The sequence below is a fragment of the Cellulomonas sp. genome, assembly GCF_017744555.1.
Taxonomy (GTDB): Bacteria; Actinomycetota; Actinomycetes; order Actinomycetales; family Cellulomonadaceae; genus Cellulomonas.
Genome location: NZ_JAGIBD010000011.1, coordinates 13,873 through 69,303, shown reverse-complemented (window position 1 = coordinate 69,303; position 55,431 = coordinate 13,873). Strand labels below are relative to the sequence as shown.

Here is a 55,431-nt window from a genome sequence, read left to right as displayed (position 1 = left end):
TCGGGCGCGCCCACGTCGCGCGCGCCGACCACGGCCGCCGCGTCGAGTCCGGGCAGTGCGGGCGCGAGGATGGCGCGCAGCTCGCCGACCTTGTGGGCGTTGTGGGTCGCGAGGACGAGCCGCACGCCGGCGGGCACGGTCACGGCGGCGCTCACGCGAGCGTGACGCGCGTCGCCGAGCCGTCCGCGGGCGGCGCGGCGAGCACCGCGGCCTGGATGGCGGCGAGCCGGTCGGTCCCGGCAACGGCGAGGTCGAGCAGCACGTCGAGCTCGGCCCGGTCGAACGGCGCGTGCTCGGCCGTGCCCTGCACCTCGACGAAGGCACCCGACCCGGTGACGACGACGTTCATGTCCGTCTCGGCGCGCACGTCCTCGACGTACGGCAGGTCGAGCATGGGGACGCCGTCGATGATGCCGACGCTCACCGCCGCGACGGAGTCCTTGAGGACGGTGCGCCCCTTCGGCACGAGGCGCTTCTCGGTGGCCCACGCGACCGCGTCCGCGAGCGCCACGTACGCGCCCGTGATCGCCGCGGTGCGCGTGCCGCCGTCGGCCTGCAGCACGTCGCAGTCCAGCACGATCGTGTTCTCGCCGAGCTGCGCGACGTCGATGATCGCGCGCAGCGAGCGACCGACCAGGCGGGAGATCTCGTGCGTCCGGCCACCCACGCGGCCCTTGATCGACTCGCGGTCCGACCGGCTCGACGTGGCCCGCGGCAGCATCGAGTACTCGGCGGTCACCCAGCCCTCGCCCGACCCCTTGCGCCAGCGCGGCACGCCCTCGGTGAACGACGCGACGCACAGCACCTTGGTGCCGCCGAACTCGACGAGCACGCTGCCCTCCCCCGCCTCGAGGAACCGGCGGGTGATCGTCACGGGGCGCAGCTCGTCGGGCCGACGACCGTCGGCGCGCAGCACGGGGGTGGTGGCAGTCATGCGGACGAGCCTAACCGCGGGGGCCGACAGCCCGGCTCGCGGTCCAGGTCGGTCAGAGCACGTGCACGGCGCCCGGCACGGCGAGCTCGACGGGCCCGTCGTACGCACCCCGCGCCTCCGTGACCGCCACGGACGGGTCGTTCCACGCGGGGATGTGCGTGAGCACGAGCCGCCCGGCCGCCCCGCGGGCCGCGGCCTGGCCGGCCCGCCGCCCGGTGAGGTGGATGCCGTGCCACGCGTCGTCGCGGCCCTCGACGTACGCGGCCTCGCACAGCAGCAGGTCGGCGCCGGTGGCGAGCGCGTCGAGCCCGGGGCACTCGTCGGTGTCGCCGCTGTACGCGAGCGTGACGGTGCGCGACGGGTCCCCGTCGGACGGCCCGGTCACCCGGACGCCGTAGGCCGGCAGGGGGTGCTCGACGGGCACGGGGGTCAAGGTCAGCGGCCCGACGACGACGGGCGCGGACGGGTCCCACTGCCGCACGTCGAACTGGCCGCCGACGTCGGTCGCGGGGTCCTTGCCGGCCATGGTCGCGAGCCGCTCGGCGGTGCCCGCGGGGCCGTACACGGCGACCGGCTCGCACGGCCCTTCGGGGCGGTACCGGCGCAGCACGTTGAGCACGATCATGTCGGCGATGTGGTCGGCGTGCAGGTGGGACAGCCCGATGGCGTCGAGCGCGGTCGGGTCGCCGTAACGCTGCAGCGGGCCGAGCGCGCCGTTGCCGAGGTCCAGCAGCACCGTCCACGTCCGACCCGACGCGTCGTCCGCCTGCACGAGGTACCCGGAGGACGCGGAGTCCGGACCGGGGAACGACCCCGCGCAGCCGAGCACGACGAGCCTCATCGCAGCGACCCGGCGGGTTCGACCGCGCCGACCTCGGGACCGAGGAACCGGCGCGCGAGCGCGTGGAACGCGTCGGGGTCGCCCGTCGCGAGGAACCGGTGGGTCGGGGGCCCGGCTGCGGGGTCGCGCTCCAGCTGGTGCGCGACGAGCGTGCGGTAGACGTCCTTCGCGGTCTCCTCGGCGCTCGACACGAGCGTGACCTCCTCCCCCATGACGTACGAGATCGCCCCGGTGAGCAGCGGGTAGTGGGTACAGCCGAGCACGAGCGTGTCGACACCCGCGGCCCGCACGGGCTCGAGGTACTCGCGGGCGAGCGCGAGCACGTCGGGGCCGGACGTGATGCCCTTCTCGACGTACTCGACGAACCGCGGGCAGGCCTGCGTCGTGAGCTCGATGCCCGGGGCGACCGCGAACGCGTCGTCGTACGACCGGCTCTCGACCGTCGACTTCGTCGCGATGACGCCGATGCGGCCGGAGCGCGTCGCGGCGACGGCCCGACGCGCGGCGGGCAGGATCACCTCCACCACGGGGATCCCGCGGCGCAGCGTGTACCGCTCGCGCGCGTCGCGCAGCATCGCCGACGACGCGGTGTTGCACGCGATGACGAGCAGCTTCACGCCTGCGTCGACGAGGTCGTCCATGACCTCGAGCGCATGCGCACGGACGGCCGCGAGCGGCTTGCTGCCGTACGGGGTGTTGAGCGTGTCACCGATGTAGAGCGTCGACTCGTGCGGCAGCTGGTCCAGGACCGCACGCGCCACGGTGAGACCACCGACGCCGGAGTCGAAGATGCCGATGGGGGCGTCGTTCACGCCGCCGAGCCTAACCGCTGCCGGCGACGTCGCCCGTGCCGTCGGTCCCGGCGGAGGTGTCCGGGTGTCGGCGGCGGGCGTCCGCGAGCATGAGGACGACGAGCGACTCCTGCAGCCAGGTGAGCGCGCCGTACACCGACACGAGGTAGCGGCGCGTCTCGTGGTCGCCCCGCGCGGCGGGCGACGACGGCGGCGGCTCGCCGAGCACGGCGTACATCGCGTCGGCCTCGGCGTCGGTGTGGACGTCGAGGCGTTCCGCGAGCACCAAGCGCACGTCGGTGAGGGCGGCGGCGAACGCGGGTGCGTCCTGGGCCGCCACGACGAGCTCGTCGTGCCGCCGGCCGCCGCCCGGCGCCGTGAGCGACTGCCACAGACGCTCCAGGCGGTCGATCTTCTGCGCACGCAGGTCGTCCTCGGTGAGCCGGCGGAACTCCGCGGCGAGCGACGGGTCGTCGCGCGAGGCGTCGGGCAGGAGGCGCATGACGGCCGGGTCGTCGGGCGGCGCGGGCGTGTCGGTCCGCAGGTGCGGCAGGTCGCTCGGCTCGTCGGGCCCGGTCGCGGTCGCCGCCCGGTCGGCGGCGATGGGCTCCTCGCCGGGGCGCGGAGCACCGAGCAGCTCGAGGACGTCCGCGACGACGGACGCCACGACCGCCCGCTCGCCCTCGTCGACGCGCGCCACGAACCGGCCCTGCCGGGCCTTGAACCCGTGCATCACTGCCCGCTGCGCTGCAGCGTCGCCCACAGGCCGAACCCATGCATCGCCTGCACGTCGACCTCCATGGACTCGAGCAGGCCCGTCGACACGACCGCGCGACCCTCCTCGTGGACCTGCCGCATGAGCTTCTCGGCGGTCGCGTGCGGGTGGCCGAAGTACGTCTCGAACACGTACGTCACGTAGCTCATGAGGTTCACGGGGTCGTTCCAGACGATCGTGACCCACGGGTCGCCGAGCGAGGTCTCCTCGACGGTCTCGACCCGTTCGTCGGGTGCGGTCTGCACTGGCACGCCCACCACTGTAGGTGCGTCCGGCCACGTCGTTCCGCTCGGCGCACGTGCGTGCGCACCCCGGGCCGCGCCCCTACGTTGGCGACTATGAACGAGCAGGCCAGGAGCAGCGCGCTCCTCACGGACCGCTACGAGCTCACGATGGTGGAGGCGGCCCTGCGGGACGGCACCGCGGACCGGCGGTGCGTGTTCGAGGTGTTCACGCGGCGGCTCCCGCCGGGCCGTCGGTACGGGGTGCTGGCCGGCACGGGCCGGCTCCTGGAGCTGCTGGAGTCGTTCCGGTTCTCGACGGCCGAGCTCGACTGGCTCGCCGAGGCGCGGGTCGTCGACGACGCGACCCTCGACTTCCTGGCCGGGTACAGGTTCACCGGCTCGATGGTCGGGTACGCCGAGGGCGAGGTGTTCTTCCCGTCGTCGCCCGTGCTCGTCGTCGAGGGGACGTTCGCGGAGGCCGTGCTGCTCGAGACGCTCGTGCTGTCGGTGCTCAACTACGACTCCGCCGTCGCCTCCGCGGCGTCCCGCATGACGAGCGCCGCCGTCGACCGGCCGTGCCTCGAGATGGGGTCGAGACGCGCGCACGAGGAGGCGGCCGTCGCGGCCGCGCGTGCCGCCGTCGTCGCCGGGTTCGCGGGCACGTCGAACCTCGAGGCCGGCCGGCGGTACGGCCTCACGACGATCGGGACGGCCGCCCACGCGTTCACGCTCCTGCACGACGACGAGCGCAGCGCGTTCGCCGCGCAGGTCGACGCGCTAGGCACCGGGACGACGCTGCTGGTCGACACCTACGACGTGCGGCGGGGTGTCGAGAACGCGCTCGCGGTCGCCGGCACGGGGCTGGGGGCCGTCCGGCTCGACTCGGGCGACCTCGGCGTGCTCGCGCAGGAGGTCCGGGCGCAGCTGGACGCGGCGGGCGCGCACCGGACGAAGATCACGGTGACGTCCGACCTGGACGAGTACGCGATCGCCGCGCTGGCCGCGGCTCCGGTCGACTCGTACGGGGTGGGCACGTCGGTCGTCACGGGGTCGGGCGCCCCGACGTGCGGGATGGTCTACAAGCTCGTCGCGCGCGAGGGAGCCGACGGGGCGCTCGAGCCGGTCGCGAAGGCGTCCCGGTCGAAGACGAGCGTCGGGGGCCGCAAGGCGGCGGCGCGGCGGCGGGACGGCGACGGGCGGGCCGTCGAGGAGGTCCTGGTCACGGGACCCGACGAGCGGGTCCGCGGGTGGACGTCCGGCGGGGAGGAGCTGCGCGCCCTGCACGTGCCGCTCGTCGCGGACGGCGTCGTGGACCAGGGCTGGACGGGGCCGTCCGGCGTGGCCCGGGCGCGCGATCGGCACCGCGCCTCGCGGGACGAGCTGCCGCGGGGGGCGCGGCGGCTGTCGGCCGACGAGGCCGCGGTGCCGACCGGGACGCTGCTGCTGGGCGACTAGGGGGCGCCCGCAGCGTCGGGACCAGGCCGCACGCCGGGACAGTCAGGGGGGTGCTGTCCCGGCGGCGGCCCGGTCAGACCCGGCTTCGGCCGCGGCCGACGAGCCCGAGGATCAGGCTGACGACGAGCACGATCACGCCGATCCAGATGAGGAACGAACCGATGTTCGTCGCGACCCCGAGCACGAGGAGCACGACGCCGACGAGGATGAGGATGAGCCAGGCGGGCATGGGTTGACCTCTTTCTGCATGGTCACCGAGACGGCGTCCGGGGGGACCCGGGGCCGATGGGGCACGGCACGAGGTTGGCAGCGCGGCGCGCGCTCGGCACGTCGAGAGGCGAAGTTGCGCGCGGGCCCGCCGGTGCTATGTGGTCGCGCGTCCAGGGCGCTGACCTGCGCGGATATTGATCCTCGACCGTGTCCAAATGGCGAGACGGGGGTTGTGCCCGACCTGCCCGAGTGCATGAGAAGGTCCTCATGGACCGGCCTGGACGGCGCCGTCCTGCCGACCGCCCGCCTCAGCGCTTGCCGACGAACCAGCCCCGCAGCATCTCGACGCGCGCTGTCAGCTGCTCGGGGTCGGCCAGCGCGACCTCCGGACCGCCGCACCGCCGACGCAGCTCGTTGTGCACCGACCCGTGCGGCTGCCCCGACCGCCGCGACCACGCCCCGACGAGCTGCGCGAGCTCCTTGCGCAGCTCGGCCTGCTTGCGGTGGTCCATCGCCGCCAGCTCGGCCGCGGCCGCCTGGGAAGCCGCACGACGCTTGCCGCTCTGCTGCTCGGCCTGCCGCTGCCGCAGCAGCGCGGACACCTGGTCGGCGTCCAGCAGACCCGGTAGGCCGAGGAAGTCGAGCTCCTCCTCCGAGCCGACCTCGGCACCCGTCCCGAACTCGCCGCCGTCGAACAGCACGCGGTCGAACGACGCCTGCGCCTCGAGCGCCTCGAAGGCGCCCTGCTTGCCGTCCGGACCGAGAGCGTCCGGTCCGTTGCGCTCGGAGTTCGCCGCCGCGAGCAGCGCGTCCTCCGGGTTGTACTCGAGGCCGTTCTCCTCGGCCGTCTTCGGCCGGTCGAGTGCGTGGTCCCGCTCGACCTCCATGCTGTTCGCGAGCACGAGCAGCTGCGGCACGGACGGCAGGAACACCGACGCGGTCTCGCCGCGCTTGCGGGCCCGCACGAACCGCCCGACGGCCTGCGCGAAGAACAACGGCGTCGCCGTGCTAGTCGCGTACACGCCGACCGCGAGCCGGGGCACGTCGACGCCCTCCGACACCATGCGCACGGCGACCAGCCAGCGCGAGTCACCCGCGGAGAACTCGTCGATCCGGTCGCTCGCGCCGTCGTCGTCGGACAGCACGACCGTCGGCGACTCGCCCGTGAGGCGCGCGAGGTGCCCCGCGTACGCGCGCGCGTCCGTCTGGTCGGTCGCGATGATCATGGCGCCCGCGTCGGGCACCGCACGCCGGACCTCGGTCAGCCGGCGGTCCGCCGCTGCCAGGACGCTCGGGATCCACTCACCGTTCGGGTCGAGCGCCGTGCGCCACGCCTGCGACGTCATGTCCTTCGTGAGCGGCTCGCCGAGCCGGGCGCTGACCTCGTCACCCGCCTTCGTCCGCCACCGCATGGACCCCGAGTACGACAGGAAGATCACCGGCCGCACGACGTGGTCGCGCAGCGCGTCGCCGTAGCCGTACGTGTAGTCGGCGAGGCTGCGGCGGATGCCCTCGCGGTCGGGCGCGTACTGCACGAACGGGATCGCGGCCGTGTCGGAGCGGAACGGCGTGCCCGTGAGGGCCAGCCGGCGGGTCGCGTCCTCGAACGCCTCCCGCACCGCGTCGCCCCACGACAGCGCGTCGCCGCCGTGGTGCACCTCGTCGAGGATGACGAGCGTCGGCGCCGCCGTCGTGCGCGCGGCGTGCAGGGCGGGCTTGCTCGCGACCTGCGCGTACGTCAGCGCGACGCCGTCGAACCCGTGCCCGTGCCGACCTTGCGCGTTGCTGAAGTTGGGGTCGAGCGTGATGCCGACCCGTGCGGCGGCGTCCGCCCACTGCCGCTTGAGGTGCTCGGTGGGCGCCACGACCGTGACGCGCCGGACCACCCGGGCCTCGAGCAGCTCGGTCGCGATCCGCAGGGCGAACGTCGTCTTGCCGGCGCCCGGCGTCGCGACCGCGAGGAAGTCGCGCGGCTCACGCGTCCGGTACAGCTCGAGCGCCTCGGCCTGCCACGCACGCAGCTTGCCCGCGGTCCCCCACGGCGCACGCGCGGGGAACGCCGGCGGCAGGTGGGAGGCCGCCGACGTCGACGCGTGGCTCGAGCTGAGGGAGGACGGGCGCGGGGTGGCCGTCACTTGGCCGACGAGCCGCGGCCGAAGCCCCAGCGGCGACCGCCGGAGCCTCCGGACCCGCCGGAGCCGCCCGACTCACCGCCGGCGCCCTCGCCGTCCTGCGGCTCGCGCAGCCCCTCGTAGATCTCCTTGCACACGGGGCAGACCGGGAACTTGTTGGGGTCGCGACCCGGCACCCAGACCTTCCCGCACAGCGCCACGACGGGTCGGCCGCTGAGGGCCGACTCCATGATCTTCTCCTTGCGCACGTAGTGCGCGAAGCGCTCGTGGTCTCCCGGCTCGACCTGCTCGTGGGTCTCCTGGCGCTCCAGGACGCTCGTCGAGGTGCCCTGGTCCGGGCCGAACGGGTCGTCGGGTCCGGTGCTCGGCGGCAAGGGCTCACTCATGCCGACGAGTGTACGTCGGGGGTCCGACGCGACCAGGGTTCGTCCGGGCCGCGTCGACCGTCCCGGACGGCGGCCCGGCACGCCTACAGGCCCTGCCAGTCCGGCTTGGCGGCGAACGTCTCGCGGTAGTAGTCGGCGAGCTGGAGCCGGCTCGCCGCCGCGTCGTCCACGAGCACCGTGACGTGCGGGTGGTGCTGCAGGATCGTCGCGGGCCACATGGCGCTCACGGGGCCCTCGGCGAGCTGATGCACCGCCTCCGCCTTGCCGCGCCCGGTGGCGAGCAGCACCAGGTGCCGCGCGGACATGATCGTCGCGAGCCCCTGCGTCAGGCAGTGCGTCGGCACCTGGTCGAGGTCGCCGCCGAAGAACCTCGCGTTGTCCTCGCGGGTCTGGCGCGTGAGCGTCTTGATGCGCGTCCGCGACGCGAGCGACGAGCCGGGCTCGTTGAACGCGACGTGCCCGTCGGTGCCGATGCCGAGGATCTGCAGGTCGACGCCGCCGGCGTCCACGATGGCCTGCTCGTACGCCGCGCACGCCCCGACCACGTCGTCCGCGAGCCCGTCGGGGCCCTGGACGGCACCGGGCGCGAAGTCCACGCGCGAGGCGATCTCCTTCTCGATGACGTTCCGGTACCGCTCCGGGTGGTCGGCCGGGAGGCCGACGTACTCGTCGAGCATGAACGCACGGGCGCGCGCGAACGACAGGTCGGCCTCGGCGTGCCGCCGGGCGAGCTCGTCGTACACGGCCAGCGGGCTCGAGCCCGTCGCGAGCCCGAGCACGGCGTCGGGGCGCGCCCGCAGCAGCCGTTCGATCGTGTCGGCCGCGAGCCGCGCGAGCTGCTCGGCGGGGGCGATGACGACCTCCATCAGACGTGTCCTTCCTCAGCTGTTCCGGCCGCCGTCACGGCTGGCCTCCCCTGGCGACGATCGCGGCGCCCAAGGCCCCCACGGGCACACCGACCGGGGTCAGCGTGACACGTTCCGACAGCTGCACGGTCCGCAGGAACGGCGACGACTGCGCCTCGCGGTCGAGCTCGCCGCGCACCACGCGCAGCAGGGGCTCGCCGAGCGAGCTCACACCACCGCCGATCACGACGTGCTGCACGTCGCACGTGAGGATGAGCATCCGCACCGCCGACGCGACGGCCCACGCGAACTGGTCCCGCAGCGCGACGGCGTCCGGGTCGCCCGCCTCAGCCGCGGCGAACAGCTCCGCAGGCGCGGGCATGCCCTGGCGGCTCGGCCACGCGGCGTCGAGCGCGGAGCCCGACGCGTACTGCTCGAGGCAGCCGAGCTGGCCGCACTTGCACGGCAGGCCGCCGGGCACGAGCGTCAGGTGCCCGATCTCCCCCGCCGCGCCCCGGGCGCCGCGCCGCAGCCGCCCGTCCAGCAGCAGGCCCGCGGCGACGCCGGTGCCGAGCGCGAGGAAGCCGATGTCCTGCGCCTGCGGCCCGAGCGCGTGCGCCGATCCGAGGACGGCGACGTTGAGGTCGTTCTCGACGCGCACCGGGACCACGCCGCCGAGCGCCTCGGCGAGCATCGCCGCGAGCGGCGTGCGCTCCTCGATGCCGAGGTTCACCGCGTGCTCGACCGTGCCGTCGCCCGCGTGCACCATGCCCGGCAGGCCGATGCCGACGCCGTCGAGGTCGCCGACCCCGACGCCCGCCCGGGCCGCGAGGGTCTCGACCGCGGTGACCGCCCCGGCCACGACGCCGGCGGCGCCGGGGACCGTCTTCGCGAGGATCTCGTGACGGACGTACCCCTGGGCGTCGACGACGACGCCCAGCACCTTGGTGCCGCCGACGTCGAGCCCGACCGTCAGCCTCTGCTCGGTTGCCACGTCAGCCCTTCACCGCTCCGGCGACCAGGCCCGAGGTCATCTTGTTCTGCACGAACAGGAAGAACGCGATGACCGGGATCGCGATGAGCGCGGCGCCGGCCATGACGACGCCCCAGTCGGTGGCCCGGTTGGCCTCGACGAGGCCCTGCAGCCACAGCGGCAGCGTGCGCTGGGACGGGTCGGTCATGACGACGAGGGCGAGGGTGTACTCATTCCACGCCTGCAGGAACCCGTAGACGCCCGCGGCCACGAGGCCCGGTGCGAGCAGCGGGAACGTGATGCGGAAGAACGCGCCGGTGCGCGAGAGGCCGTCGACCATGCCGGCCTCCTCGAGCTCGATCGGCACGCCCTGCACGAACCCGCGCAGCATCCAGATCGTGAACGGCAGGATCGCAGCGACGTACACGAGCGCCAGACCGGCGACGCGGTTGACGAGGTGCCAGCCGTCGAGCATCTGGAACTGCGAGATGAACAGGCCCTCCGCGGGGATCATCTGCACGACGAGGATCGTGAGGATGAACGCCTTGCGGCCGCGGAACCGGAACCGGCTGACGGCGAGCGCCGCGAGGAACGCGAAGATCAGCGCGGCGACCAGCACGACCACGACGACGGAAAGCGAGATCCGCATCGCGGCCCAGAACGACGGGTCGGCCCACACCTGGCGGAAGTTCGACATGGTCCCGCCCAGCGGCAGGAACGTGGGGTCGGGCGCCTGCAGCTTGTTGAGCGGCAGGAACGCGCTGTTGATCATCCAGTAGATCGGGAACACCCAGACGACGGCGATGAGCACCGCGACGACGCCCCAGGCGCGACGGCCCGCGGTCGAGGACGCAGGGCTGCCGCCGCGGCGGGTCTTCGTCGGGCGGACGGGCAGGTCGGCGGTCGCGTTGGTGGCGGGCTGCGCGCCCGTGGCGAGCGTGCTCACAGCTCGTCCTCCTTGAGCATCTGCCGGATGTAGAACCCGGTCAGCGCGAGGGTGATGACCAGCATGATCGTGGCCAGGGCCCCGGCCTTGGAGAACTCCTTGGCGTAGGAGTAGATGAGGGTGCCGAGCAGGTTGGTGTCGCGCGTCGGTGCGCCCGCCCGCTGCAGCACGTAGATCTGCGTGAAGACCTTGAGGTCCCAGATGACCTGCAGCAGCAGGACCACGGACAGGACCGGCCGGACCATCGGCATCGTGATGTTCCAGAACCGCTGGCGCGCGGAGGCGCCGTCGAGCTGCGCGGCCTCCATCGTCTCCTCGGGGACCTGCAGCAGGCCCGCGTAGACGGAGAACGCGACGAACGGCACGGACATCCACACGACGATGACGGTCGCGACGAAGTAGAAGGACAGCGGCTGGATGATCCACGAGTGGTGGGCCATGCCCTCGAAGCCGAGGACGTTGCTCAGCACCCAGTTGATCGCCCCGTACTGGGAGTCGAACAGCCACTGCCACACGGTCATCGAGGCGAGCACGGGGGTGCCCCACGCGAGCAGCAAGGAGACCTGCAGCGTCATGCGGGCGGCGGCGCCGACCCGGGCCATGAGGACCGCGAACGCGATGCCGATCACCATCGTGACGGCCGCGTTGATCAGGCAGAACGCGATGGAGCGGCCGATGACCGTCCACACGTAGGGGTCGGACAGGAGGTCCGTGTAGTTCGCGAGGCCGACCCACTCGGCGGGCTGGCCGAACTGCTGGCGCAGCCCGTACTCCTGGAAGGAGATGACGAACTGCCGGACGAGGGGGTAGCCGAGGGCGACCGCCATGAGGAGGCTGGCCGGGACGAGCAGGGTGTAGACGCCCAGTTGGGGGCGCCGGCGACGCAGCGTCGCCGTGGTGCCGTCGCCCGGCACCTCGAGGGTCGTGACTGCCATGCGAGGAGCTCCTGTCTGGTGGTGCCGGTCGGGCTGCCCTGGTGGGGAGCCCGACCGGCACCCGGATCAGGTGGTGGGTCGGTGGTCACCGGCCCACCGGTGATCAGTTGAGCGCGTCGGTGATGAGCTTGTCCGCGTCGGTCGCGGCCTGCTTCACGTCGGCACCCGAGGCCACCTTCTGGAAGAAGTCCTCGAGGATGCGGTCGCCCTCGACGGTGGCCCAGTTCTCGGCCGCCGGCGTGAGCTTGGCGTTGAGGGCCGCCGCGACGGCCGCCTTCGCGTAGACGTCGTCACCCATCGACGACGCGTACTCGGTGTTGCCCGGGATCAGACCGTTCTGGCCGAGCTGGTTCTGGAAGTCGCCCGAGAAGATGATCCGGAGCAGGTTCTTCGCGAGCTCGGGGTGCTTCGACTTCGCCGCGACCGCGATGTTCGAGCCACCGGCGAAGCCCGTGGCGTACTCACCGGCGGTCAGGCCGGGGAGCGGGAAGATCCCGGTGTGCTCCTCGTTGCACGCCTGCTGCTCGGCGAGCAGCGCCTTCGCGGCGTCGGACTTGTCGTCCTTCGCGACGCCCTTGTTGCACTGGGGCAGGTCGATGCTCCAGCGCGCCCAGGTCGGCGCGGAGAACATCGCGGCCTGGCCGGCGTTGAACGGCACCCACGGCTCGTTCGAGTCGGAGTCGGCCGGGGCGTGCGTCGCCGTCTTGAACAGCGTCGCGACCTCGTCGAGACCCTTGAGCGACTTCTCGCTCGCGAGGGCGCCCTTCCACTCGCCACCGTCGTACGTGGCCAGGTCGCCGCCGTTGGTGTAGATCCAGGCCGCGCCGTTGTACCAGTCCTGGCCGGGGAACCAGAAGCCGGACACCGTGTCCGTCTGGAGCTTCTGCGCGGCGGTCGTGAAGTCGGCGAGCGTGGTCGGGACCTCGACGCCGGCGGCCGCGAACATGTCCTTGTTGTAGAACACGGCGCGGGCACCCGAGTAGTAGGGCACCGAGTAGAGCTTGCCGTCGGCCTTGCCGGCCTCGACGAAGCCGGGGAGCAGCTTGTCGCCGCCCAGCTCGTCGTACATGCCCGTGATGTCCGCGAACGCGCCGGCGTACGTGAACGTCGGCGACTGCGTGTTGCCGATCTCGACGACGTCCGGGGTCTGGTCCTCGGAGGCGAGGGCCGTCTGCAGGCGCGGGACGAGCCCGCTCCAGTCCTGCTCCTCGATGACGAGCTTCGAGCCGGGGTTCTCCGACTCGAACGTCGTCGTCAGGTAGTCGCGCAGCGCCTGGGGCGTGTCGGTGCCGTTGAGCCACAGCTTGATCGTGGCGGCCTCGGGCGTGCCGTTGTCACTGGGCTGGTCCGAGGTGTCGTCGCCCGAAGAACATGCGGTCAGCGCCAGTGCTGCCGCCACGCCGACGGCGGCGAAACGTAGGATCTTCACGTTGGGGTTCCTCCCGTGAGCGAGGCGTTCGCCGGACGGCGACGCCGGGGTGGTGATTCCGACTGCAGTCGGTCGGCTCGGGGTCGTCACGTGACCCCGAGCTGGCCTGACAGGACGAGGACCGCCGCACCGGCGAGAGCCCCGTCCTCGTCGAGGGAACCCATCCGCATGTCCAGTCCCTGCCCGATGACTGGCATGGTGCGTGCGCGGAGGGTGGCGAGCGCCGATTCCCGCAGAGGACCGTCCAGCAGCTCCGGGGGCCCGGAGAGCAGGACCTCGGCGAGGTCGAGCGCGGAGACGACGGGCGCGAGTGCGATCCCGAGCAGTCGTCCCACCGACGCCAGGGCGGCGTCGGAGTCTTCGGGGCTGAGCCCCTGGGTGCGCCGTCGCAGGGCCGGCACGCTGAGCACGGTCTCGAGGCAGCCCACGCGGCCGCACGCGCACTCGAGCGGCGTCTCGTCGCGCGGGTCGCCGTCCACGACGGTGACGTGGCCGATCTCGCCGGCGGCGTGGTGCCGGCCGCGCACGAGCGCGCCGTCGACCACGAGCCCGGCGCCGACGCCCTCGCCGACCATCACGACGATCGAGCCGCCGCCGGCGGCCCGGCCGTACGTGAACTCGCCGAGGGCGCGCGTGTTGGCGTCGTTGGCGACGTGCACCGGCACGTCGAGGCGCTCGCTCAGCCGGGCCGCGAGCGGCACGTCGTACCAGCCGCGGTTGGGCGCCTGGACGACGACGCCGTCGGGGTCGATGACGCCCGGCGACGCGATGCCGATGCCGAGGACGGGCTGGTCGGCGGCCGTGAGCAGGTCGCGGCAGAGCCCTTCGAGCAGGTCGAGCGCGCGCTCCCCCGTCTGACCGTCGAGCGGGACCTCGCGGCGGGCGACGACGTCGCCGACGATCGACAGGACGCCGCCGAGGATGCGCGAGTCGCTCGTGAGGTCGACGGCGACGATCTGGAACGCGTCGGTGCGCATCGCGACGAGCGTGGCGGGCTTGCCGACCTTGCCCTCGATGCGCAGGCCCTGCTCCTCGACGAGGCCTTCGGCGATGAGCTCGGCGACGAGGCCGGAGACGGTGACCCGCGTCAGACCGGTGCTGCGCGCGATGTCGGCGCGGGACGCGGCGGTCTCGTGGAACAGGTGGCCGAGGACGAGCGAGCGGTTGTGGGCCCGGGCGTGCTCGGGGAGCACCTTGCCCGTCGGCCGCAGTGCCCGGCCGACTCCTCGCCCGGTTCCCGCGGGCGGCGCCGTCGTCGCTCTCATGTTTGTTAGTAGAACTTCCTTATTAATCAAAGTCAACTCCCTCCGGTGACCGTGATCACATCGTGACCGTCCGTTCACACACCTGACTCATGGGACGAATCCCCTCCGGTTCAGCGCCCCCACCAGCGGGTTCGCAGGAACAGCACGGGCGTGCCGTTCGTTGCCTCGCACATGGAACTGGGTCTCTACACGTTCGGCGACATTCACCCTGATCCGGTCAGCGGCGCGCTCACCTCCCCCGCGCAGCGGCTGCGGGACGTCCTCGAACGGATCCGCCTGGCCGAGGAGGTCGGCCTGGACTACGTCGGGATCGGCGAGCACCACCGGCCCGACTACGCGATCTCGTCGCCGTCGACCGTCATCGCCGCCGGCCTCGCCCAGACGTCGCGCATCACCGTCGGGTCGGCCGTCACGGTGCTGTCCACCGAGGACCCCGTGCGTGTCTACCAGCAGTTCGCCACGATGGACCTCTACTCCGGCGGCCGCGTCGAGCTGCTCGCCGGGCGCGGGTCGTTCATCGAGTCGTACCCCCTGTTCGGTGCGTCGCTCGACGACTACGACGACCTGTACGACGAGAAGATCGGCCTGCTGCTCGCGCTCGACGACGCCGAGCGGGTCACGTGGTCGGGCCGGTTCCGGCCGCCGCTCGACGACGCCGTGGTCCTCCCCCGCCCGTTCGACAAGCCCGGCCTCGGCCCGCGGCTGCGGATCGCCGTCGCGACCGGCGGCAGCCCCCGGTCCTCCGTCCGCGCCGGCGTGCTCGGCCTGCCCGTGAGCTACGCGATCATCGGCGGCCGGCCGGCGTCGTTCGCCCCGCTCGTCGAGTCGTACCGGCGGGCGTTCGCCGAGTCCGCCTCCCCGCGGCCCGACGGTCCGTTCGTGTCCGTCGCCGGCATGGGCTTCGTCGCCGACGACGGCCGCGCCGCACGCGAGTTCTTCTACCCGTACTGGCGCGCGTCGATGGCCCGGATCGCCTCCGAGCGCGGGTTCAGCCAGCCCAACCGGATCGCGTTCGAGTCGCAGGCCTCGCGCGGCGGCGCGTACTTCGTCGGCGAGCCCGAGGAGGTCGCGTCCCACATCGTCGAGCTGCACGCGGTGCTCGGGCACGACCGCCAGGCGTTCCAGATGGACCTGTCCGGCGTGCCGCAGCGCGAGTCGCTGCGCGCGATCGAGCTGCTCGGCACCGAGGTCGCGCCGCTCGTCAGGTCGGCCCTCGGGGACGCGTAGGCGTCAGGACTGCGCGAGCAGCCCGCTCGTGCGGTGGTCGACGAGCAGCCAGGTCGCGACCCCGAGCACGGCCGCGACGAGCACGACGGACGGCCACGCCCCCAGGTACGGCGCGAGCAGGTGGGACGCGACGAAGCACACCGCGCCGATGACGACCACGGCGAGCGTGCGCGCGGCACCGGCGGGCCGCCAGGCGCGGACCGCGCACCACGCGACGCCGGCGAGCAGCACGGCCCCGCCGAGGGCGCGCACGCCCGTCGACTGCGCGACGGCGAACCCGACGACGAGGGTGAGGGCGGCGATCACGGCGGTGGGGATGCGGGACACGCCCACACCCTAGGCACACCGCGCGGACGGTCCTGCCCAGGTCCGGACGTCCCGTGCGACCCCCTGTCGGCGCGCACTAGGTTGGACGCGGCCGCCCGCTGCCGCGCAGTCGCCGCCGTCCACCCGTCACAGAGGGAGTCTCCATGCCCACGCCACCCGTCGACGCGACCTCCACGAGCGCCTGGCAGGACCTCAGCGCGCACGAGTCGACGCTCCACGTCGACCTGCGCGACTGGTTCGCCACCGACCCCGGCCGCGCGGAGCGCCTCTCCCTCACGCTGGCCGACCTGCACGTCGACCTGTCGAAGAACCTCGTCACCGACGAGACGCTGGCCCTGCTCGTGCGCCTCGCCGACGAGGTCGGGCTCGCTGACCGCCTGCAGGCGCAGCTGCGCGGCGACCACATCAACGTGACCGAGGACCGCGCGGTCCTGCACACGGCCCTGCGCCGCCCGGCGGGTGCGCAGCCCCCGCTCGTCGTCGACGGGCAGGACGTCGACCACGACGTGCAGGAGGTCCTCGCCAAGGTCTACGCGTTCGCCGACAAGGTCCGCTCGGGTGCCTGGACGGGCGTGACGGGCGAGCGGGTGCGCACGGTCGTCAACATCGGCATCGGCGGCTCCGACCTCGGCCCGGTCATGGCGTACGAGGCGCTCAAGCCGTACGTGCAGGAGGGCCTCGAGGTCCGCTTCGTGTCGAACATCGACCCGACCGACCTGGCCGAGAAGGTCAAGGACCTCGACCCGACGACCACCCTGTTCATCGTCGCGTCGAAGACGTTCGGCACCCTGGAGACGCTGACGAACGCGCGCCTCGCCCGCGCGTGGCTCTGGGAGCAGCTCGCCGCGGCCGGCCACCTCGCGGACGACGACGCGGCCCGCACGGACGCCGTCGCGAAGCACTTCGTCGCCGTCTCGACGGCGCTCGACAAGGTCGCGGCGTTCGGCATCGACCCCGCCAACGCGTTCGGCTTCTGGGACTGGGTCGGCGGCCGGTACTCGGTGGACTCCGCGATCGGCACGTCGCTCGCGATCGCGATCGGTCCCGACAGGTTCCGCGACTTCCTCGCCGGGTTCCACGCGGTCGACGAGCACGTCGCGACCACGCCGTTCTCGAGCAACGTCCCGGTGCTCATGGGGCTGCTCAACATCTGGTACGTCAACTTCCTCGGCGCGCACACCCACGCGGTGCTGCCGTACGCGCAGTACCTGCACCGGTTCCCGGCGTACCTGCAGCAGCTGACCATGGAGTCGAACGGCAAGTCGGTGCGCTGGGACGGCACGCCCGTGACCACGCAGACGGGCGAGGTGTTCTGGGGCGAGCCCGGCACCAACGGCCAGCACGCGTTCTACCAGCTCATCCACCAGGGCACGCGGCTCATCCCGGCCGACTTCATCGCCGTGGCGAACCCCGCGCACCCGCTGAAGGACGGCGACACCGACGTCCACGCGCTGTTCCTGGCGAACTACTTCGCGCAGACGAAGGCGCTCGCGTTCGGCAAGACGGCCGACGAGGTGCGGGCCGAGGGCACCGCGGAGGACATCGTGCCGGCGCGGGTGTTCTCGGGGAACCGCCCGACGACGTCGATCCTCGCCCCGTCGCTCACGCCGTCGGTGCTGGGTCAGCTCATCGCTCTGTATGAGCACATCACGTTCGTGCAGGGCGTCGTGTGGGGCATCGACTCGTTCGACCAGTGGGGCGTGGAGCTCGGCAAGAAGCTCGCGACCGAGATCGCGCCCGCGGTCGAGGGCGACGCGTCGGCGCTCGCCGCGCAGGATCCGTCGACCAAGGCCCTCATCGCGAAGTACCTCGAGCTGCGTCGCTGACGGTCCCGGTCCCACCGTGAAGGGTTCGTCGCACCAGGTGCGACGAACCCTTCACGTCGTCCGTCAGGCGGTGGCCCGCAGGGTCAGGACGCGAAGCGCTCCGTGCGCTCGACGACCCGCCCCCGATGCGCCTCCGCGTCCCACGTGTAGACCGTCCGGCCGTCGATCAGCACGTGCTCGGCGCGCGAGTGCACGTCGAGCGGGTCGCCCGACCAGACGACGACGTCGCCGTCTCGCCCCGGCTCGAGCGCACCGACACGCTCCGACAGACCGAAGAACTCCGCCGGGTTGACCGTGAGCGCCTCGAGCGCGGTCTGCCGCGGCAGCCCCTCCTTGACCGCGAGCGTCGCCTGGTGGACCAGGAAGTTGATCGGCACGACGGGGTGGTCCGTCGTGATCGCGACCCGGACACCGGCGGCCGCGAGCGCCGCGAGGTTCGCGATGGCCCGGTCCCGCAGCTCGACCTTCGACCGGCTCGTGAACAGCGGCCCGAACACCACAGGCACGTCGCGCTCGGCGAGCACGTCGGCGATCTTGTGCGCCTCGGTGCCGTGGTTGACGACGAGGCGGTAGCCGAACTCGTCGGCCAGCCGCAGGGCGGTGGCGATGTCGTCGTGGCGGTGCGTGTGCTGGTCCCACACGAGCTCGCCGTCGAGCACGCGGGCGAGGGTCTCGAGCGTGAGGTCGGTCGCGAACGGCTCGCCCTTGGACGACGCCGCGGCGCGGGCGGTCGCGTAGTTCCGGGCCTTCGTGAGCGCCTCCCGGATGACGAACGCGGTGCCGAGCCGGGTCGACGGCAGCTGGGTGCGCTGCCCGTACACGCGCTTCGGGTTCTCGCCGAGCGCCGACTTCACGCTGACCGACGCCGAGATGACCTGCTCGTCGACCGTGCGGCCGCCCCACGTCTTCATCGCGACCGACTGCCCGCCGATCGGGTTGCCCGACCCGGGCTTGACGACGACGGACGTGATGCCGCCGACGAGCGCGTCGCGGAACCCCTCGTCCTCGATGTTCACCGCGTCGACCGCCCGGACCCCGGCCGTGTTGGGCGTGACCATCTCGTTCGTGTCGTCGCCCGCGGGGCCCTCACCCTCCTCGTGCAGCCCGACGTGGCCGTGGGCCTCGACGAACCCCGGCAGCACCCAGCGACCGGTCGCGTCGATCACCCGGGCCCCGGCGGGCACCGCGACGTCGGCGCCGACGGCGGTGATCCGCCCGTCGGTGACGACGACGGTGCCGCCGGGGACCGGGGCGCTGGAGACGGGGACGACGTGGCCGCCGACGATCGCGACGACCTGGGGTGTGGTGGGAGGCATGGCCCCACCGTATGCATGTCAGGCGGGCGAGCAGTTCACGCCGGCGGCCTGACCGTCGCCGGTGCCCTGGAAGCCGAACTCGGTCGCCTGGCCGACGGCCAGGGAGCCGTTCCACGCCGCGTTGCCGAACTGCCTGGCGTCGCCCGAGGTCAGCGTGGGCTGCGCGCTCCACGCGTTCGCGACCTGGCCGTTCGGCAGCGAGAGCGTCACGCGCCAGCCGGTGATCGGGGCGCCGACGGCGGTGACGCGGACGCTCGCGACGAACCCGCCGGGCCAGGTGCTGGCCAGCGTGTACGTGGCGATGCAGCCGGGGGTGCCCGGCGGGACCGGCGGCATCGTGTACGTGGGGCTGGCCGTCGGGGTGGGCGTCGGGGTGGTCGGCGTGGGCGTCGGCGTGGTCGTCGGCGTCGTGCCGTCCAGCGTCGCCTCGAGCGCCGGGTACCACCGGTCGGCCATCTTCACGGTGCCCGCGTCGTTGGGGTGCACGCCGTCGCCCGTGTCGGTCGCGGGGACCCAGCCGGTCCACTGGTCGACGACCGTGATCGGTGAGGCGGCCGTCGTCAGGCCGGCGGCCCACGCGGGGATCGCGGCGTTCAGGGCGCTGGTCCGGCCGGGGCACTCGGCGCAGGACGACGGCGCCACCGGGATGATCTGCGCGACCAGCACCTTCATGCGGGGGTTGCTCGCGCGCATCTGCTGCACGAGCGTCGTGTACGCCGCGAGGATCTGCTGCGTCGACCGGTTGCTCCACACGTCGTTCGTGCCGAAGTGCATGACGACGACGTCGGGCTTCGTCGACGCGAGCCACCCGACGAGCTGGTTCTGGTCGGCGACGTTCGTCACGAGGTAGCCGCCGTGGCCCTCGTTGTCGCCGTCGTACGGGAGGCCGCAGCCCTGCGCGGGCAGCGTGCCGACCATGTCGATGTTCGTGTGCCCGGCCTGCTGGAGCTTCTGCCAGAGCAGCGCCCGCCAGCAGCCCGGCGAGCCCGTGATCGAGTCGCCGAGCGTCATGATGCGCACCGGGTCGGCCGCCGACGTGGGGCCGGCGAGCGCGAGCGCACCGCCGAGGAGCAGCGCGAGCGCGCCGGCCACGCTCGCCAGCACTCGGATCAGGCGGGTCGTCGGACGGGTCGTCATCGGGTCCTCCCGGGGCGCACGAGGCGGGCTCCTCGCCCGACCGGCGGGCGGCGGCCCACCACCGCCGAGCGTGGCGGGACGGGTCCCGGCGAACACGGCGGTGAAGCGTTTCGACGTCGTGAGAGGGTCGAGGGATGGCAGAGGTGTCCCGGGCCCGGGTCGATGCGTGGACGTGGGCCGTCCGCCTGTTCCCCACACGTTCGGCGGCCGGTGCGGCGTGCCGCGCGGGCCATGTGCGCGTCAACGGCGACCGCGCCAAGCCCGCGACGCAGGTGGTCCAGGGCGACGAGGTGCACGTCCGCGGCGGAGCGCGCGAGCGGATCGTGATCGTGCAGCGGACCATCGTGAAGCGCGTCGGTGCGGACGTCGCGGTCGCCTGCTACCTCGACCGCTCCCCCGCCGTCGTCCCCCGTGAGCAGGTCGCGGTCGCCGGGCAGCGCGACCGCGGCGCGGGGCGCCCCACCAAGCGGGACCGGCGGCTCATCGAGAAGCTGCGCGGCCACTGAGCCGTCGTCAGGCGGCGGGCGGCGGCACCGGGCCCTCGTGCACGGCCTCCACGCCGGCCACGTCCCGCACCCGTGCGATCAGGCCCAGCGCGTCGAACGGTGCGCGCACCTTGACGTCGTTGTCGAAGTACACGAACACGTCGCGCGACGACGCCGCGGCCGCGGGCCCGAGGAGCCGCTCGACGTCCACCGGCTCGTCGCCCGCCGCCCACGCGCGCACCCGTGCGGCCCACCGGTCGAGCGCGGCGTCGTCGTACCCGCTCGTGTAGAGCTCGGTGTCGCCGTGCAGGCGCACATAGACCACGTCGGAGGTGACGTCGTGGAGGCACGGCCAGCGGCCCGCGGTGTCGGCGACGACGAGGCCGATGTCGTGCGCGCGCAGCAGCTCGACGAACGCGGGCGTCTCGAACGTCGCATGGCGCACCTCGACCACGTGGCGCAGCGGGCGGTCGGAGTCGGTCGTGGTCCACGCCCGGTCGTCGACGCGCTCGTCGTGCTCGGTGGCCAGGGCCGCGGCGGCCGACGTCGTGCGCGGGAGCAGGTCGAAGAAACGGGCGAGCCGGTCGGCGTCGAACCCGAGCGTCGGCGGCAGCTGCCACAGCACCGGGCCGAGCTTCGGCCCGAGCGCGAGCATGCCGTTCGCCAGGAAGTTCGCGACCGGCGTGCGCACGTCGGCGAGCTTCTTCATGTGCGTGACGAACCGCGGCCCCTTCACGGAGAACACGAAGTCGTCGGGCGTCTGCGCCGCCCACGCCTGGTAGCTCTCGGGGCGCTGCAGCGAGTAGAACGACCCGTTGACCTCGATCGACGTCAGCCGGTGCGACGCGAACTCGAGCTCCGCACGCTGCGGCAGGCCTTGGGGGTAGAAGACGCCGCGCCACGGCGCGTACCGCCAGCCCGAGATGCCGATCCGGATGGTCACCCGGCGCAGTGTGCCCGTGCGGTGGTCTCACGGCATCCCCGCGCGGGCGCATAGTGGTGTGGTGCCTGCCGTCGACCGCGTCGCCCCGCCGGTCGACGCACCCGCGCTCGGCACCGTCTACCGGCCCACCGCACCCCTCGACGTGCGGCTGACGCTGTCCTCGTTGCGGCACGGCGGCGGCGACCCGACCTGGGCGTCCACGCCCGACGGCTCGCTGTGGCGCGCGACGTCGAACGCCGACGGCCCGGCGACGCTGCACCTGCGCGTCCGGTCGGACGGCGTGCACGTCACCGCGTGGGGGCCGGGGGCGGACCGGGCGCTCATCGGGGTGCCTGCGCTGCTGGGTGCCGGCGACGACCCGACCGGCTTCCGGGCCGACCTGCACCCGCTCGTGCGCGACGCGCACCGCCGGCTCCCCGGGCTGCGGATCCCGCGCTCGGGCAACGTGATGGAGCAGCTCGTGCCGGCGGTGCTCGAGCAGCGCGTCGTCGGTCTGGACGCCAAGGCGTCGTGGCGTCGGCTCGTGCTCCGGCACGGGACGCTCGCCCCCGGTCCGGCGCCGGCGGGTCTGCGCGTCGCGCCGACGGCGAGCGTGTGGCGCGACCTGCCGGTGTGGGAGTGGCGGGCCGCGGGCGTCGAGGAGGCGCGCTCCGGCACCGTCCGCAGGGCCGCGACGGTCGCGCGCGGGCTGCAGGCGGGTGCCGACCTGCCGCTCGACGAGGCACGGCGCAGGATGCTCACCGTGCGCGGCATCGGGCCGTGGACCGTCGCGGAGGTCGCGTCGCGGGCCCTCGGCGACGCCGACGCGGTGTCCGTCGGCGACTTCCACCTCGCGCACCTCGTCGGGTGGGCGCTCACCGGGCGTCGCACGGACGACGCGGGGATGCTCGAGCTGCTCGAGCCGTGGCGCGGTCACCGGCAGCGGGTGATCCGGCTGATCGAGCTCACGCAGGCGTCGCGCGCGCCTCGATTCGGTCCCCGGGCGCCACGTGCCCGCCGGCTCGTGTGACGCACCGGGCGTCGACACACCGTGGACGCCGGTGGCGGACCGACGGCGACCCGCGCGAGACTCGTGGTCAGGACCGCCGGTCCCTCGACGACGAAGGAGCCCCGCCATGACGTACCCCGTGATCGAGCCTCGCGACGAGCAGAGCAGCGAGTCGGCGGGCCGGGTGGTCGGGACGTTCTTCGCGTTCGTCTTCCTCGTCGGCGGGTTCGTGCTGTTCGCCCTGTCGTTCAGCGGCGACGAGACCGTGTCGTGGACGTTCCTCGGCGCGATCGCGAGCATCACGCTCGCGTTCATGATCCCGACGACGATCCTGCCCGCGATCGAGGGCGACTGACCGCTCCCGGTGCCCGCACCGCTGCGCCTCGACGACCTGCGGGCGGACTGCTCGCGCTGCGTCGGCCTGTGCTGCGTCGCCCTGCCGTTCGCGCGCTCGGCCGACTTCGCGCTCGACAAGCCGGGCGGGGTTCCCTGCACGCACCTGCGGCAGGACGACGGCTGCGGCATCCACGCGCACCTCCGCGAGCGGGGCTTCCCGGGCTGCACGGTGTTCGACTGCTTCGGCGCCGGGCAGCACGTCACCCAGGGGACGTTCGGTGGCCGGTCGTGGCGTGAGGGACCCGAGGTCGCCGGGCCGATGTTCGCGGCGTTCACCGTGCAGCGCCAGCTCCACGAGCTGCTGTGGCACCTCACGGACGCCGCCGACCGTGCGGCGACGGCGCCCCTGCACGACGACCTCCACGCCGCGCTCGACGACGTGCGGTCGCTCACCGACCTCCCGCCCGCCGAGCTCGCACCGCTGGACATCGACCCGCCCCGCCGCCGGGTGGACGCCCTGCTGACCGAGGCGAGCCGCCTGGTCCGCGCACCGTTCCGCGGGCCGGACCGCCGTCGCGCCGACCTCGTGGGCGCCCGGCTGTCCGGTTCCGCGCTGCGTGGGGCCGATCTGCGCGGTGCGCTGCTGCTCGGCGCGGACCTGCGACGGGCCGACCTGCGCGACGCCGACCTGCTGGGCGCCGACCTGCGCGGCGCCGACCTGCGCGGCGCGGACCTCACCGGCGCCCTGTTCCTCACGCAGCCGCAGACCGGCGCCGCCCGCGGCGACTCGACCACGCGCCTGCCTGCCCGGGTCGAGCGCCCTGCCCACTGGGCCTGACGGGCGTCACGGCCGCTCGACGACCAGCGTGGCTCGCAGACCGCCGAGCTTTGACACCCCGAGCAGCACGTCCCCTGCCTGCTCGCGGGCGACCTCCCGGGCGATCGCCAGGCCGAGCCCGCTGCCGCCGGCCTCGCGCTCCCGGGCGTCGTCGAGCCGCACGAACCGCTCGAACACGCGCTCCCGGTCGGCCTCGGCGATGCCGCGACCGTCGTCCTCGACCACGACCGAGCCGTCGGCGACGGTCACGCGCACACGCGTCGCGGCGTGCCGGGCCGCGTTGTCGACGAGGTTGCGCACGACCCGCCCGAGCGCCGCGGCCTGCCCGAGCCCGGCACCCTCGCCGACCACGTCGACCGGGGCTCCCGTGCGCGGCATCTCGGCCACCTCGCGCGCGAGCGCCCCCAGGTCGACCTCGGTCCGCACGGTCGGGGCCGACCCGACACGGGCCAGCAGCAGCAGGTCGTCGACGAGCGCCTGCATGCGCAGCACCTCGCGCTCCAGGTCCGCGGCGAGCTCGCCCGTGCCGTAGGACTCGGGGTGGGCACGGGCGACGTCGACCGAGGCGCGCAGCGCGGCGAGCGGCGAGCGCAGCTCGTGGGCCGCGTCCGCGACGAACGTGCGCTGCCGGGCAGCCGACGTCTCGAGCCGGTCGAGCATCTCGTTGAGCGTGCGGGCCAGGGCCGCGATCTCGTCGTCCGCGCGTGGCACGGGCAGCGACCCGGGGCCGCCGCTGCGGGCCACCTCGGCGGCGGCGCGGCGCATCTGGTCGACGGGACGCAGCGCGCGGCCGAGCACGAGCCAGATCGTCCACGCGAGCAGCAGCGTCAGCACCGGGACGACCACCACGAGCGACAGCCGCAGCGCCCGGACGAGCCCACGGACCTCCCCCAGCGGCACGCTCGCCACGACGGTCGCCGGCTCGCCCCGGAACGTCGTGCCCCGGACCGCGACGAGCGCCTCGGCGTCGTACCCGGTGCTCACGGTCGTCACCGCGACACCGTCACCCGACGGGCGCAGGTCGGCGAGCGGACCCGCGTCGAGCAGCGGGAGCGTCGCGCTCGCGTTCGGCGACGTCGCGAGCACGTGTCCGTCGGCGTCGAGCAGCTGCGCGATCTCCCCCGGCTCCTGCACCGGCAGGGTGGCGGGGAGCCGGTCGCCCGTCGCGAGGTCCGCGACCGTGGCCGACCGGGCCGTCACGACGTCCCGCAGCGCGGCCACCCGGGCCGTCGAGAGCACGGTCGTCAGCGCCACCGCACCTGCGACCAGCGCGACGCACAGCAGCCCGGACGTGAGGACGGTGAGGTGCAGCCGCAGGGAGCGGCTGCGCCAGCGGTGTCCCGGCGAGGGTCGCCCCGCCGCACCGGTGCGTCGGGCGCTCACCCGGCGACGCGGTAGCCGGCGCCCCGCACGGTCGCCACGGTCTGCCGCCCGAGCTTGCGCCGCAGGTACCCGACGTACACCTCGACGACGTTGACGTCCTCGCCCGTGCCCTCCCACACGTGGTCGCGCAGCTCGACCTTGCCGACCACCCGGTCGGCGTTCCGCATGAGGTACTCGAGCAGCGCGAGCTCGCGGACGGTGAGCGCGACCGGCCTGCCGGCCTGCGTGACGGTCCGGGCGGACGGGTCGAGCTGCACGTCGCCGACCTCCAGCACCGCCGGACGCTCGCGGGACGGCCGACGCACGAGCGCCCGCAGCCGCGCGACGAGCACGACGAACGAGAACGGCTTCGTCAGGTAGTCGTCCGCGCCGACGTCGAGCCCGTCCGCGACGTCGTACTCGCCGTCCTTGGCGCTGAGCATGAGCACGGGCGTCCACACCTCACGCTCGCGCAGGGCCGTCACGACGTCGTAGCCGTGCCGCCGCGGGAGCATGATGTCCAGGACGATCGCGTCGTACTCGTGGTCCGTCGCGAGCTGCAGACCCGTCTCGCCGTCGAACGCGACGTCGACGGCGAACCCCTCGGCGCTCAGCCCGCGGTGCAGCGCGCGCACGAGCCCGCGCTCGTCGTCCACCACCAGAACCCGCACGTGAGCAGCATCCCATCCGGGCACCACCGGTCGGCATCGTCGGGCCGGACGCCTTCTCAGCGTGGCCACAGGGCCCGCGTCGCACAGTGGAGCCATGACCGAGAACACGCCCCTGTCCCCGCCGCCCCGGCGGACCCTGTCGGCCCGCGCCCGCTGGGCGGTCCCCGCGGTCGTGGCCGTCGGCGTCGGCGTCGCGTTCGCCGCGCCGCCGCTGCTCGCGTCCGCCGACTCGAGCGGCCTCCCGCCGGTCACGCCCGAGGAGCTCGTCGCGGCCGTGGCGTCGGCGGAACCGCAGGCGCTGTCCGGCACCGTCGTCTACACGGCGCGCCTCGGGCTCCCGTCGCTCCCGTTCGGGCCCGAGACCGCCGACCCCGTCAACCTGCTCGACGGCAGCTCGACCTTGCGCGTGTGGACCGACGGCGGCGAGCGCAGCCGCGTCGCGCTGCTCGGCGACATGTCGGAGTTCTCCGTCGTGCACGACGGACCCGAGGCGTGGACGTACGCGAGCTCGGGCGACGAGGTCGTGCACTACACCGTGAGCGACGCGGACCGGGCGCGGTACGAGTCGATGAAGGACGAGGCCACTTCTGGTCGAGCAGCAGGTCAGGTGCCCGGCGGTGCCGATCTGCCGACCCCTGCGGAAGCCGCAAGCCAGGTGCTCGACCGCGCCGAGCAGTTCTCGGACGTCTCGCTGGACGCCGAGAGCACGGTCGCCGGCCGCGGCGCGTACCAGCTCGTCGTCACGCCGAAGACGCCCGGCACGCTCGTGGCACGCGTGGTCGTCGCGATCGACGCAAAGACCGACACCCCTCTGCGGGTGCAGGTGTGGAGCACGAAGGACGCGCAGACGCCGGCGCTCGAGGTCGGGTTCACCGACGTCACGTTCGCCACGCCGTCCGACTCGGTGCTGGCGTTCTCGGCACCCGCGGGCGCGAGCGTCACCGAGAAGGTCGTGACCCTCCCGACCGACGAGCAGATCGCCGCCGACCACGCCAAGGCCGCCTCCGGCACCGGACTCCCCGAGGGTGTGACGGTGTCCGGCACCGGGTGGGCGACCGTCGTGCAGGCCACCGGTGTCGACGGCCCGGCGCTCGTCGCGGGCGACCCGTCGGCGCTCGCCGACGCACCCAGCGGGCGCCCGACGATCGGCTCGGAGAGCGCCCAGGGCCTGCTCGACCAGTTCGGGCCGCAGGACGGCGGCGGCCCGGCGAGCAAGTTCCAGGGCATCGACCCCGCCACGCTCTACGACTCGCTCACCACGAAGGTGCCGCAGGGGCACCTCATCAGCTCGGCGCTGCTCAGCGTGCTCATCACCGACGACGGCCGCGTGCTCGCGGGCGCGGTGCCGCCCGAGACGCTGCAGGCGATGGCGTGAGCGCAGGCGTGCTCGCCCCTGCGCGGGTCGGTCAGGGGTCCGGTGACGACACCGGACCCCTGGCGGTGCGCACCGACGGGCTGACCAAGCGGTTCCGGTCGGGTCAGGTGGCCGTGGACGGCCTCGCCCTGCGGGTGCCGCGCGGCGCGGTGTACGGCTTCCTGGGGCCCAACGGCTCCGGGAAGACGACGACGATCCGGATGCTGCTCGGCCTGGTGCGCCCCACCGGCGGGCAGGCCTGGCTGCTCGACCAGCCCATGCCCGACGCGGGCGCCGCGGTGCTGCCGCGGGTCGGCGCGCTCGTCGAGGGGCCCGCGTTCCACCCGTACCTCACCGGCCGCGCGAACCTCGACCGGCTGTCGGCGGTCGACGCCACGGCCGACCCGCGCACGGCTGCCCGCCGTCGCGACGAGGCGCTGGAGCGCGTCGGGCTCGCCGCCGCGGCGGACAAGAAGTTCCGGCAGTACTCGCTCGGCATGAAGCAGCGGCTCGGCCTCGCGGCGGCGCTCCTGCAGCCCCGCGAGCTGCTCGTGCTCGACGAGCCGACCAACGGGCTCGACCCGCAGGGCACCCGCGAGGTCCGCCACCTCGTGCGTGAGCTCGCCGACGGCGGCACCACGGTGCTCGTGTCGTCACACCTGCTCGCCGAGATCGAGCAGGTGTGCACGCACGTCGGGATCATGAGCCGCGGGCACCTGGTGCTGCAGGGCGACCGGTCGGTGCTGGCCGCGCGCGGGCAGGCCCGGGTGTCGGTGACGACGACCACCGGGCACGTCGGCACGGCGGCCCGCGTGCTGCGAGGACTGGGCCTGGACGAGCCCGTGGTCGACGGCCTGCGGCTCGACGCACCCGTCGACGGGCTCGCACCCGAGGACGTGTCGGCCGCGCTGGTCCGCGCCGAGGTGCCGCTCGTCGGGTTCGAGGTGCGGCGGCCCAGCCTGGAGCAGGTGTTCGTGGAGCTCACCGGGGAGGGCTTCGATGTCGCACGCTGAGGTCATGGTCCAGGCACCCGCGCAGGTCCGAGGAGCGTTCGGGCGGCTGCTGCGCAGCGAGCTGCGGCTCGTGCTCGGCCGCCGCCGCAACCTCGTGCTGCTGAGCGGGCTCGCGGCGGTGCCGCTGCTGCTCGGGCTCGTGCTGTTCCTCACGCGGGACACCGACCTCGACGGGCAGGGACCCGGCTTCGTGGGGAAGGTCACCGAGAACGGGATCTTCCTGGTCGTCGCGTCGATCTTCGTCTGCCTGCCGTTCCTGCTCCCGCTCACCATCGGGATCGCGTCCGGCGACGCGGTCGCGGGCGAGGCGTCGGCAGGGACGCTGCGGTACCTGCTCGTCGTGCCGGTCGCGCGCACCCGGCTCCTGGTCGTGAAGGCGCTCGCCGCGCTCGCGTTCGCCGGGTCGGCCGTGCTGGCCATCGCGGTCGTCGGGCTCGTCACCGGCGCCGCGTTCTTCGGGCTGCACGACGTCGTGCTGCTGTCCGGCGACACCGTGCCGCTCGGCGTCGGCGCGGTGCGGATCGCCGGGGTCGTCGCGTACGTCGCGCTCTCCATGACCGGGCTGGTCGCGGTCGGGCTGTTCTACTCGACGCTCACCGAGGTGCCGGTCGGTGCGATGGCCGCCACGGTCGTCACCGCGATCGTGTCGGGTGTGCTGGACACCCTGCCGGCGCTGTCCGCGATCCACCCGGGGCTGCTCACGCACCACTGGCTCGACTTCGCGGAGTTCCTGCGGATCGAGCCGGACTGGCGGGTCGTCGCGGGCGGGCTGGGCGTGCAGGCGGCGTGGGTCGCGGTGTTCGCGACGCTCGCGTGGGCGAGGTTCACCACGGCGGACGTCTCGTCGTGAGCGCCTGGCACGTCAGCCGCGAGGCGGCCCGGGCCGCCTAGCGGTGACCGCTGCTCCGCGTGTCGACCACCGCGCCGCCGCTCGTCCGCCAGCTCAGCGACGTGCCGACCGGGACCGCGCTCCACGTCGTCCACCCGGAGTCGCCCGACCGCCTGCGGACGACTCCGCTCGCCGCCTCGCTCAGCTCGGGGACCTCGGCGGCGTCGACCACCCGCACGGGCCGCCCCTCGTGGTGGATCTGCTTCTTGCGGAGGCCGGCGGCCCGGAGGCGTCGGCCGGCCTCCCCCGCCGACGTGGCAGCCACGGCCAGCTCGGCCGACCAGCCGTCGGCATCGGCGTCCTCCACACGGAAGACGTACACGGTCCCCATGGGGGGCATGGTGGCAGCCGCCCCGCTCAGCGGACCACCCAGTCCGACCCCACGAGCAGCACGACGTCGAGTGCGGCGACCAGGATCGCCGCGGTGAACGGCCACCGGCTCCGCGACGCACGCAGCGCGACCACCGTGCCCGTCGCGGCGAGGACCACGGCGCCCGCGAGCGCGACGAGGGCCGCGCCCGACGGACGTCCCGGCGGCGCGACGACCACCAGCACGGTCGCGGCGAGCAGGGTCCCGGCCGCGAGCGCGCTCGTCGTCGTGCGCCCGAGCCTGTGGCCGGCGCCCCGTACCCCGGTGCCCACGTCGTCCTCGAGGTCGGGCAGCACGTTCGCGAGGTGCGCGCCGACGCCGAGCAGCGCGCCGCCCGCGACGGCCCACCACGCGGCGACGGGTGCCCCGGGCAGCGCGAGCGCGATCACCAGGGGCAGCAGCCCGAACGAGAACGCGAACGGCGCCCACGACCACGGGCTGTTCTTCAGCCGCACGTTGTAGGACCACGCGGACGCGACCGTCGCGACGTTGACGAGCCCGGCCCGCCAGCCGAGCGTCGCGGACACGACGACGCACGCCACCGCGGCCGTCCACGCCGCCGCCCGCACGGTGCCGACGGAGAGCCGGCCCGCGCCGACCGGCTTGTGGGTGCGGCCCACCGCGGCGTCCCGCGCGGCGTCGACCCAGTCGTTCGACCAGCCGATCGACAGCTGCCCGGCGAGCACCGCGAGCGTGACGAGCACCGCCGTCCGGGCCGTCGCACCCGCGCCGAGCGCCATCGCGCCCGCGAACACGGTGACCGCGACCGTCGGGCCGGGGTGGCTCGCGAGGGCGAGCTCGACGACGGCCCCACGCGGGCGTACGTCCACCTGGCTCATCGACACCTCCCGACCGCGCCATCGTCGCAGGTGCCCGGCCTGCGGGCACGGAACCGGGAGAAGGCGACGGAACCGGACGTAGGTGACACGATGCCCCCATGGCGCGGATCGCCTCGATCGCCCCCGTCCTGCCACCGCACTCGTACCGACAGTCCGACATCACCGCCACGATCGCTCCCCTGCTCACCGCGGACCCGCGGCGCCGGGCGGTCATCGAGCGAGTGCACGCCGGGACCGGGATCGCGACGCGGCACACGGCCCTGCCGCTCGACGCGTACGCCGCGCTGACCACGTTCGAGGACGCCAACGACGCGTTCCTGCGCGAGGGCCTCGCGCTGGCGGGCACCGCGTGCCGGCAGGCGCTGGAGGCCGCCGCGCTCACACCGGCCGACGTCGACTTCGTGCTGTTCACGTCGATCACGGGGATCGGGGCGCCGTCGCTCGACGCGCTGCTCGTCGAGCACCTCGGTCTGCGCAGCGACGTGCGCCGGATCCCCGTGTTCGGGCTCGGCTGCGTGGCGGGGGCGGCGGGGATCGCGCGCGTCCGCGACTACCTGCAGGGCCACCCGCAGGACGTCGCGCTGCTCGTGTCGGTCGAGCTGTGCTCGCTCACGCTGCAGCGCGGGGACGACTCGATGGCGAACGTCGTCTCGAGCGGGCTGTTCGGAGACGGTGCGGCAGCCGCCGTCATGGTCGGGGCGGACCGGGCGCAGGACGTGGGCGGCGTGGACGTCGTCGACAGCCGCAGCGCCCTGTACCCGGACACGGCGGGGATGCTCGGCTGGGACATCGGCGGCAGCGGCTTCCGCATCGTGCTGGCCGCGAGCCTCGCGGACGTCGTCGAGCAGCGTCTCGGCCCCGACGTCGCCGACCTGCTCGCCGCCCACGACCTCAAGGCGAGCGACGTGGCCACGTGGGTCGCGCACGCGGGCGGTCCGCGGATCCTCGAGGCGGCGGCGCGGTCGCTCGAGCTGCCCGACCGGTCGTTCGCGGCGAGCTGGGAGTCGCTCGCCCGGGTCGGCAACCTGTCGTCCGCGTCGGTGCTGCACATCCTGGCGGACCGGTTGCGCGACGGCGACCATGTGCCGGGGTCGGCGGGCGTGCTGTTCGCGTTCGGGCCGGGCGTGAGCGCCGAGGCGGTCCTGCTGCGCTGGCCTGAGGAGCTCGCGTGACCTGGTACGACGCCCTGATCCTGCTGGTCGCGCTCGAGCGGCTCGCCGAGCTCGTCGTCGCGTCGCGGAACGCCCGGTGGGCGTTCGCCCGCGGCGGCGTCGAGACCGGTGCGCGGCACTACCCCCCGATGGTCGCGCTGCACACCGGGCTGCTGGTCGCGTGCGTCGTCGAGGTGCACGTCGCCGACCGGCCGTTCCTCCCCGTGCTGGGGTGGACCGCGTTCGTCGCCGTCCTCGCCGCACAGGCGCTGCGCTGGTGGTGCATCGCGACGCTCGGCCCGCAGTGGAACACCCGGATCATCGTCGTGCCGGGCGCCGACCTCGTGCACCGCGGCCCGTACCGCTGGCTGCGGCACCCGAACTACGTCGCGGTGGCCGTCGAGGGCGCCGCGCTCCCCCTCGTCCACACCGCGTGGGTCACCGCGCTCACGTTCACGGTGCTCAACGCCGTGCTGCTGCTCGGGTTCCGCATCCCGGCCGAGGAGCGCGCGCTGCGCGCGGCCGAACCCGCCGGCACATGAGGACCGACGCGGACGTGCTCGTGGTCGGCGGCGGACCCGTGGGGCTCGCGGCGGCGATCGAGGCGCGTCTCGCAGGGCTGTCGGTCGTCGTCGTCGAGCCGCGCGCCACGCCGGTCGACAAGGCGTGCGGCGAGGGGCTGATGCCGGGCGCGGTCGCCGCGCTCGGACGGCTCGGCGTGCACCCCGAGGGACACGTGCTGACCGGGATCCGGTACGTGTCGGGCGACCGGGTCGCCGACCACCTGTTCGCCACGGGTCCGGGCCTGGGCGTGCGGCGGACCACCCTGCACGGCGCGCTGGCGGTGCGCGCCTACGAGCTGGGGGCCGAGCTGGTCGCGGGGCGCGCCGAGGTCGTCCACCAGGACCGCGACGGCGCGACCGCCGCGGGGTTTCGCGGACGATGGCTGCTCGCGTGCGACGGCCTGCACTCCGTGGTCCGCCGCCAGGTCGGGCTCGACGCGCCGAACGGCCAGGCGCGCGAGCGCCGACGGTACGGCGTCCGCCGGCACTTCCGGGTCGCGCCCTGGTCGGACCTCGTCGAGGTGCACTGGGGCCGGAAGACCGAGGCGTACGTGACCCCGGTGTCGGACGACGTGGTCGGCATCGCGCTGCTCGGCCCGCCACGCACCGACGTCGACCGGACGCTCGACGCCATGCCTGCGCTGCGTGAGCACCTCGCGGGCGCGCCCGTGCTCGGCCCCACCCGTGGCGCGGGACCGCTCCGCCAGCGCACGACCGCGCGCACGTCCGGCCGGGTCCGACTGGTCGGCGACGCGTCGGGCTACGTCGACGCGCTCACGGGCGAGGGCCTGCGGGTCGGGCTCGCGCAGGCGCACGCAGCCGTCGTGACGCTCGGCGAGGACGTCGCGCGGTCGAACGCGGCCTACGAGCGGGCCTGGACGGCTGCCACCCGCGACTACCGGCTGCTCACCGCCGGGCTCGTCTCCGCCGCGGCGTCGCCGGCGCGCCGCGGGATCGTGCCGGCCGCGGCCGCCCTCCCGACGCTGTACGGCGCGATCGTCGAGCGCCTCGCGCGCTGACGGCTGGACGCCGGACGCGTGGCACCCGCGCGACGAGGGACAATGGACGCTCCGCCGACCGACAGGACCTGTGCCGTGAACCAGCCTCGCATGAACGTCGAGTCCTTCAACCTCGACCACCGCACCGTCGCCGCCCCCTACGTGCGGCTCGCCGACACCAAGGTGCTGCCGGCGGGTGACGTGATCCAGAAGTACGACGTGCGGTTCACGCAGCCGAACGTGGCCCACCTCGAGATGCCGACCGTGCACTCGCTCGAGCACCTGTTCGCGGAGCACTCGCGCAACCACTCGGACCGGGTCATCGACTTCTCGCCGATGGGCTGCCAGACGGGCTTCTACCTGATCCTGCAGGGCGAGTGGGCGTACGACGACGTCCTCGACCTGGTGCAGAGCACGCTGCAGGACGTCACGACGGCCACCGAGGTGCCCGCCGCGAACGAGGTGCAGTGCGGTTGGGGCGCGAACCACACGCTCACGGGCGCGCAGGACGCCGCGCGCACGTTCCTCGCCGCGCGCGACGAGTGGAGCCAGGTGACCGCGTGATCGCCGTCGACGCCGTCATCGTCACGGCGATGGCCGACGAGGCCGCGCCGTTCGTGGACCGCGCGGACTTCGTCGGCCCGGCCACCCGAGTCGGCCACGCGGAGCACCGCATGGCGACGCTCGCCGGGCGACAGGTGCTCCTCGTCACGTGCGGCATCGGGCTCGTGAACTCCGCGACCGCCGCGGCCGTCGCGATCAACGCGACCCACCCCCGTGCGCTGGTCAGCGCCGGCTCGGCCGGCGGCGTCGGGGTCGACGTCCGGGTCGGCGACGTGGTGGTCGGGTCCGAGTACCTGTACTCCGGGGCGGACGCCCGGGCGTTCGGCTACTCGCTCGGCCAGGTGCCCGGCATGCCCGAGGTGTACGCCGCCGAGAAGGCGCTGCACGACGCCGCCGCGACCGCGTCCGTCGACCTCACGGTCCTGTCGGGCACGGTGCTGTCCGGGGACGCGTTCATCGACGCGACCCGGGTCGACCGCATCCGCGCGGCCTTCCCGGGCGCGCTCGCGACGGACATGGAGTCGGCGGCCCTGGCGCACACGAGCCACCTGTACGGAGTGCCGTTCCTGTCGGTCCGGGGCATCTCCGACCTGTGCGGGCCCGTCGCCGGCGAGGACTTCCTCGCGCACGTCGACGACGCGGCCGACCGGTCGGCGGCCGTCGTCGTCGAGGTGCTGCGGTCGCTCCAGGACGCCTGACGGGGCGTCAGAGCCCTGCGACGCGCTCCACGGCCTCCGCGGTGACCGCGTCACGCACCCACGCCGCCAGGCTCGTGGCCGGCGGGCGCAGGATGACGCTCTCGACCCCGAGCGCCGCGTAGGGCCGAAGCTGGTCGACGAACGCGTCCACGTCACCGGCGATGAGCGCCTCGCTGCCGTGCAGGATCGTCACGCGCACGTCGGCGAGGTCGCGGCCCACGTCGGCGCAGTGCGCCCGGAGCACGTCGAGCTTGTGCGACACCTCGTCGGGCGAGGTCGCGAACAGGTTGCACGCGTCGGCGTACTGCGCGACGAGCCGCAGCGTCTTGCGCTCGCCACCGCCGCCGACCAGGATCTCGGGCCGCTTGAGCGGGAGCGGACGGCACAGCGTCTCGGCGAGCTGGTAGTGCTTGCCCTCGTACGGGCCCTGGTTCGCGGGGTCCCACATCTGCCCGGCGATCTGGAGCGCCTCCTCGAGCCGCTCGAACCGTTCGGCGAGCGGCGGGAACGGGACGCCGAGCGCGCGGTGCTCGCGGTCGTACCAGGCGGCGCCGATGCCGAGCGTCGCGCGGCCGCCCGAGAGCACGTCGAGCGTCGCGACCGTCTTCGCGAGCAGGCCCGGGTACCGGTAGGTGACGCCCGTGACGAGCACGCCGAGCTGCGCCGTCGACGTGAGGCCCGCGAGGTACCCGAGCGTCGTGTACGCCTCGAGCATCGGGTCCTCGGCGGGGAAGCCCGCGGGCTCCATCTGGAAGAAGTGGTCCATCACCGAGATCCACGAGACGCCCGCGGCCTCGGCGGCGCCCGCCGTGTCGGCGAGCTCCTGCCTCAGCCGGGCAGGCTCGACGGAGTCGAAGCGCATGAGGTGGATGCCGACGCGCATGGTGGCGTTCCTTCCGGGAGGGGTTCAGCGGCAGGGTGCCTCTTCGAGCGCGCTCGAAGTCAAGCCTCACGCTCGGATCTCGAACGGTCCGAGCGGCCCGGGTGGCGCCTCGTCCACGGCGACGTCGCTCACGGCCGCGCCGGCCGGCCCGCGGCGAGCCCAGGCGACGAGCGCGTCCACGGTCTCTTCGTCACCCTCGACGACGGCCTCGACCGCACCGTCCTCCCGGTTCCGCACCCAGCCGCGAGCGCCGCGCCGGCCGGCCTCACGGGCCATCGACCAGCGGTAGCCGACACCCTGGACCATGCCGCGCACCACGATGCGGCGGCGGGTCGTCCCCATGCCGCCACGCTGCCACGGGGTCGCGCGGCGCGCGCGTCGCGCCGCCGGCCGGGGCGGGTCAGCCGAGGCGGTCGTCGAGGTAGTGCCGCAGCACGGACGCGATCGCGGCGGCGACGGTCTCGGGCGGCGCGGACGCGAGCGGCTCGACGGCGATGACGTACCGCGCCATGACGAGCCCGACCATCTGGCTGGCGAGCAGCGACGCGCGCAGCTCAGGCGTGTCGCCGCCGAGCTGCGCCGCGACGGGACCGAGGATCTCGCGCACGAGCAGGTCGCGCAGCAGCGGGGCGGCGGCGGGCTCCGTGGCGGCCGCCCGGATGAGGGGCACCAGGCGCGAGCGGACGGCCTCGCTCTCCATCTGGCTCACGACGAACACGGCGAGGCGGTCGGCCAGCGTCGCGGGGTCGCCGGCGCTGCGCAGGTCGGCGAACGCGGCCGCGGGTCGGATCGGCAGCTCCACGACCTGGAGGAACAGCTCCTGCTTGGACCCGAACCAGTGGCCGACGAGCTTCGGGTCGCAGCCCGCCTCGGCGGCGATGCCCCGCACGGTCGCCCGGTCGTAGCCGAGCTCGGCGAACTGGCGACGGGCGGCGGCGAGGATCGCGTCGCGCGTGGTGCTGGGGCCTCGACGCCGCCCCCGACGCGGGGCCTCGCTCTTGACCATGGCACCTCGCCTCCGTAGATTTCCACGTGTGTGGATATATCCCGTCGATCGTACGACAGGGGGCCTGGCATGCGAGCGATGATCCTCAAGGAGTTCCGCGAGCTGCGGCGTGACCGGCGGACGCTGGCGATGCTCGTGGTCCTGCCCGTGGTGCTGCTCGTGATCTTCGGGTACGCGGCGAACTTCACGATCGACACCATCACCACGCGCGTCGTCGGGCCCCAGTCCGACACCGTCGCGGCGGCGCTCCCCGAGCTGTTCGACGTCACGGGCACCGACCCCGACGCCACCACGCAGGACGCGCAGGACCTCGTCCAGGACGACGTGGCCGACGTCGTGATCGACACCTCGACCACCCCGCCGACCGCGTTCGTCGACGGGTCGAGCCTGTTCGTCGCGCAGACCGCCGACGCCGCGCTCGGCCGGGCCGGCGACCAGGTGAGCGTCGAGATCCTCTACAACCCCGACCTCGAGACGTCCTGGGTCATGGTCCCCGCCCTCGTCGGGCTCATCCTCACGTTCATCGGCACGATCATCACGAGCATCGGGCTGGTCCGGGAGCGGCAGGCCGGCACGCTCGAGCAGCTCGCCGTCATGCCGTTGCGCCCCTCCGACGTGATCATCGGCAAGATCGCGCCCTACTTCATCCTCGCGTCGGTCGACATGCTGCTCGTGACGCTGCTGGGCGTCTGGATCTTCGGCATCCCGTTCAACGGCAGCCCGTGGCTGTTCGCGCTCGGCGGCGCGATCTTCCTGTTCGTCGTGCTCGGCATCGGCGTGCTCATCTCGACCGTGTCGCAGACCCAGGGGCAGGCCATCCAGACGGCGATCCTCATCCTGATGCCGCAGATCCTGCTGTCCGGGTTCATCTTCCCGCTGCAGGCCATGGCTCCGGCGATCCGCTGGATCGGGTACTGCCTACCGCTGACGTACTTCGTGAAGATCTCCCAGGGCGTCATGCTGCGGGGATCCGACCTGGCCGCGCTGTGGCTGCCGTTCACGGTGCTGACCGGCATGGCGCTCGTCGTGTTCACCGCCGCCGTCCTGCGGTTCCGACGCGACCTCGCGCCCGCGGCCGGTCGGGAGATGCCGGCCGAGGCGGAGGTGCGCGCATGACCGGTCCGGCCTGGGGGCTGCGCGGCGTCACCGTCCGGTACGGCCGCGCGACCGCGCTCGACGACGTCACGCTCCTGACGCCGCCCGGTGCGGTCGTCGCGCTCGTGGGTGGAGACGGCGCAGGCAAGACGACGGCGCTGCGCACGCTCGCCGGTGCGCTGCGCCCCGCGTCCGGGACGGTCGCTGCGCCCGCGCTGCCCGAGATCGGGTTCATGCCCACCACGTCGGGCGTCTGGCGCGAGCTCACCGTCGACGAGAACGTGTCGTTCGTCGCCGCCGCGTACGGCGTCCGAGGCGCCGAGCTGCGGGACCGCCGGGACGCGCTGCTCGCCCAGGCCGGCCTCGACGGCGTCGGCGACCGGCTCGCGGGCCACCTGTCGGGCGGCATGCGGCAGAAGCTCGCGTTCTGCCTGGCCATGCTGCACCGGCCCCGGCTGCTGGTCCTCGACGAGCCCAGCACCGGCGTGGACCCCGTGAGCCGGGTCGACCTGTGGCGGATGATCTCGCAGGCCGCGGCCCAGGGAGCGGCCGTCGCGATGGCGACGACGTACCTGGACGAGGCCGAGCGGGCGTCGTCCGTGCTGGTGCTCGACGCGGGCCGGGTGCTGCTGTCCGGCGCTCCTGCCGACGTCGTCGCGCAGGCACCCGGCGCCGTCTTCCGGACCGACCGCCCGACGGTGCGGGAGCGCGCGTGGCGGCGCGGGCGCGAGTACCGCGAGTGGTCGCCCGACGCGGCGAGCGACCTCGGCACCCGGCTCACGGTCGACCTGGAGGACGCCGTGATCTCCGCGTCCCTCGCGAAGGAGGCGGCCGGTGGCTGACCCGTTGGTCTCCGTCGAGCGGGTGACCCGCCGGTTCGGGGACTTCACCGCCGTCGACGACGTGTCGCTCGCCGTCGCACCCGGCGAGATCGTCGGGCTCCTCGGCGCGAACGGCGCGGGCAAGACGACCGTCATCCGGATGCTGCTCGGCCTCGTGCCGCCGACGTCCGGGGTGCTGCGGCTGTTCGGCGAGCGCCCGTCGCGGCAGACCCGGCAGCGGCTCGGCTACGTGCCGCAGGGGCTCGGGCTGTACGACGACCTCACGGTCGACGAGAACGTCGCGTTCGTCGACCACGCGTTCGGCTCGACGACGAGGACGCTCCCCGCGACGCTGGCGCCCGTGCGCGGCGACCTCGTCGGCACGGTCGGCCTGGGCCGGCAGCGCCAGCTCGCGTTCGTCACCGCGCTGTCCCACTCCCCCGAGCTGCTGGTGCTGGACGAGCCGACGTCCGGAGTCGACCCGCTCGCGCGCGCCCGGCTGTGGGACACGATCCACGACCAGGCCGAGCGCGACGTCGGCGTGCTCGTCACCACGCACTACATGCAGGAGGCGCAGCAGTGCGACCGCCTCGTGCTCATGTCGCACGGCCGCTGCGTCGCGACGGGCAGCGAGCGGGACATCATCGGCGGCACGACCGCCGTCGCGGTGCGGACCGCGCGGTGGCAGGACGCGTTCGTCACGCTCGACGCTGGGGGGCTGCCCGTGACGCTCGCGGGACGGCACGTGCGGGTGGCCGACGTGCCCGCGTCGCAGGTGCGCCGCGTGCTCGACGACGCGGGTGTCGACGCGGACGTCGCCGACGTGCCCGCGACGCTCGAGGAGGCCATGACCTCCCTCGACCGGGCGATGTCGGGGACCACCGGCCGCTGACCCCTTGCGGCGATTCGTCCGGATCGTCATGCTCGGCTGGTGCCGGGCACCTGTCCGCCACACCTGCACGGCACCGTTCGTCCGACAACGACGTAGGAGAACCCCGTGGCCAGATCCCTGTCCCGCCTGTGCACGACCCTGCTCGCGTCCGCCGCCGTGGTAGCGCTCCCACTCGCCGCGGCCCTGCCCGCCGCTGCCCACGGCGGACCACCGCACCACCCCAAGCCCCCGGTGACGCGCCTGTTCACCCCCCCGCCCAACGACGGGGCCGTCGCGCAGATCAAGCAGCTCGCGAAGCAGCACCAGTGGTCCGACGCCGCGCTGCTCACCAAGATGGTCGCGACCCCGCAGGCCGTCTGGTTCACGTCCGGCACGCCGAAGGACGTCCGCAAGGCCGTGGACAAGACGATGAAGCAGGCCAAGGTCACCCGCTCGATCCCCGTGCTCGTGGCCTACGACCTGCCGTTCCGCGACTGCGCGCAGTACTCGGCGGGCGGCGCCGCGGACACCGCGTCGTACCTGGCGTGGATCGACGGGTTCGCCAAGGGCATCGGCGACGGCAAGGCGATCGTGCTCCTCGAGCCCGACGGCCTCGGCATCATCCCCTGGTACACGTCGATCACCGGCGCGCAGGAGTGGTGCCAGCCCGCCGACGCCGACCCCGCGACCGCCGCGGCGGACCGGTTCGCGCAGCTCAACGGCGCGGTCGACCGGCTCGCGGCCCTGCCGAACGTGTCGGTGTACCTCGACGGCACGCACTCCGGCTGGCTCGGGTCCGGCGACGCCGCCGACCGGCTGCACAAGGCCGGTGTCGAGAAGACCGCCGGGTTCTTCCTCAACGTGTCGAACTACCAGGCCACCGAGAAGCTCCAGAAGTACGGCAGCTGGGTGTCGCAGTGCCTGTGGTACGGCACGAACGACGCCGAGGGCGGCTGGCGGCTCGGCCACTTCGACTACTGCGCGAGCCAGTACTACCCCGCCGACCCGAACGACTTCAGCACGTGGGGCCTGACCGACCAGTGGTACACGGACAACGTGACGAACGCGGCCAACCCGCCGAGCGGTCCCGACGCGCTCGCCGGCTTCGTGATCGACACGAGCCGCAACGGCCAGGGCCCGTGGGTGCCGCCCGCCGACCACCCGGCCGGCGACGCACAGGACTGGTGCAACCCGCCGGACCGCGGCCTGGGGCTGCGCCCGACGACGAGCACCGGTGTGCCGATGCTCGACGCGTACCTGTGGGTCAAGATCCCGGGTGAGTCCGACGGCCAGTGCACGCGGTGGGACCCGGCGGGCGGCATCGACCCGGTCCGCGGATATGCCGACCCGGCGGCGGGGGCGTGGTTCCCGCAGATGGCGCTCGAGCTCGTGCACCACGCGAACCCGGCGTTCTGACGAGGCCCTCCGTCTGACGAGGCCCTCCGTCCGACGCGCGCCAGCCACAGGCGGGACGCGGATCTCGGGGCGAGGACAGGCAGCCCGTGCTGCCGTCCTCGCCCCGAGCCGTCGTCTCGCTGCCGGTCCGTCAGGCGACGTGCTCGGCGAGGACCTCGAGGGCCGAGACCCACCCGTCGCAGTAGCTGCCGTCGCCGGGCGCGCCGTCGACGCCGTCCAGGCGGAACGTCATGCGCGTCCGCTCCCCGAGGTCGTCGAGCGTCACGGTCGCGACGGCCGCGTCCTGGCCGCCCGGGTCGCCCCACGTGAACACGAGCCGCTCGGGCTCCACGACCTCGCGGTACACCCCGCCGGTCGGGTAGGTCGTGTCGTCGGGCGCGACCATCGTGTAGCGGTACGCACCGCCGACCCGCAGGTCGACCGCGACGGAGTCGCGCGGCGTGGTGAGCCCGCGCGGGTGGTACCAGTGGGCCATCTCGTCGGGGTCGGTCCACGCCTTCCAGACGGCGGACCGGGGCGCGTCGAGCACGCGCGTGATCGTGAACGTCTTCTCCATCGTCTGCTCACTCATCTGTCGTCTCCTCCTGCGGCCGTGAGCCCGGGACGTCGCGCGCCGCGCGGAGGCGGTCCTCCAGCAGGTCGAAGCGCTCGTCCCAGTACCGGCGGTGCCGGTCGACCCACGACGCGATCTCGTCGAGGGGCTCGGTGCGCAGGGTGCACGTGCGCCACTGCGCCGTGACGGTCCGTTCGACGAGGCCCGCGTCCTCCAGCACGCGCAGGTGCTGGGAGACGGCCGGGCGGCTCATCGCGAACGGCTCCGCGATCTGGCCCACGGTGGTGGGCCCCTGAGCGAGGTGCGTGAGGATCGCGCGCCTCGTGGGGTCGGCCAGGGCCGCGAAGACGGTGCTGAGCGGGTCCTTGGCGGCCATGTAAGCAACTCCTTAATTAAGGAACTGCTTCACCGTAGGACGGCCGGGCGAGGTCGTCAAGAGGAACGCCGAAGGGCCCGACGACCGCGGCATGCGGTGGTCGGGCCCCTCGAAGCCGTCCGGACGTGGCGCGCCGCTCAGACGGGCTCGGCGACGACCTCGTCCTGGACCGGTGCACCGTGCTCGTCCGGCCCGCCGTGCCCACCCTGGCCCCCGCCGCGGACGAGGAACGCCGCCGGGATCGCGAGCAGCGAGATCCCCGCCCCCACCAGGAACGCGACGTGCGCTCCCCCGGCTGTCGCCTCGACGGCGCTCGAACCGCCGCGTGCCAGCGTCGCGGCCTGCGCGGTGAGCACCGTGACGAACAGCGCCGTGCCGGCCGCACCCGCGACCTGCTGGACCGTCCCGACCACGGCGCTGCCGTGCGAGTACAGGTTCCCCGGCAGCGAGCCGAGGGCCGACGTGAACAGCGGCGTGAACATGAGCGCGAGGCCCGCGCTCAGCACCACGTGCGCCACGAGCAGCAGCCACGGCGAGCTCGTCTCCGTGAGCAGCGTGAAGGCCCACGCCCCGGCGCTGACCACGACGGCACCGGGCACGAGCAGCACGCGCGGCCCGAACCGGTCGTACGCGCGGCCGACGCTCGGGGCCAGCAGGCCCATGAGCAGCCCGCCCGGCAGCAGCAGCAGGCCGGTCTGCAGCGCGTCGAGGCCCAGCACCACCTGCGCGAACAACGGCACGAGGATCAGCGTGCCGAACAGGGACATCATCGAGATGGCCATGACGCCGACGGAGATCGCGAACGCGGGCGTCGAGAACGTGCGCAGGTCGAGCAGCGCGTCGTCGACCCGCTGCAGCCGCAGCTGACGGAGCACGAACACGACGAGCCCCACGACGCCGACCCCGAGCGAGATCCACGTGGATGTCGCGACCCCCGTGGTCGCGGCCGCGCCGAGCCCGCTCAGGCCGTAGACGAGCCCGCCGAACGCGAACGCCGACAGCACCACGGACGGGACGTCGACCCGGGCGGTGCGCGGGTCGGTGAGGTTCGGCATGCGCACCGCACCGAGCGCCAGGGCGCCGAGGGCCACCGGCAGGACGAGCACGAACAGCCACCGCCACGGCAGCGCGCTGAGCACGAGCCCCGAGATCGTCGGGCCGAGGGCGGGCGCGACCGAGATGACGATCGAGATGTTGCCCATCGTCCGGCCCCGGCTGGCCGGCGGCGTCACCGTCATGACCGTCGTCATGAGCAGCGGCAGCATGATCGCGGTGCCGCTCGCCTGCACGACACGGCCCGCGATCAGCACCGCGAACCCCGGCGCCAGCGCGCAGATCAGCGTGCCGGCGCTGAACAGGCCCATCGCGGTGAGGAACGTGGCCCGGGTCGTCAGCCGCTGGATGAGGAAGCCCGTCACGGGGATGACGACGGCCATCGTGAGCATGAACGCCGTGGTCACCCACTGGGCGGTGCTCGCGGGGATCGCGAGGTCCGTCATGAGGTGCGGCAGCGCCACGCCCATCACGGTCTCGTTGAGGATGACGACGAACGTCGAGATGAGCAGCAGGCGGACGGCGAGGCGGTCGCGCCCGGAGGTGTCGGGCGTCCCCGTCGGGGCGGACGGGAGGGTGGCGGTCATGTCGGTCACGGGGATGTCCTCACGGGTCGGTGGCCGGGGAGCAGGTCTCACCCTCAGGTCGAAGCGCGAACCGCCATTTCGACACGATCGCGCCCGCTCTGTCGCCTCAATTCGCCGGAAGCCCGTCGCATTCCGCGCCGTCCCAGCCCGCGGGCGGGGTCGAGCGCCCGGTCAGCGACCCGAACGGTCGAGCAGTCCGCGGACGTACGAGGCCTGGCCGGCGTGCTGCAGGTCGTCGGCGAGGATGCTCACGAGCCGGACGCCGAGCGTGACGGGCGGGTCCCACGACTCGTCGACGACCTCGTCGAGGTCCGTCGGGTGCAGCCGGCCGAGGAAGTCGAGCGTCTGCTCGGCGACGGCGTCGTAGTAGCCGAGCAGCAGCTCGGCAGGCGCGTCGACGAGCGCGACGTCGTCGGACGACTGTCCGTATCCCGTCGCGGACGCCGCGAACGGCAGCCCGAGCCGCTGCGCCCAGCCCTGCACGACCCACACCTGCCCGATGCCGGCGACGTCGGCGACCTGCGCGTCCTGCACCCGGCCCGCGTGCCACACGAGCCACGCGAGCGTGTTCGCGTCGGCGTCCGGGCGGAACGTCAGGCCGCGACTGTCCAGCCCGCGGACCGCCCGGTGCAGGACCGGCCCGATGCGTCCGAACTCCTCGGCCAGCAGCGCTGCGACGTCCACCCGGCGTCCCCCTCGGTCGCGTCGAGCCGCCCGGCGCGGGCGGCTGCGGTCCGGGTCGACGCTACCGACGACTGCGCCGACCGGCGCGCGGGAGGTCCGCGCCCGAGCAGTGCCCGACCCCTGGTGGCCGCCCGCCGGGAGTGCCAGACTCCGGGCATCGCCCCTGCTCTCTGCGAAGGCCGACCATGGCGAACGCGTTCCTCAGGCTCGACTCCGTCCCGGGCGGCTCGGTGGACCGCAGCCACCGCGACTGGATCGACGTCCGCAGCGTCGAGTGGTCGGAGAGCGCGAGCGGCACCGGCCACCCGGGCGCAGGCGGCGCCACGGGGAAGGTCGACGCGCACCCCGTCCGGCTCACGGCCTCGCTGGGTGTCGCCTCACCGCTGCTGTTCCTCGCGTGCGCGCGCGGCACCCACGTCCCGACCGGCACGATCGAGCTCGCCCACGCGGGCTCGCGGCCGGCGGTGGTGGTGCGCTGGGACCTGCAGGACGTCACGGTCACGTCGTACGGCCTGTGCGACGACGTCGGCGCCGGTGAGCCGGTCGACGCGTTCTCCCTCACGTTCCGGACGCTGACGTTCTCGTACCTGCCGCAGAAGAGCGACGGCAGCACCGGGACACCCGTGACCGCGGGCTGGGACTTCGTGCGGCACGCACCGGTGTGAGCGCGCGGGCCGACGCGACGTCAGGCCAGCGCGCGCACCCAGACGTCCGACCCGGGGGTCAGCTCGAGCGTGTCCGCCTGCCCGCGCGTGAGCTGCACCCACAGGTCGCCGTCGGCCGTGGTGACGTCGGCCCGCACCTCGAAGCCGATGCGCTGCAGCCGGGCCACCCGTCCGGGCACCGCACCGTCCACGTGCACCGCCGAGACGTCGAGGTCGTGCGGTCGCACGAGCCGCCCGCCGAGCCGCGTGACCGGGCCCATGAACTCCATGACGAAGTCGTTCGCGGGCTTGTCGTACAGGTCCGACGGCGACCCGACCTGCTCCACGCGACCGCCGTTCACGACGACGACCTCGTCGGCGACCTCGAGGGCCTCCTCCTGGTCGTGCGTGACGAAGACCGTCGTCACGTGGACCTCGTCGTGCAGGGCCCGCAGCCAGCCGCGCAGCTCGCGGCGCACCTTGGTGTCGAGCGCCCCGAACGGCTCGTCGAGCAGCAGCACGGACGGCTCGGCGGCGAGCGCCCGGGCCAGCGCCATCCGCTGCCGCTGACCGCCCGACAGCTGCGCCGGCTTGCGGTGAGCGAGCTCCTCCAGGTGCACGAGCTCGAGCAGCTCGTTGACGCGGCGCTTCACCTCGGCCTTCGGGCGACGGCGGATCTCGAGCCCGAACGCGACGTTGCGGAACACCGACAGGTGCTGGAACGCGGCGTAGTGCTGGAACACGAACCCGACGTTCCGCTCGTGCGCCGGGACGCGCGTCATGTCGCGCCCCGCGATGCTGACCTCGCCCGCGTCGGGCGTCTCGAGCCCGCCGATCACGCGCAGCAGCGTCGACTTGCCCCCGCCGCTCGGGCCGAGCAGCGCGGTGAGCGCGCCCGCGTGGACGTCGAGGTCGACGTCGTCGAGCGCGACGAACGACCCGAACCGCTTGGTGACTCCGGTGGCCTGGATGCTCATGACAGCTCGTCCTTCCGACGCAGGGAGGCGGCGACCAGCAGCGCGGCGACCGTCGTGACGATGAGGACGAACGCCAGCTGGTACGCCCCCGGTTCCATCTGCTGCACGCGTTCGGCGATGACGAGCGTCGTCGTCTGGGTCTGACCGGCGCCGCTCACGTTGCCTGACACCACGGCGACGGCCCCGAACTCTCCGACGCACCGGGCGAGCGCGAGGACCACGCCGTACGTGAGCGCGGGCTTGATGGTCGGCACCGTGATGCGCCAGAACGTGTGCCACCCGCCGGCGCCGAGCACGCGGGCGGCCTGCTCCTGGTCGGTGCCGACCTCCTGGAGCACGGGCACGACCTCCCGCAGGACGAGCGGCAGCGACACGAACGTGGTCGCCAGGATCATGCCGGGGACCGCGTAGATGATGTCGATGCCGGCGGACTCGAGCGGGGCGCCCAGCCAGCCCTTGTGCCCGTAGACGAGCACGAGCGCGAGGCCCGCGACGATCGGCGACACGGCCATCGGCAGGTCGGCGAGCACCCCGAGCAGCCGGCGCCCGACGAAGTGGTAGCGCGTGAGCAGGATGCCGAGCGCGACGCCGAACGCGGTGCCGAGCAGCACCGACGTGATCGAGACCTCCGCGGTGAGCCGGAACGCGGTGACCGCCTGCTCCGAGCTGATCGCCGCCCAGAACGCCGCGGCGCCCGGGCTGAGGGCGCGCCACGTGATGATGCCGAGCGGCACGAGCACGAGCACGGCGACGTAGGCGAGGCCGACGGTGCGTAGCGCGATCCGACCGGCGCCCGCCCGCGGCCGTGCGGGGGCGCCGAGGGGCGCGGGTGCGAGGACGTCAGCCACGGCGACCCGCCCGGTGGGAGACGATCTCGAACCCGACGAGCACGACGAGCGACACGACGAGCAGCACGGTCGCGGTCGCGGCGGCCCCGGGGAAGTCGTAGCTCTCGTACAGGCTGAACGCGTACATCGACGACACCTGCGTCTTGTCGAGCCCGCCCGAGATGAGCAGCACCGACCCGTACTCGCCCATCGCCCGCGCGAACGCGAGCGCGGCGCCCGCGGCGATGGCCGGCACGAGCGGGGGCAGGACGATGCGGCGGAACACGGTCCGCGGGCGGGCTCCGAGCGTCGCGGCGGCGTGCTCGGTGTCCCGGTCGAACGCCATGAGCGTGGGCTGCACGGTGCGCGCGACGAACGGCAGCGTGACGAACAGCAGCGCGACCATGATCCCCCAGCGGGTGCCGAACAGGTCGATGCCCACGGGGCTGTTGCGCCCGTACACGCTGAGGATGACGAGGCCCGCGACGATCGTCGGCAGCGCGAAGGGCACGTCGATGACGAGCTCGACCCACCGCTTGCCCGGGAAGTCGTCGCGCACGAGCACCCACGCGAGCAACGTGCCCATGACGACGTTGATCGCCGTCACGACGAACGAGCTCGTGACCGTGAGCACGAGGGCGTCGACCGCGGCGGGCGCGGTGACGGCGGCCCAGAACCCGGACCAGCCGGTGCTCCACGCCTCGGCGGCGACGGCCGCGAGCGGGAGCAGGACGAGAAGGCTCAGCGCCAGGGTGACGATGCCGAGCGTGAGGCCGGAACCCCGCCCGAGGGGGGCTCCGGTGCGTGGCGCAGGTGCGCCCGTGGGCGCGGCCGCCGCAGCGGCCGCGCCCACGGGCGTCTCGACGAGGGTGGTCACCCGACCGACGCCTCGATCTTCGTCACGAGACCGTCGGTCTTGTCGAAGTACTCCTTGTCGACCTTCTCCCAGCCGCCGAGGCTCTCGATCGTGATGAGCTTCTTGACCGCCGGGAACGGGTCCTCGGGGTCGGTCGCACCCTTGACGGTGCCGGGCTCGACCACGTCCGCGACCGGACGGAAGCCGTGCGAGGCGAAGATCTTCTGGCCGTCCGCGCTGGTCACGAACGTGAGGAACTTCTTGGCGGCGTCGGACGACTCGGTCGTGACGGCACCCGGGTTCTCGATGAGGACGCTCTCGTCCGGGACGACGTACTCGACGTCGGCGCCCTTCTGCCGGGCCGCGATCGCCTCGTTCTCGTACGAGACGAGCACGTCGCCGGTGCCCTGCGTGAACGTGGTGGTCGCGTCGGCGCCGCTGTCGGGCTTGCTCACGATGTGCTGGAAGAACGTGGTGAGGTAGTCGGACGCCTCGGCATCGGTGCCGCCGTTCGCGATGACGTGCTGGTAGGCGGCGAGGATGTTCCACTTCGCGGAGCCCGACGTCGCCGGGTCGGGCGTGACGATCTCGACGCCCTCCTTGGTCAGGTCGTCCCAGCCGGTGATGTGCTTGGGGTTGCCCTTGCGGACGACGAGCACGACGACCGAGCTCGACACGATGCCCTTGTTCGCGTCGGAGTCCCAGCCCTCGGCGACCTGGTCGGGCACGAGCCGCGTGAGGTCCGGGCCGACCGAGAAGCCGACGTAGTCGGCGGGCTGCCCGGCGGCGACCGCCTTCGACTGCGACCCGCTCGGGCCGTACGACGCGGAGAACTCGACGCCCTTGCCCTCGTCGGTCTTCTGGAAGGCGGTCTCGAGGTCGTCGTACGCGGGCTTCGGCACCGAGAACGCGACGATGCTGACCTTGGCGCCGGCGGCGGGCGCGGCGCTCTCGCCGGAGTCGTTCGCGTCGGCCTGCGAGGAGCACCCCGCGACGGTCAACGCAGTGGCCGTCAGGCACGCGACCGCGGCCCAACGGCGGGCGGTCGCGCGGGGGTGGGTGCTCTTCGCAGTCATGGTTCTCGTTCCCTCGGGGGTAGGAGCGGTGCTTCGGTGCGAGAACCAAACCAGAGTATGCCGACCAGATCGATGGGGTATTCAGGATGTGAGACGACCGTCTCACGGCGATGTCCAGCCCGTGGACGCCCTGGTCAGAGCCGAGGGTCGACCGGCTCCGACTCCAGCGCCAGCACGCCGAACACCGCCTCGTGCACGCGCCAGACGGGCTCCCCGGCGACCGCCCGCTCGACCGCCTCCAGGCCGAGCGCGTACTCCCTCAGGGCCAGGCCGCGCTTGCGCCCGAGGCTCCGGGACCGCAGCCGGTCGAGGTTCCCCGGCTCCGTGTAGTCGGGCCCGTAGATGATCCGCAGGTACTCCCGGCCACGGACCTTGATCCCCGGCTGCACCAGTCCCTTGCGGCCCCGCACCAGGTTGGCGAGCGGCTTGACGACCATGCCCTCTCCCCCGCTGTCCGTGAGGTCCTGCCACCACGACGTCCCGGCCGCGACCGACGCCTCGTCGGCGACGTCCACGACCAGCCGCCGCGTGGTCTGCAGCACGCCCGCCCGGTCGGCTTCGACGAGCGCGTCGGCCACGCCGAGGTGCCACAGGTGGTCGCGGTGCTGGAACGTCGCCGCGTCCGACGCGACGACCTGGAACGGCGCGAGACGCACCCCGTCGAGCCCGTCCGTCGGCCACACGTACCGGCGGTACGCGTCGACGAACTGCGCCGCATTCCGGTCGCGCGACCGCGTGCGGTCCAGCAGCCCACCCACGTCCAACCCGCGTGCGGCGGCCCGCTCGATCGCGGCGACCGCGGCCGGGAGCGCCGAGCGTGCCGCCGCCCCGACGGCCGCGTACTGGTGGCGCAGCAGGTCGCCGGCCTTCGCCGACCACGGCATGAGCTCGCAGTCGAGCAGGAACCACCGGGCTTCGACGCCGTCCTGCCCGAGCGCGGCCCACGTCCCCGCCGTGTCGGCAGCACGCCGGACCACGTCGAGCAGCTGCTCCGTGAGCGCCGGGTCGAAGAACGGGCGGCCCGTGCGCGTGTGGATCGCGCCGGTGACGCCGGCGGGCATCCCGAAGCGGTCGTCCGCGACCTGCGCGTCACGGCACACGATCACGACGGCCCGCGACCCCATGTGCTTCTCCTCGCACACCACCGTGCCGACGCCGTCGGACCGGTACGCGTCGAACGCCTGCTCGGGGCGCTCGAGCGACGGCCCGTCCGGTGCCGTCGCGCACGGGCTCATGGTCGGCGGCAGGTACAGCAGCCAGCGCGGGTCGACCGCGAACCGGCTCATCACCTCGAGCGCCCCGACCGTGCTCTCCTCGGCGATCGTCACGCGGCCGTGCAGGCGGGTCTCGACGACGCGCTTGCCCAGCACGTCGGACACGTCGAGGACGTCGGGGTCGCGGTGCCCACCGACAGCGCCCGCGTCGACGGCCCCCGCCGCCGGGAACGGTCGCGCCGGCTCGTACCAGACCTGCGCGGCCGGCACCTGCACGAGCTCCTTCTCCGGGTACCGCAGCGCCGTCAGGTGGCCGCCGAACACGCACCCGGTGTCGAGGCACATCGTGTTGTTGACCCACGTCGGCACCGGAGTCGGCGTGTGGCCGTACAGCACCATCGCCCGGCCCCGGTACTCGTCGGCCCACGGGTAGCGGACCGGCAGCCCGTACTCGTCGGTCTCGCCGGACGTGTCCCCGTACAGCGCGAAGCTGCGCACGCGGCCCGACGCCCGGTTGTGGAACGCCTCCTTGAGCCCGGCGTGCGCCACGACCAGGCGGCCGTCGTCGAGCACGAGGTGCGCGACGAGCCCGTCGCAGAAGTCACGCACGCGCGCCCGGAACTCGTCCGCCTCGGCGTCGAGCTGCTCCAGCGTCTGCGCGAGCCCGTGCGACGTCTGCACCTGGCGACCGTCGAGCGCGCGCACGAGCTTGTTCTCGTGGTTGCCCGGCACCGCGAGCGCGTGCCCGGCCTCGACCATCCCCATCACGAGGCGCAGCACGCCCGGGCTGTCGGGGCCGCGGTCCACGAGGTCGCCGAGGAACAGCGCCCGCCGCCCCTCGGGGTGGACGGCGTCGACCGGTCGGCCGTGGTGGTCACGGACGAGCGCGTAGCCGAGCCGGGTCAGGAGCTCCTCGAGCTCCGCGCGGCAGCCGTGCACGTCGCCCACCACGTCGAACGGGCCGCGCTCGGTGCGGCGGTCGCTGCGCAGCGGCTCGCGCACGATCACCGCCGCCTCGACGTCGGCGGTGCTGCGCAGCACGTGGACGCCCCGGAACCCCTCGCGGTTGAGCCCCCGCAGCGAGCGGCGGAGCTGGTCGCGCTGGCGACGGATCACGTGCGCGCCGAAGTCCCGGTCGGTGCGGGCGGCGTTGCGGTCGAGGCAGACCTGCTCGGGCAGGTCGAGCACGACGGCGACGGGAAGCACGTCGTGCGCGCGGGCGAGCTCGACGAGTGCGCGGCGGGCCGTGGGCTGCACGTTCGTCGCGTCGACGACCGTGAGCAGTCCGGCGTCGAGGCGCAGGCCCGCGACGTGGTGCAGCGCGTCGAACGCGGCCTTCGTGGCGTCCTGCGAGTTGACGTCGTTCGACACGAGCCCACGGAAGAAGTCGCTCGACAGCGTCTCGAACGGCGCGAAGTGCTGGGCCGCGAACGTGGACTTGCCGGACCCGGACGCCCCGACGAGCACGACGAGCGACAGCGCCGGCAGCGTGATCGAGGTGGTGCGATCTGCGCCTCGCTCGCTGGTCATGCGGCCACATCCTTCGTGAGGACGGCGAGCTGCGTCGGCGGGCCCACCTCGGGGTCCTCGGGCCCGACGGGCGCGAACCGCGCCGTGTACCCGTACCGCTGCGCGACCGCGCCGACCCACTCCCGGAACTGCGCCCGGGTCCACTCGAAGCGGTGGTCCGCGTGCCGGAAGGCCCCGGCCGCGAGCCGCTCGTACCGGACGTTGTGCTCGGCGTTCGGTGTCGTCACGACGACCGTCCCCGGTGCCGCCGATCCCAGGACGGCCCGCGCGAGCGCACCCAGGCGCGACGCGTCGACGTGCTCGACGACCTCCATGAGCACGGCCGCGTCGAACCCGGCCACGCGCGCGTCGGCGTACGTCACCGACGACTGTGCGAGGTCGACGCGCTGCCGGGCGCGGTCGGGCAGGGTGTCGAGGTGCAGCCGCCGGGCGGCGACCTGCAGGGCGCGGTGCGACACGTCGACGCCGAGCAGCCGCTCGAACCGGGGGTCCGCCAGCAGGGCGCTCAGCAGGACGCCCTCCCCGCAGCCCAGGTCGACGACGCTGCGCGCCCCTGACTCGCGCAGGACCTCGACGACCGCGTCCAGGCGCTGCGCCGCGAGCGGGCGGGTGGCCGCGGGCGCCTCGGCAGCGGCGCTCCGGTCGGCCGGGCCCTCGGTCACGCTCGCCGCGACGATGGCGTCCGGCGCGACGGCGTCGTCGGCCTCGGGCGCCACCGCGTCGTCCAGCACCTCCGGCTCGACGTCGTCCACCTCGGCGAGCCGCGCGAGCGCCGACCGTGCGAGCGACCCGCGGTGCGCGAGGTAGCGGCGGGCGATCTCGCCGCGCTCGGGGTGCGCACCGAGCCATCCGCCACCCACCCGGACGAGCTTGTCGACCTCGTCGGACCCGACCCAGTAGTGCTTGGCCGCGTCGAGCGTCGGGAGCAGCACGTAGAGGTGGCTCAGGGCCTCGGCGACGCGCATCGTCCCGGTCAGGCGCAGGTCGACGTACCGGGAGTCGCCCCAGGCGGGGATCGTCGGGTCGAGCGGCACGGGCGTCGTCTCCACGTGCCACCCGAGCGGCTCGAACAGGCGCTCGGCCACCTCGACGCCTCCCCGGCACGGCACCGCGGGTGCGTGGACCGTGAGCGGGAGCGCCGCGTCGACGAGCTCGGGCCTGGTCTCGCACCGTCCCGCCATCGCGCTGCCGAACACCCGCCCGAGGGCGACAGCAAGCATCGACGACGCCGCGTACGGGCGGTCGTTGACGTACTGCGCGAGGCTGAACCCGGCGTCCCGCGGACCCTTGCCGCGGACGAGCGCGATCGGGTCGACCTCGAGCAGGAGCGCGACGGTGCACTCGTCGGGCGTCGCGACCGGGTAGAACACGTGCGCGCGGCCCACGGACAGGTCGAACGACTGTGCGCGCTCGGGGTGCTTGTGCAGCAGGAAGCCCAGGTCGGTGGCGGAGGGCGCGGTCGACGTCAGGGTGAGCAGCACCGCGCGATCGTCGCACGCGGGCATCCGCGTGGTTTGCTGATTTCCACAGCCGTGCGGGCACGGCACCGGGCGTTACCGCACAGTAACCTCGGGGCCGTGGTCGTCGCGCTCGACGAGGAGCGTGGACCCGTGCCAGGCCCGCACCGGCCCGGCGCCAACGAGAGGCAGACAGCAGCGATGACCCAGCAGCACGACGTGCGCGTCCACCCGAGCGCCGACCGCCTGGCACGCACCGACCAGCTCGCCTGGAAGATCGCGCAGGTCGCCGCCGACCCGGTGGCCGTGCCGGACGACGTGACCGACATGATCGTCAACCGGGTCATCGACAACGCCGCCGTCACGGTCGCCTCGCTGACCCGTCGGCCCGCCGTCGCCGCGCGCGCCCAGGCCCTGACGCACCCGCTCGCCCCCGGTTCGACGCGGCACGGCGCGACCGTCTCGGGCGTGGACCCGGCGACGCGCGTGACGCCCGAGTGGGCCGCGTGGGCCAACGGGGTCGCGGTGCGCGAGCTCGACTACCACGACACGTTCCTCGCGGCCGACTACTCGCACCCGGGCGACAACATCCCGCCGATCGTCGCCGTCGCGCAGCACACCGGCCGGTCGGGCGCCGACCTGGTCCGCGCGATCGCGACCGGGTACGAGATCCAGGTCGACCTCGTCCGGGCGATCAGCCTGCACGCGCACAAGATCGACCACGTGGCGCACCTCGGGCCGTCCGTCGCCGCGGGCCTCGGCACCCTGCTCGGGCTGTCGACCGAGGTGACGTTCCACGCCGTCGGCCAGGCCCTGCACACCACGACCGCGACGCGGCAGTCCCGCAAGGGCGAGATCTCGACGTGGAAGGCGTACGCGCCGGCGTTCGCGGGCAAGGTCGCGATCGAGGCCGTCGACCGGGCGATGCGCGGCGAGACGTCGCCGACGCCGATCTACGAGGGCGAGGACGGTGTGATCGCCTGGCTCCTCGACGGCCCGGAGGCCCGCTACGTCGTGCCGCTGCCCGGCCCGGGCGAGGCCAAGACGGCGATCCTCGACACGTACACGAAGGAGCACTCGGCGGAGTACCAGTCGCAGGCGCTCATCGACCTCGCGCGACGCCTGCGCCGCGAGCGACCGGACCTCGCGGACCCGTCGAACGTCGCGTCGATCGTCATCCACACGTCGCACCACACGCACTACGTGATCGGGTCGGGCGCGAACGACCCGCAGAAGTACGACCCGTCGGCCTCGAGGGAGACCCTCGACCACTCCATCCCGTACATCTTCACGGTCGCGCTTCAGGACGGCGGCTGGCACCACGTCGACTCGTACGCGCCGTCCCGCGCCGCCCGGCCCGACACCGTCGCACTGTGGCACAAGGTCACGACGACCGAGGACCCCGAGTGGACGCGGCGCTACCACTCGACCGACCCCACCGAGAAGGCCTTCGGCGGGCGCGTCGAGATCACGACGACGTCCGGCGAGGTCGTCGTCGACGAGATCGCCGTGGCCGACGCGCACCCGCTGGGCGCCCGGCCGTTCACGCGCGAGCAGTACGTCGCGAAGTTCCGCACCCTGGCCGACGGCGTCCTGCCGGACGTCGAGATCGACCGGTTCCTCGCGGTCGCCCAGCGGCTTCCCGACCTGCGGCCCGACGAGCTCGGCGGCCTGACGGTCGTCGCGCCGCGGGACGTCCTCGACGCCGTCCGCACCCCGGAGGGACTGTTCTGATGCTGTACGCGACCACCACCCCCGCCGACCGTCGAGCGACCCTGCGCGCCGAGCTCGCGTCCGGGCGGCTGCTGCGGATGCCCGGTGCGTTCAACCCGTTGTCGGCCCGGCTCATCGAGGCCAAGGGGTTCGACGGCGTCTACGTGTCGGGCGCCGTGCTGTCCGCGGACCTCGGCCTGCCCGACATCGGCCTCACGACGGCCACCGAGGTGACGCAGCGCGCGGGACAGATCGCGCGCATGACGAACCTGCCCGCGATCGTCGACGCCGACACAGGTTTCGGCGAGCCGATGAACGTCGCACGCACGGTCCAGGGTCTCGAGGACGCGGGACTCGCCGGCTGCCACATCGAGGACCAGGTCAACCCGAAGCGGTGCGGGCACCTCGACGGCAAGTCCGTGGTCGACGAGGAGACCGCGCTGCAGCGCATCCGCGCCGCGGTCGACGGGCGACGCGACCCCCACTTCCTCGTCATGGCACGCACCGACATCCGCGCGGTCGACGGCCTGTCCGCCGCGGTCGACCGGGCGAAGGCGCTCGTCGACGCCGGGGCCGACGCGATCTTCCCCGAGGCCATGACCGGGCCGGAGGAGTTCGAGGCGATCCGGGCCGCCGTCGACGTGCCCCTGCTCGCCAACATGACGGAGTTCGGCAAGGGCGAGCTGCTCACCGCGCAGCAGCTCGCCGACATCGGCATGAACATCGTCATCTACCCCGTCACGCTGCTGCGGCTCGCGATGGGCGCCGCGATGACCGGGCTCGACGAGATCAAGGCCGAGGGCACGCAGGCCGGGCTGCTCGACCGCATGCAGACCCGCGCCGAGCTCTATGACCTGCTCGACTACCAGGCGTACAACCACTTCGACGCGGACGTCTTCAACTTCCGGCTCTGAACCCGTTGCCCGCTTCACCATCAACGACGATGGAGGACCGCACGTGACCGACTCCCCCGAGGCCCAGATCCACAAGGGGCTGGCCGGCGTCGTCGTCGACACCACGCAGGTGTCGTCCGTCGACGCGGCGAGCAACTCCCTGCTCTACCGCGGCTACCCCGTGCAGCAGCTCGCCGCCCGCTGCTCGTTCGAGGAGGTCGCGTACCTCCTGTGGCACGGCGAGCTCCCCTCGGCGGAGCAGCTTGCCGACCTGCAGAAGACCGAGCGCTGGCACCGGGTGCTCGACGAGCAGGTCGTCGCCGCCGTCCTCGCGCTGCCGGAGTCCTGCCACCCGATGGACGTCGTCCGGACCGCCGTGAGCGTCATCGGCGCGCACGACCCGACCGCCGGCGACGCCTCCCCGGAGGCCAACCTCGCCAAGTCGGTCCGCCTGCTCGCGCAGCTCCCCGGCATCGTCGCGCTCGACCAGCGCCGCCGCCGCGGCCAGGACGCGATCGCGCCCCGGGACGACCTCGGGTTCGCGGAGAACTTCCTGTGGGTCACGTTCGGCGAGGTGCCCGACCCGGTCGTCGTCCGGGCGTTCGAGGTGTCGATGGTGCTGTACGCCGAGCACTCGTTCAACGCCTCGACGTTCACGGCCCGGGTCATCGCGTCGACGCTGTCCGACCTGCACTCCGCCGTCGTGGGGGCCATCGGGGCGTTGAAGGGGCCCCTGCACGGCGGCGCCAACGAGGCCGTCATGGCGACGTTCGCGGAGATCGGGTCCGCCGACCGCGCCGCGGCCTGGCTCGACGACGCGCTCGCGCACAAGCGCAAGATCATGGGCTTCGGCCACCGCGTCT

58 protein-coding genes and 1 pseudogene (1 of these 59 only partly in view) are annotated in these 55,431 nt (G+C 73.7%); 23 read left to right on the top strand and 36 right to left on the bottom strand.

The window, feature by feature from the left end; all coding sequences use genetic code 11:
- The 6 genes in view from rdgB to clpS are tightly spaced (at most 52 nt apart) and all read right to left on the bottom strand, a layout consistent with a single transcriptional unit that may run on beyond the window.
- Window positions 1–143, bottom strand: partial view of an RdgB/HAM1 family non-canonical purine NTP pyrophosphatase gene (gene rdgB, locus J7523_RS09345; protein ID WP_291885462.1) — the 5' portion only. 484 nt of this gene lie to the left of the window's left edge; 143 of the gene's 627 nt are visible here — the first part of the coding sequence; its start codon is at window positions 141–143; the stop codon falls past the left edge of the window.
- Between the two features lie 8 nt (window positions 144–151).
- Window positions 152–934, bottom strand: a complete 783-nt coding sequence (rph, locus tag J7523_RS09340) for a ribonuclease PH (RefSeq protein ID WP_291885336.1) — start codon at window positions 932–934, stop codon at window positions 152–154.
- A 52-nt stretch (window positions 935–986) separates the two neighbouring features.
- A complete protein-coding gene (locus J7523_RS09335) occupies window positions 987–1,775 on the bottom strand; it encodes an MBL fold metallo-hydrolase (RefSeq protein ID WP_291885334.1) in 789 nt (262 codons plus the stop codon).
- Window positions 1,772–2,587 (bottom strand): glutamate racemase, encoded by an 816-nt coding sequence (murI, locus tag J7523_RS09330; RefSeq protein ID WP_291885332.1) that lies wholly within the window; start codon window positions 2,585–2,587, stop codon window positions 1,772–1,774. The genes J7523_RS09335 and murI overlap by 4 nt, the downstream gene beginning before the upstream one ends.
- A gap of 10 nt (window positions 2,588–2,597) precedes the next feature.
- Window positions 2,598–3,299 (bottom strand): DUF2017 family protein, encoded by a 702-nt coding sequence (locus J7523_RS09325; protein ID WP_291885330.1) that lies wholly within the window; start codon window positions 3,297–3,299, stop codon window positions 2,598–2,600.
- On the bottom strand, window positions 3,299–3,586 hold the full coding sequence (gene clpS, locus J7523_RS09320; protein ID WP_291885460.1) for an ATP-dependent Clp protease adapter ClpS: 288 nt from the start codon (window positions 3,584–3,586) through the stop codon (window positions 3,299–3,301). Before clpS ends, J7523_RS09325 begins: the two co-directional genes overlap by 1 nt.
- A 93-nt stretch (window positions 3,587–3,679) precedes the next feature.
- Between clpS and J7523_RS09315 the strand changes: the two genes are divergently transcribed.
- Window positions 3,680–5,020, top strand: coding sequence for a nicotinate phosphoribosyltransferase (locus J7523_RS09315; RefSeq protein WP_291885327.1), 1,341 nt, complete (start codon window positions 3,680–3,682; stop codon window positions 5,018–5,020).
- A gap of 73 nt (window positions 5,021–5,093) precedes the next feature.
- On the opposite strand, the gene J7523_RS09310 is transcribed toward J7523_RS09315, so the two are convergent.
- The 9 genes from J7523_RS09310 to J7523_RS09270 form a co-directional block, all read right to left on the bottom strand.
- Entirely contained in the window at window positions 5,094–5,249 is a 156-nt protein-coding gene (locus J7523_RS09310) for a hypothetical protein (protein ID WP_203757801.1), read from the bottom strand.
- 289 nt (window positions 5,250–5,538) lie between these two features.
- Window positions 5,539–7,365, bottom strand: coding sequence for a DEAD/DEAH box helicase (locus tag J7523_RS09305; protein ID WP_291885321.1), 1,827 nt, complete (start codon window positions 7,363–7,365; stop codon window positions 5,539–5,541).
- Window positions 7,362–7,748, bottom strand: coding sequence for a DUF3039 domain-containing protein (locus J7523_RS09300; RefSeq protein ID WP_291885318.1), 387 nt, complete (start codon window positions 7,746–7,748; stop codon window positions 7,362–7,364). The genes J7523_RS09305 and J7523_RS09300 overlap by 4 nt, the downstream gene beginning before the upstream one ends.
- A gap of 83 nt (window positions 7,749–7,831) precedes the next feature.
- Window positions 7,832–8,614 carry a glucosamine-6-phosphate deaminase gene (gene nagB / locus J7523_RS09295; RefSeq protein WP_291885315.1) on the bottom strand — a complete coding sequence of 261 codons (783 nt, stop codon included), beginning with the start codon at window positions 8,612–8,614 and terminating at the stop codon, window positions 7,832–7,834.
- 34 nt (window positions 8,615–8,648) lie between these two features.
- Window positions 8,649–9,587, bottom strand: coding sequence for an ROK family protein (locus J7523_RS09290; RefSeq protein WP_291885311.1), 939 nt, complete (start codon window positions 9,585–9,587; stop codon window positions 8,649–8,651).
- A gap of 1 nt (window position 9,588) precedes the next feature.
- Complete coding sequence (locus J7523_RS09285) at window positions 9,589–10,377, bottom strand: carbohydrate ABC transporter permease (protein WP_291885456.1); 789 nt, start codon at window positions 10,375–10,377, stop codon at window positions 9,589–9,591.
- A gap of 131 nt (window positions 10,378–10,508) precedes the next feature.
- A complete protein-coding gene (locus tag J7523_RS09280) occupies window positions 10,509–11,447 on the bottom strand; it encodes a sugar ABC transporter permease (RefSeq protein WP_291885308.1) in 939 nt (312 codons plus the stop codon).
- Between the two features lie 103 nt (window positions 11,448–11,550).
- A complete protein-coding gene (locus J7523_RS09275) occupies window positions 11,551–12,876 on the bottom strand; it encodes an extracellular solute-binding protein (RefSeq protein WP_291885304.1) in 1,326 nt (441 codons plus the stop codon).
- 86 nt (window positions 12,877–12,962) lie between these two features.
- Window positions 12,963–14,141, bottom strand: a complete 1,179-nt coding sequence (locus J7523_RS09270; RefSeq protein ID WP_291885301.1) for an ROK family transcriptional regulator — start codon at window positions 14,139–14,141, stop codon at window positions 12,963–12,965.
- Between the two features lie 171 nt (window positions 14,142–14,312).
- On the opposite strand from J7523_RS09270, the gene J7523_RS09265 reads away from it, so the two are divergent.
- A complete protein-coding gene (locus J7523_RS09265; protein WP_291885298.1) occupies window positions 14,313–15,368 on the top strand; it encodes an LLM class flavin-dependent oxidoreductase in 1,056 nt (351 codons plus the stop codon).
- A gap of 3 nt (window positions 15,369–15,371) precedes the next feature.
- Here J7523_RS09265 and J7523_RS09260 read toward each other — a convergent pair whose 3' ends face one another.
- Window positions 15,372–15,695 (bottom strand): hypothetical protein, encoded by a 324-nt coding sequence (locus J7523_RS09260; RefSeq protein ID WP_291885295.1) that lies wholly within the window; start codon window positions 15,693–15,695, stop codon window positions 15,372–15,374.
- Between the two features lie 143 nt (window positions 15,696–15,838).
- On the opposite strand from J7523_RS09260, the gene pgi reads away from it, so the two are divergent.
- Window positions 15,839–17,521, top strand: coding sequence for a glucose-6-phosphate isomerase (gene pgi, locus J7523_RS09255; protein ID WP_291885292.1), 1,683 nt, complete (start codon window positions 15,839–15,841; stop codon window positions 17,519–17,521).
- 83 nt (window positions 17,522–17,604) lie between these two features.
- On the opposite strand, the gene J7523_RS09250 is transcribed toward pgi, so the two are convergent.
- Entirely contained in the window at window positions 17,605–18,837 is a 1,233-nt protein-coding gene (locus tag J7523_RS09250; RefSeq protein ID WP_291885289.1) for an amidohydrolase, read from the bottom strand.
- Between the two features lie 18 nt (window positions 18,838–18,855).
- Window positions 18,856–19,974: a GDSL-type esterase/lipase family protein gene (locus J7523_RS09245; protein ID WP_291885286.1), complete on the bottom strand. Its 1,119-nt coding sequence runs from the start codon at window positions 19,972–19,974 to the stop codon at window positions 18,856–18,858.
- Between the two features lie 134 nt (window positions 19,975–20,108).
- Between J7523_RS09245 and J7523_RS09240 the strand changes: the two genes are divergently transcribed.
- Window positions 20,109–20,480: an RNA-binding S4 domain-containing protein gene (locus J7523_RS09240; RefSeq protein WP_291885284.1), complete on the top strand. Its 372-nt coding sequence runs from the start codon at window positions 20,109–20,111 to the stop codon at window positions 20,478–20,480.
- A gap of 7 nt (window positions 20,481–20,487) precedes the next feature.
- On the opposite strand, the gene J7523_RS09235 is transcribed toward J7523_RS09240, so the two are convergent.
- Window positions 20,488–21,402, bottom strand: coding sequence for a DUF72 domain-containing protein (locus J7523_RS09235; RefSeq protein WP_291885281.1), 915 nt, complete (start codon window positions 21,400–21,402; stop codon window positions 20,488–20,490).
- 61 nt (window positions 21,403–21,463) lie between these two features.
- Between J7523_RS09235 and J7523_RS09230 the strand changes: the two genes are divergently transcribed.
- The 3 genes from J7523_RS09230 to J7523_RS09220 all read left to right on the top strand — a co-directional run bounded on the left by J7523_RS09230 (window position 21,464) and on the right by J7523_RS09220 (window position 23,564).
- A complete protein-coding gene (locus J7523_RS09230) occupies window positions 21,464–22,411 on the top strand; it encodes a DNA-3-methyladenine glycosylase 2 family protein (RefSeq protein WP_291885278.1) in 948 nt (315 codons plus the stop codon).
- 106 nt (window positions 22,412–22,517) lie between these two features.
- Window positions 22,518–22,745 (top strand): hypothetical protein, encoded by a 228-nt coding sequence (locus J7523_RS09225; protein WP_291885276.1) that lies wholly within the window; start codon window positions 22,518–22,520, stop codon window positions 22,743–22,745.
- Between the two features lie 9 nt (window positions 22,746–22,754).
- Window positions 22,755–23,564 (top strand): pentapeptide repeat-containing protein, encoded by an 810-nt coding sequence (locus tag J7523_RS09220; RefSeq protein WP_291885272.1) that lies wholly within the window; start codon window positions 22,755–22,757, stop codon window positions 23,562–23,564.
- A gap of 6 nt (window positions 23,565–23,570) precedes the next feature.
- Here the strand turns inward: J7523_RS09220 and J7523_RS09215 are convergent, their stop codons facing one another.
- Together J7523_RS09215 and J7523_RS09210 are read right to left on the bottom strand one after the other, a co-directional pair.
- Window positions 23,571–24,947, bottom strand: a complete 1,377-nt coding sequence (locus J7523_RS09215) for an ATP-binding protein (RefSeq protein ID WP_291885269.1) — start codon at window positions 24,945–24,947, stop codon at window positions 23,571–23,573.
- Window positions 24,944–25,597, bottom strand: coding sequence for a response regulator transcription factor (locus J7523_RS09210; protein ID WP_291885268.1), 654 nt, complete (start codon window positions 25,595–25,597; stop codon window positions 24,944–24,946). Before J7523_RS09210 ends, J7523_RS09215 begins: the two co-directional genes overlap by 4 nt.
- Window positions 25,598–25,691: 94 nt before the next feature.
- Between J7523_RS09210 and J7523_RS09205 the strand changes: the two genes are divergently transcribed.
- From J7523_RS09205 to J7523_RS09195, 3 genes are read left to right on the top strand one after another with little or no spacing between them, the layout of a single operon-like run.
- On the top strand, window positions 25,692–26,972 hold the full coding sequence (locus tag J7523_RS09205) for a hypothetical protein (RefSeq protein WP_291885266.1): 1,281 nt from the start codon (window positions 25,692–25,694) through the stop codon (window positions 26,970–26,972).
- 8 nt (window positions 26,973–26,980) lie between these two features.
- The gene (locus tag J7523_RS09200; protein ID WP_291885453.1) at window positions 26,981–27,964 is read left to right on the top strand and encodes an ABC transporter ATP-binding protein; all 984 of its coding nucleotides are present in this window, start codon (window positions 26,981–26,983) and stop codon (window positions 27,962–27,964) included.
- Between the two features lie 4 nt (window positions 27,965–27,968).
- Window positions 27,969–28,814: an ABC transporter permease subunit gene (locus J7523_RS09195; RefSeq protein WP_291885263.1), complete on the top strand. Its 846-nt coding sequence runs from the start codon at window positions 27,969–27,971 to the stop codon at window positions 28,812–28,814.
- A 37-nt stretch (window positions 28,815–28,851) separates the two neighbouring features.
- Here the strand turns inward: J7523_RS09195 and J7523_RS09190 are convergent, their stop codons facing one another.
- Window positions 28,852–29,184, bottom strand: a complete 333-nt coding sequence (locus tag J7523_RS09190) for a hypothetical protein (RefSeq protein ID WP_291885260.1) — start codon at window positions 29,182–29,184, stop codon at window positions 28,852–28,854.
- Between the two features lie 26 nt (window positions 29,185–29,210).
- On the bottom strand, window positions 29,211–30,062 hold the full coding sequence (locus J7523_RS09185) for a UbiA family prenyltransferase (protein WP_291885257.1): 852 nt from the start codon (window positions 30,060–30,062) through the stop codon (window positions 29,211–29,213).
- Between the two features lie 98 nt (window positions 30,063–30,160).
- Between J7523_RS09185 and J7523_RS09180 the strand changes: the two genes are divergently transcribed.
- The 5 genes from J7523_RS09180 (at window position 30,161) to J7523_RS09160 (ending at window position 34,036) form a co-directional block, all read left to right on the top strand.
- The gene (locus J7523_RS09180; RefSeq protein WP_291885254.1) at window positions 30,161–31,234 is read left to right on the top strand and encodes a 3-oxoacyl-[acyl-carrier-protein] synthase III C-terminal domain-containing protein; all 1,074 of its coding nucleotides are present in this window, start codon (window positions 30,161–30,163) and stop codon (window positions 31,232–31,234) included.
- A complete protein-coding gene (locus tag J7523_RS09175) occupies window positions 31,231–31,755 on the top strand; it encodes an isoprenylcysteine carboxyl methyltransferase family protein (protein WP_291885251.1) in 525 nt (174 codons plus the stop codon). Before J7523_RS09180 ends, J7523_RS09175 begins: the two co-directional genes overlap by 4 nt.
- Entirely contained in the window at window positions 31,752–32,795 is a 1,044-nt protein-coding gene (locus J7523_RS09170) for an FAD-dependent monooxygenase (protein ID WP_291885249.1), read from the top strand. Before J7523_RS09175 ends, J7523_RS09170 begins: the two co-directional genes overlap by 4 nt.
- 90 nt (window positions 32,796–32,885) lie before the next feature.
- Window positions 32,886–33,338 (top strand): S-ribosylhomocysteine lyase, encoded by a 453-nt coding sequence (locus J7523_RS09165; RefSeq protein WP_291885247.1) that lies wholly within the window; start codon window positions 32,886–32,888, stop codon window positions 33,336–33,338.
- Complete coding sequence (locus J7523_RS09160; RefSeq protein WP_291885245.1) at window positions 33,335–34,036, top strand: 5'-methylthioadenosine/adenosylhomocysteine nucleosidase; 702 nt, start codon at window positions 33,335–33,337, stop codon at window positions 34,034–34,036. The genes J7523_RS09165 and J7523_RS09160 overlap by 4 nt, the downstream gene beginning before the upstream one ends.
- Before the next feature lie 7 nt (window positions 34,037–34,043).
- Here the strand turns inward: J7523_RS09160 and J7523_RS09155 are convergent, their stop codons facing one another.
- The 3 genes from J7523_RS09155 to J7523_RS09145 form a co-directional block, all read right to left on the bottom strand.
- Window positions 34,044–34,919, bottom strand: coding sequence for an LLM class F420-dependent oxidoreductase (locus J7523_RS09155; RefSeq protein WP_291885242.1), 876 nt, complete (start codon window positions 34,917–34,919; stop codon window positions 34,044–34,046).
- 66 nt (window positions 34,920–34,985) lie between these two features.
- Window positions 34,986–35,261 (bottom strand): acylphosphatase, encoded by a 276-nt coding sequence (locus tag J7523_RS09150; RefSeq protein WP_291885239.1) that lies wholly within the window; start codon window positions 35,259–35,261, stop codon window positions 34,986–34,988.
- A 58-nt stretch (window positions 35,262–35,319) separates the two neighbouring features.
- Entirely contained in the window at window positions 35,320–35,925 is a 606-nt protein-coding gene (locus tag J7523_RS09145) for a TetR family transcriptional regulator (RefSeq protein WP_291885236.1), read from the bottom strand.
- A 69-nt stretch (window positions 35,926–35,994) separates the two neighbouring features.
- Here J7523_RS09145 and J7523_RS09140 point away from each other — a divergent pair, with 69 nt between their 5' ends.
- The 4 genes from J7523_RS09140 (at window position 35,995) to J7523_RS09125 (ending at window position 40,128) form a co-directional block, all read left to right on the top strand.
- The gene (locus J7523_RS09140; RefSeq protein WP_291885233.1) at window positions 35,995–37,041 is read left to right on the top strand and encodes an ABC transporter permease; all 1,047 of its coding nucleotides are present in this window, start codon (window positions 35,995–35,997) and stop codon (window positions 37,039–37,041) included.
- Window positions 37,038–37,862 carry an ABC transporter ATP-binding protein gene (locus J7523_RS09135; RefSeq protein ID WP_291885231.1) on the top strand — a complete coding sequence of 275 codons (825 nt, stop codon included), beginning with the start codon at window positions 37,038–37,040 and terminating at the stop codon, window positions 37,860–37,862. Before J7523_RS09140 ends, J7523_RS09135 begins: the two co-directional genes overlap by 4 nt.
- Window positions 37,855–38,733, top strand: a complete 879-nt coding sequence (locus tag J7523_RS09130) for an ABC transporter ATP-binding protein (RefSeq protein WP_291885228.1) — start codon at window positions 37,855–37,857, stop codon at window positions 38,731–38,733. Before J7523_RS09135 ends, J7523_RS09130 begins: the two co-directional genes overlap by 8 nt.
- Before the next feature lie 105 nt (window positions 38,734–38,838).
- Complete coding sequence (locus J7523_RS09125) at window positions 38,839–40,128, top strand: glycoside hydrolase family 6 protein (RefSeq protein ID WP_291885227.1); 1,290 nt, start codon at window positions 38,839–38,841, stop codon at window positions 40,126–40,128.
- Between the two features lie 130 nt (window positions 40,129–40,258).
- On the opposite strand, the gene J7523_RS09120 is transcribed toward J7523_RS09125, so the two are convergent.
- From J7523_RS09120 to J7523_RS09105, 4 genes are all read right to left on the bottom strand, one after another.
- Window positions 40,259–40,699 carry an SRPBCC domain-containing protein gene (locus J7523_RS09120; protein WP_291885225.1) on the bottom strand — a complete coding sequence of 147 codons (441 nt, stop codon included), beginning with the start codon at window positions 40,697–40,699 and terminating at the stop codon, window positions 40,259–40,261.
- Complete coding sequence (locus J7523_RS09115; protein WP_291885222.1) at window positions 40,692–41,057, bottom strand: metalloregulator ArsR/SmtB family transcription factor; 366 nt, start codon at window positions 41,055–41,057, stop codon at window positions 40,692–40,694. Before J7523_RS09115 ends, J7523_RS09120 begins: the two co-directional genes overlap by 8 nt.
- Before the next feature lie 137 nt (window positions 41,058–41,194).
- A complete protein-coding gene (locus J7523_RS09110) occupies window positions 41,195–42,697 on the bottom strand; it encodes an MDR family MFS transporter (RefSeq protein ID WP_291885451.1) in 1,503 nt (500 codons plus the stop codon).
- Window positions 42,698–42,868: 171 nt separating this feature from the next.
- Window positions 42,869–43,381, bottom strand: coding sequence for a DUF664 domain-containing protein (locus J7523_RS09105; RefSeq protein ID WP_291885219.1), 513 nt, complete (start codon window positions 43,379–43,381; stop codon window positions 42,869–42,871).
- Between the two features lie 185 nt (window positions 43,382–43,566).
- Here J7523_RS09105 and J7523_RS09100 point away from each other — a divergent pair, with 185 nt between their 5' ends.
- Complete coding sequence (locus J7523_RS09100) at window positions 43,567–44,046, top strand: type VI secretion system tube protein Hcp (RefSeq protein ID WP_291885217.1); 480 nt, start codon at window positions 43,567–43,569, stop codon at window positions 44,044–44,046.
- 20 nt (window positions 44,047–44,066) lie between these two features.
- Here J7523_RS09100 and cysA read toward each other — a convergent pair whose 3' ends face one another.
- From cysA to J7523_RS09070, 6 genes are all read right to left on the bottom strand, one after another.
- On the bottom strand, window positions 44,067–45,002 hold the full coding sequence (cysA, locus tag J7523_RS09095; RefSeq protein WP_291885215.1) for a sulfate ABC transporter ATP-binding protein: 936 nt from the start codon (window positions 45,000–45,002) through the stop codon (window positions 44,067–44,069).
- Complete coding sequence (locus tag J7523_RS09090) at window positions 44,999–45,850, bottom strand: sulfate ABC transporter permease subunit (protein ID WP_291885212.1); 852 nt, start codon at window positions 45,848–45,850, stop codon at window positions 44,999–45,001. The genes cysA and J7523_RS09090 overlap by 4 nt, the downstream gene beginning before the upstream one ends.
- On the bottom strand, window positions 45,843–46,706 hold the full coding sequence (cysT, locus tag J7523_RS09085; protein WP_291885209.1) for a sulfate ABC transporter permease subunit CysT: 864 nt from the start codon (window positions 46,704–46,706) through the stop codon (window positions 45,843–45,845). Before cysT ends, J7523_RS09090 begins: the two co-directional genes overlap by 8 nt.
- The gene (locus tag J7523_RS09080) at window positions 46,703–47,761 is read right to left on the bottom strand and encodes an extracellular solute-binding protein (protein ID WP_291885206.1); all 1,059 of its coding nucleotides are present in this window, start codon (window positions 47,759–47,761) and stop codon (window positions 46,703–46,705) included. The genes cysT and J7523_RS09080 overlap by 4 nt, the downstream gene beginning before the upstream one ends.
- 134 nt (window positions 47,762–47,895) lie before the next feature.
- Complete coding sequence (locus J7523_RS09075; RefSeq protein ID WP_291885204.1) at window positions 47,896–50,505, bottom strand: polynucleotide kinase-phosphatase; 2,610 nt, start codon at window positions 50,503–50,505, stop codon at window positions 47,896–47,898.
- A complete protein-coding gene (locus J7523_RS09070; protein WP_291885201.1) occupies window positions 50,502–51,986 on the bottom strand; it encodes a 3' terminal RNA ribose 2'-O-methyltransferase Hen1 in 1,485 nt (494 codons plus the stop codon). Before J7523_RS09070 ends, J7523_RS09075 begins: the two co-directional genes overlap by 4 nt.
- Before the next feature lie 177 nt (window positions 51,987–52,163).
- Here J7523_RS09070 and J7523_RS09065 point away from each other — a divergent pair, with 177 nt between their 5' ends.
- The 3 genes and pseudogenes from J7523_RS09065 to J7523_RS09055 form a co-directional block, all read left to right on the top strand.
- Window positions 52,164–53,696 (top strand): MmgE/PrpD family protein, encoded by a 1,533-nt coding sequence (locus tag J7523_RS09065; RefSeq protein ID WP_291885198.1) that lies wholly within the window; start codon window positions 52,164–52,166, stop codon window positions 53,694–53,696.
- Window positions 53,696–54,589 (top strand): methylisocitrate lyase, encoded by an 894-nt coding sequence (gene prpB / locus J7523_RS09060; RefSeq protein WP_291885195.1) that lies wholly within the window; start codon window positions 53,696–53,698, stop codon window positions 54,587–54,589. Before J7523_RS09065 ends, prpB begins: the two co-directional genes overlap by 1 nt.
- 43 nt (window positions 54,590–54,632) lie before the next feature.
- A pseudogene (locus J7523_RS09055) lies at window positions 54,633–55,431 on the top strand (citrate/2-methylcitrate synthase); the annotation flags it as partial.

Excerpts from the sequence above, each read along its gene's own strand:
- rph (WP_291885336.1), bottom strand. The coding sequence starts at position 934 with ATGACTGCCACCACCCCCGTGCTGCGCGCCGACGGTCGTCGGCCCGAC.
- J7523_RS09335 (WP_291885334.1), bottom strand. The coding sequence starts at position 1,775 with ATGAGGCTCGTCGTGCTCGGCTGCGCGGGGTCGTTCCCCGGTCCGGAC.
- J7523_RS09325 (WP_291885330.1), bottom strand. The coding sequence starts at position 3,299 with ATGCACGGGTTCAAGGCCCGGCAGGGCCGGTTCGTGGCGCGCGTCGAC.
- J7523_RS09315 (WP_291885327.1), top strand. The coding sequence starts at position 3,680 with ATGAACGAGCAGGCCAGGAGCAGCGCGCTCCTCACGGACCGCTACGAG.
- J7523_RS09310 (WP_203757801.1), bottom strand. The coding sequence starts at position 5,249 with ATGCCCGCCTGGCTCATCCTCATCCTCGTCGGCGTCGTGCTCCTCGTG.
- J7523_RS09300 (WP_291885318.1), bottom strand. The coding sequence starts at position 7,748 with ATGAGTGAGCCCTTGCCGCCGAGCACCGGACCCGACGACCCGTTCGGC.
- nagB (WP_291885315.1), bottom strand. The coding sequence starts at position 8,614 with ATGGAGGTCGTCATCGCCCCCGCCGAGCAGCTCGCGCGGCTCGCGGCC.
- J7523_RS09280 (WP_291885308.1), bottom strand. The coding sequence starts at position 11,447 with ATGGCAGTCACGACCCTCGAGGTGCCGGGCGACGGCACCACGGCGACG.
- J7523_RS09270 (WP_291885301.1), bottom strand. The coding sequence starts at position 14,141 with ATGAGAGCGACGACGGCGCCGCCCGCGGGAACCGGGCGAGGAGTCGGC.
- J7523_RS09265 (WP_291885298.1), top strand. The coding sequence starts at position 14,313 with ATGGAACTGGGTCTCTACACGTTCGGCGACATTCACCCTGATCCGGTC.
- pgi (WP_291885292.1), top strand. The coding sequence starts at position 15,839 with ATGCCCACGCCACCCGTCGACGCGACCTCCACGAGCGCCTGGCAGGAC.
- J7523_RS09250 (WP_291885289.1), bottom strand. The coding sequence starts at position 18,837 with ATGCCTCCCACCACACCCCAGGTCGTCGCGATCGTCGGCGGCCACGTC.
- J7523_RS09245 (WP_291885286.1), bottom strand. The coding sequence starts at position 19,974 with ATGACGACCCGTCCGACGACCCGCCTGATCCGAGTGCTGGCGAGCGTG.
- J7523_RS09240 (WP_291885284.1), top strand. The coding sequence starts at position 20,109 with ATGGCAGAGGTGTCCCGGGCCCGGGTCGATGCGTGGACGTGGGCCGTC.
- J7523_RS09225 (WP_291885276.1), top strand. The coding sequence starts at position 22,518 with ATGACGTACCCCGTGATCGAGCCTCGCGACGAGCAGAGCAGCGAGTCG.
- J7523_RS09205 (WP_291885266.1), top strand. The coding sequence starts at position 25,692 with ATGACCGAGAACACGCCCCTGTCCCCGCCGCCCCGGCGGACCCTGTCG.
- J7523_RS09195 (WP_291885263.1), top strand. The coding sequence starts at position 27,969 with ATGGTCCAGGCACCCGCGCAGGTCCGAGGAGCGTTCGGGCGGCTGCTG.
- J7523_RS09190 (WP_291885260.1), bottom strand. The coding sequence starts at position 29,184 with ATGGGGACCGTGTACGTCTTCCGTGTGGAGGACGCCGATGCCGACGGC.
- J7523_RS09185 (WP_291885257.1), bottom strand. The coding sequence starts at position 30,062 with ATGAGCCAGGTGGACGTACGCCCGCGTGGGGCCGTCGTCGAGCTCGCC.
- J7523_RS09180 (WP_291885254.1), top strand. The coding sequence starts at position 30,161 with ATGGCGCGGATCGCCTCGATCGCCCCCGTCCTGCCACCGCACTCGTAC.
- J7523_RS09170 (WP_291885249.1), top strand. The coding sequence starts at position 31,752 with ATGAGGACCGACGCGGACGTGCTCGTGGTCGGCGGCGGACCCGTGGGG.
- J7523_RS09165 (WP_291885247.1), top strand. The coding sequence starts at position 32,886 with ATGAACGTCGAGTCCTTCAACCTCGACCACCGCACCGTCGCCGCCCCC.
- J7523_RS09155 (WP_291885242.1), bottom strand. The coding sequence starts at position 34,919 with ATGCGCGTCGGCATCCACCTCATGCGCTTCGACTCCGTCGAGCCTGCC.
- J7523_RS09150 (WP_291885239.1), bottom strand. The coding sequence starts at position 35,261 with ATGGGGACGACCCGCCGCCGCATCGTGGTGCGCGGCATGGTCCAGGGT.
- J7523_RS09145 (WP_291885236.1), bottom strand. The coding sequence starts at position 35,925 with ATGGTCAAGAGCGAGGCCCCGCGTCGGGGGCGGCGTCGAGGCCCCAGC.
- J7523_RS09140 (WP_291885233.1), top strand. The coding sequence starts at position 35,995 with ATGCGAGCGATGATCCTCAAGGAGTTCCGCGAGCTGCGGCGTGACCGG.
- J7523_RS09135 (WP_291885231.1), top strand. The coding sequence starts at position 37,038 with ATGACCGGTCCGGCCTGGGGGCTGCGCGGCGTCACCGTCCGGTACGGC.
- J7523_RS09120 (WP_291885225.1), bottom strand. The coding sequence starts at position 40,699 with ATGAGTGAGCAGACGATGGAGAAGACGTTCACGATCACGCGCGTGCTC.
- J7523_RS09115 (WP_291885222.1), bottom strand. The coding sequence starts at position 41,057 with ATGGCCGCCAAGGACCCGCTCAGCACCGTCTTCGCGGCCCTGGCCGAC.
- J7523_RS09110 (WP_291885451.1), bottom strand. The coding sequence starts at position 42,697 with ATGACCGCCACCCTCCCGTCCGCCCCGACGGGGACGCCCGACACCTCC.
- J7523_RS09100 (WP_291885217.1), top strand. The coding sequence starts at position 43,567 with ATGGCGAACGCGTTCCTCAGGCTCGACTCCGTCCCGGGCGGCTCGGTG.
- cysA (WP_291885215.1), bottom strand. The coding sequence starts at position 45,002 with ATGAGCATCCAGGCCACCGGAGTCACCAAGCGGTTCGGGTCGTTCGTC.
- J7523_RS09080 (WP_291885206.1), bottom strand. The coding sequence starts at position 47,761 with ATGACTGCGAAGAGCACCCACCCCCGCGCGACCGCCCGCCGTTGGGCC.
- J7523_RS09075 (WP_291885204.1), bottom strand. The coding sequence starts at position 50,505 with ATGACCAGCGAGCGAGGCGCAGATCGCACCACCTCGATCACGCTGCCG.
- J7523_RS09065 (WP_291885198.1), top strand. The coding sequence starts at position 52,164 with ATGACCCAGCAGCACGACGTGCGCGTCCACCCGAGCGCCGACCGCCTG.
- prpB (WP_291885195.1), top strand. The coding sequence starts at position 53,696 with ATGCTGTACGCGACCACCACCCCCGCCGACCGTCGAGCGACCCTGCGC.